We start from the raw sequence: 54,531 nt of genomic DNA on the forward strand, positions 1-54,531 counted from the left end.
GGCTCGGCCTCGACGAGATCGTCGCCGGGGGCCGCGGGCTCGATGTCGGCCTTCTCGACCTTCTTCGGCTTCGCGGCCTTCTTGGCAGGCGCCTCGTCCGCGGCTTCCTCGGCCTTGGGCTCAGCCTTGGCCTTCTTCGCCGGCTTGGCTTCCTCAGCGGCGGGCTTCTTGGCGGCAGCCTTCTTGGCGCGCGGCTTGTGGTTGTCATGGTCGTGGTGGTGCGTGCCGGTGTCGAAGCCCTCGTCGGATTCGATCGCGGCTTCCAACTCCTCGCGCGTCACTTCGCGATCGCTGATCTCCGCCTTCTCGAACAGGAAGTCGACGACCTTGTCCTCGAACAGCGGAGCGCGGAGCTGCGCGGCAGCCATCGGCTCCTGCTGGACATACTGGATGAAGCGCTGGCGATCTTCCGGGCCGTACTGCGACGCGGCCTGGGCGACGAGGCGGTTCATCTCCTGCTGCGTCACTTCAACGCCATTGGCAGTGCCGATCTCCGAGAGGAGCAGGCCCAGGCGCACGCGGCGCTCGGCAATCTTGAAGTAATCGTCGCGCTCGGCTTCGAGCTCGGCCTTGGCGGCGGCCGGGTCTTCCTCGTGCTCGGCCTCGTGCTGGAGCTGATGCCAGATCTGCTGGAACTCGGCCTCGACCATCGACGGCGGCACCGGGAAATCATGGCCGGCGGCGAGCTGATCGAGCAGCTTGCGCTTCATGTAGGTGCGGGTGAGGCCGCCCAGCTGCTGTTCGATCTGGCCCTTCAGAAGCCCCTTGAGCTGCTCGAGGTCCTGCAGGCCGAGCTGCTTGGCGAAATCATCGTCGATCTTGGTCTCGCCGGCGGTCTGCACCGCAGTGATCTTGAGATCGAAGGTCGCGGGCTTGCCAGCGAGATTCTTGGCGCCGTAGTCCTCCGGGAAAGTGACGCTGATCTGCTTTTCGTCGCCGACCTTCACGCCGACCAGCTGATCCTCGAAGCCCGGGATCAGGCGGCCCGAGCCGATCTCGACTGCCATGCCTTCACCGGTGCCGCCCTCGAAGGCGACGCCGTCCGCGGTCTTGCCGACGAAGTCCATCACGACCTGGTCGCCCGCAGCCGCCTTGTGCTTGGCGGGGGCGTCTTCCCACGACTTCTGGCCGCTGGCGAGCTGCTTGAGCTGCTCGTCGAGCGCCTCGTCGCTGACCGGAACGGTCAGGCGCTCGAGCTTGAGGCCGTCGATCGACGGAGCCGGCACTTCGGGAAGCACTTCGAGCTCGACCTTGATCTCGGCGTCCTTGCCGGGCGCGTAATCGCCCTCGAGGCTCACCGACGGCTGCATCGCCGGACGCAGCTTGTGCTCGGCGAGCAGCTTCTGGATGCCTTCCTGGATCGAGTTGTTGAGCGCGTCCTGCGCCAGCGCCTCGCCATGCATCTTGCGCACGAGGTTTGCGGGGACCTTGCCGGGACGGAAGCCGGGCATGCGGACCTGCGGCGCGACCCGCTTCACTTCGGCATCGACCTTCTTGTCGATGTCCTTGGCAGTGATCTTGAGCGTGTAAGCCCGCTTCAGGCCCTCGTTCAACGTCTCGACAGTCTGCATCAGTTCGAACTTCCAAAAAGAATGAGATCGCGGCGCCGGGACGCTGATCAGAGAGCGACGGTGCCTGGTGCGGGCGAAGGGACTCGAACCCCCACACCTTTCGATACCAGAACCTAAATCTGGCGCGTCTACCAGTTCCGCCACGCCCGCAGGGGCACCGCCGGTCGGCGGGCTCTATAGCAGTCGTGGGTCCGGGAGCAAGCCGCGAAGCAACTTGCGCGCAACGCCGCGCGTTGGGAGCGGCAAAAGGAGCAACCGATGCCTGTCGAACCGCCCGTCCCCACCGCGCCTCCCGAACGGCCGGTGCCCACTCCCGCCCAGCCTTCGCAGCCGGGACAACCGACTGCGCCGCCGCCCGAGCTCACCCCGCCGGCGCCGGACGTCGACATCCCCGCGCCCCAGCCCGGGGGCGATCCCGGCACGGCGCCGGGGCAGCCGCTCGCATGAGCACGAACGATCGAGGGAGAAACACCATGGGAGACATCAACCGCGATCCCGAACTCGATCGCGCGGACAAGGATCCGCGGCCGGATATCGAGCAGGCGATCCAGTCGCGCTCGGACGAGGCGGATGCTGTGGAGGGCGGCGATGACACGTCGCCGCTCGAGCCCACCGGCGTGCCCGACGGGGTGAGCGGCACGGCGGGCGAAGTGAAGAACCAGGACCGGACACAACAATAGGGGCGCACACGCGCGTGGCGCATTATCATCTCAACGTCGTGAACAGCCTTGGCTTCGTCCCCGACGAAGAAGGCCATGACCTTCCCGACCTGGCCGCGGCGCGGGCCCAGGCGGTGGCGGGCGTCCGTTCGATGCTGAGCGACGAGCTGCGGACCCAAGGCCTCATCGATCTGCGCGGGCGGATCGAGATTGCCGAAGAGCATGGGACGGTCGTGCTGGTCGTGCCGTTCAGCGCGGCGGTCGATGTGATTCCCGACGAGTCGCCCAGCGCATCAGGGGGGACATGATCGACAAGCTGCTGATCAAGCTCCGGGCGCGTGACGACATCAGTGCGGAAGAGGAGCGCGCGCTGCGCGACGCAGCCTTGCCGGTGCAGACGCTTCCGGCAGGCCACACTTTCATCACGGCGGGACGCGAGGTGAATGCCTCGACGCTGCTGATCGAAGGCTTCCTCTGCCGGTACAAGGATCTGAGCGACGGCCAGCGCCAGATCACCGAGCTGCACGTCGCGGGCGACTTCGCCGACCTGCACAGCTTCACGCTCAAGCGGCTCGACCACAACATCATGACGCTCACGCCGTGCAAGATCGTCCAGGTGCCGCACGAGAAGCTGACCGGAATCACCGAACAGCACCCGCACCTTGCGCGCGTGCTGTGGTTCCTCACCAATCTCGACGCCGCGATCCACCGCGAATGGGAAGTGTCGCTAGGCCGCCGCAACGCGCTGGAGCGGACCGCGCACCTCTTCTGCGAGCTTCAGGTCCGCCTCGCCCTTGCCGGCATGCCGAGCGAAGGCGAATATGCGTTTCCGGTCACGCAGATCATACTCTCCGAATGCCTGGGACTCACGCCCGTCCACGTCAATCGCGTGCTCAAGGAGTTGCGCGAACGCGAGCTCGTCGAGTTCCGCAGCGGCAAGGTGACCATCCTCGATTCGGCGGGCCTGCGCCAGGTGGCGGAGTTCGACCCCGCCTATCTCTATCTCGAGAAACGCGCGCGATGATGCGCTTCAGCCCTTCACGCGACGCGCGGTGAGGATCTTCACCGGAGCCGCCGGAACTTCGCCCTTGAAGCTGCCCTGGAGCGTCTTCGTCGGCGAGAGCGGCGCGTCGAAGACCTTGAGCACCACGTCCATCCCCTCGACCACGCGCGCGAAGGCGGCATAGCCCAGATTGTCGCCGGGCCGGGTGGGATCGGCATCGAACGAAGGCTGATCCCCGACGCTGATCGTGAATTCGCCGCGCGCCGTTCGCGGCGCGAGACGCGGCATCGAAAGCGTGCCTTCCAGATGCTTGATGCCGGTCTCGCTGGTCGGCTCATGCTTGATCGGCGGATATATCTTCGCGGGCGCATTCTGCACGCCGAACTGCACAAAGCCGAACCGGTCCTGCACCTTCACGACGCGGTAGAAGCTGATCCCGTCGAGCCTTTTGGCATCGACATAGCGCAGGAAATTCTTCGCGGTGACCGGCGCCTTGTCGGCATAGACCTCGACAACGATCCGGCCCGCGGTGGTTTCCAGCGCCACGCGCGGGTTGGCCGCGGGAGCAGGCGCGGTCTGCGCCGCGGCGGGCGCGGCGACGAAGCAGAACAGCATCAGGAGCAAGTGGCGCATCGGATATCGTAGCCTCGGATCGGTTGCGGCCGATCTTAGGCAGCGAGGCCGCGAATGGGAATGTCAGAAGGCGTATTTCAGCGTCACGCGCGCATTTCTGGGTTCGCCATAGACGAAGCCGGGAAACCAGCTGTTGCCGCTGAAAAAGGTCTGGTCGAACAGATTGTCGACATTGAGCTGGAGCGACACCTGCTCGTTCAGATCGTAGCGCGCCATGATGTTTGCGATGGCGTAGTCAGGCTGGCCGATCCGCTCCACGATCCTCGTGCCGGGATTGGTCGCCGTGACCGGCGGCTGGCTCTCCCATTTGAGCGAACCGCCGATCCGCAGTCCGTTCAGCGCGCCGGTGAAACCATAGGCGGTCGCGAAATTGAACACCCGGCGCGGCTGGTGGCTGAGCACGTCCACGCCCTCCGCATCCTCCGCGCGATAATGGCTCCACCCCGCGCTGACGTCCCATTGCGAGGTAATCTTGCCGACGACTTCCAGCTCATAGCCCTCGGCGACGGTTCCCTTCGCCCCGCGATAGGCTGGATTGGACGTGCCCGGCACGAACTGGCCGGGATCGGGCACGGCAAGGTTCTCCTGCTCGATACGGTACACCGCAGCGGTCGCGAGGAGCTTGCCACCCAGCAGCAGCGCCTTCACACCCGCTTCGTAGCTCTTCCCCTCGAGCGGGGCGAGAAGCTGCCCTTCCCGATCGCGCAGATTGCCCTGCGGCTTGAAGATATTGGTGTAGCTCGCATAGGCTGACAGATTGTCGGTGATGTCATAGACCAGCCCGGCATAGGGCGTGAACACGCCCTTGTATGTCAGGCTATAGGCGGCTCTGTCCGAGATCGCTTCCTCTTTGCGCTTGAAGCTGCTCAGGCGTCCACCGCCGATCAGCTTGAGGCCATCGAGCAGGCTGATCCGCGTCGTGCCGTAAACCGCAGCCTGAGTGGTGCTACCCAGATCGGACAGCACATAGCGCTCGCCCCATTCGGGATCGGCAAGCGCGCCGTCCCAGCGATTGAAATCACCGACGGGATCGATCGCAACAGGATCGCGATTGGTCCAGCCGCCTTCGAGGTAGCTCGCCATCGCGCCGAAGGAGAGATCATGGGTACCGCCTAGCAACGAGAAGGTGCCGTTGGCCTGGATGCTGCCGTGCCATTGCTCGGGCTCGGATTTGTACCAATAGCCATAGCTGTTCATGCCCAGCCCGGTCACTCGATCGGGCGTTCCGTCGAGCCACAGCAGCTTCGAATCTTCGAGCCCCTTGTGATAGCCGAGATCGCCGCGGATCTTCCATCCGTCGCCCAGATCGTGCGTCAGCGTCGCGAAGGCGGAGATCTCAGTGGTGTCCCAATGCCCCCAGTCGGCGCCGGTGGTCTTGGATCGCGACCAGTCGGTCCGCGTGCCGTCGGTGTACCAATAGGGGAGCTGCACCCACATCACGCCGTCGCGATCGTCGCGCTGGTAGCTGGCGCCGAAGGACAGCTTGGTGCGCTCGCCCAGATCGGCATCGAGCACGCCATAGAGGACCAGCCCCTTGCGCTCCTCGCGATCGACGAACCCGTCCTGCTGATAGGCCTGGGCAACCGCGCGCACGCGCACCGTCCCCGCCGAATTGAGCGGCGACTGGATGTCGACCGTCGCTGCCAGGCGGTCCCAGGAAGCGGCTTCGAGGCTGACGGTGCCGGCGAACTCCTCCTTGTCCGCATGCTTGCGGATCAGGTTGACCACTGCCGACGGATCGCCCGCCCCGTGCATCAGGCCCGCCGCGCCGCGCACCAGGTCCACGCGCTCGTACAGCGCGGTGCTCGTCTCGCCGAAGCCGACATTGCCGTTGACAAAGGGCGCCCCATCGAGCTGGAAATTCTGAACTTCGAAGCCGCGCGAGGAGATCGCGCTGCGGCCGCGATCGATGTCCTTCTTCGAAATGCCCACGGCATAGTCGAGCGCGTCGTTGATCGAGATCAGCGCCTGATCGGTGATCTGCTGCTGCGTGATGACGCTGATCGTCTGCGGGGTCTCGATCGGCGTGAGCGGTAGCCCGGTCGCAGTGGTCGGCTCGTCGCTTCGGCCATAGCCGGTCACGACGATGTCCTCGCCGGCTGCTTCCTCCGAATCCGGCGGCGTGTCCTGCTGCTGCGACGCTTCCTGTGCGAGCGCCAGCGCCGGCACGAACAGCCAGGCAGAGCTCGTCAGCAGCAGAGCAAATGAACGACGCATCGTTTCCCCTTTGTCTTCCCATGCCACGATCATCGCCGCCGCCGCGCCGGACCGGCCCGCAATCGTCCCACCCAGCCAGACCGGAAGCCGAGAGGCCGACCGGCAAAGCAGGGAAGGAGACGCGAGCGTAGTCGACGACGACCGAGCCAAGACGCGTGTCCCCGAGGATAGCGCCGCTAATGCTAGTAACTCGCAATTGCAAGGAACGTTATGAGATTATCGCCGGCTTTCCCGGTGGCCGGGCGCTCTTCGCATACGGAAACGACCTCAGAAGCGACCCGGCGATTTCTGCTTGCGCTCGCGAAAAGCGGCGACCTTGTGGCGATTGCCGCACGCTGCCATCGAGCACCAACGGCGCTCACCCGCCCGCGAGGTATCGAGGAAGAGGATCGCGCATCCATCGCCGCCGCATTGGCGCACCCGATCGGCCATTTCGCTGCCCAGCAGGAGGACGGCTTCACGCGCCACGAAGGTCAGCAGTGCTTCGGCATCGCCGCACAACCGTGCCAAACCGCCGGAGCCGATCTGGGGCGCCGCCGCAGGCTGCTGCGCTATATCGTTCAGAACCGTACGTGCGCCCGCAGGCAGCGCCTGTCCTGCGACGCGCCCCATCGTCAGCGCGTAAATGGCCTCGCGCAACCGCCGCGCGGTATCCAGCAGATGATCTTCCGATCCGGTCGCGGTGCACTCGAAGCCCGCAGCACGGAGCCAGCGCACGACATCGCGAGGAGATCGCGCTGCCTCTCCTTCGGGCGGCCCGTCAGCGTGGCCGTGAGGTCGGCACGAACCTGCCCCGGGCCCGTCCAGCCAATCGCAGTCGTTCGACGCCCTACAGCGGGGCGCGCCAGCGAGATCAGCCTGCGAGTGCTTTCTTGAGCAGTTCGTTGACCACCGCCGGGTTGGCCTTGCCGCCCATCGCCTTCATCGTCTGGCCGACGAAGAAGCCGAACAGGGCTTCCTTGCCGCCGCGATACTGCTCCAGCTGGCCGGGGTTCTTCGCCAGAACCTCGGCGATCACGGCCTCGATCGCGCCGGTGTCGCTGGTCTGCTTGAGCCCGCGCTCCTCGACGATCTTCGCCGGCGCGTCGCCGGTTTCGAGCATGATCTCGAACACCTGCTTGCCGAGCGTGCCCGAGAGCGTGCCGTCGGCGACCAGCGCGAGCAGCTCGGCGCCCTGCTCGGGGCTCACCGGGCTGGTGTCGAGATCCTTGTTCAGGCGATTGAGCGCGCCGTACAGATCCGAGAGCAGCCAGTTGGCGGCGGCGCGGGCGACTTCGGTCTCGCCCTTCTTCTGGACGCGTGCGCTCTCCGCGAGCAGCGCTTCGAACCAGCGCGCGGTGTCCGCGTCCGCGGTCAGCGTCGCGGCGTTGTAGGCGCTGAGGCCCAGTTCCTGCTCGTAGCGGCGGCGCTTTGCGTCAGGCAGCTCGGGCAGACTCTGCCGGCATTCCTCGAGGAAAGTTTCGTCGAGCTCTAGCGGGAGCAGATCGGGATCGGGGAAATAGCGATAGTCGTGCGCGTCTTCTTTCGAGCGCATCGACCGCGTCTCGCCGCGATCGGGATCGAACAGGCGCGTTTCCTGGACGATCCGCCCGCCGCTTTCGAGCACTTCGACCTGGCGGCGCGCCTCGGTCTCGATCGCCTGCATGACGAAGCGGACGGAGTTGACGTTCTTGGTCTCGGTGCGCGTGCCGAAGGGCTCGCCGGGCTTGCGGACGCTGACGTTGACGTCGGCGCGCATCGAGCCCTGATCCATGTTGCCGTCGCAGCTACCCACATAGCGCAGGATCGAGCGCAGCTTGGAGAGATAGGCCCCGGCTTCCTGCGGCGAGCGCATGTCGGGCTTCGACACGATCTCCATCAGCGCGACGCCCGCGCGATTGAGGTCGACATAGGAGCGCGTCGGGTGCTGATCGTGCATCAGCTTGCCTGCGTCCTGCTCGACGTGGATCCGCTCGATGCCGATCGTCTTGACCTCGGCGTCGGGGTTCTTCTCGTCGAGGGCGATCTCGATCGTCCCTTCGCCCACCAGCGGGTGATAGAGCTGGCTGATCTGATAGCCCTGGGGCAGATCGGCGTAGAAATAGTTCTTGCGATCGAAGCGCGACCATTTGTTGATCACCGCGCCCAGCGCCATGCCGGTGCGCACCGCCTGGCGGATGCACTCGCGGTTGGGCGTCGGCAGCATGCCGGGCATGGCAGCGTCGATCAGGCTGACCTGCGAGTTCGGCTCGGCGCCGAACTCGGTCGCGGCGCCCGAGAATAGCTTGGCGTTGGAAGTGACCTGCGCGTGCACCTCGAGGCCGATCACGACCTCCCATTCGCCGGTGTCGCCTTTGATGCGGTAGGTGGATTCAGTCATTCTGTGTCTTTCCAGACGGGACGTTCTTGGCCGTCCCTTTCTCGCGATCTCTGCGCAGACGCCGCCGTTCAAGCACCGGCGCTATGAATTCGATCATCCTGCCGAGCACATCAGCGAGAGGATCGAGTGCGCTCATTACCACCATTGCTCCGGCCGCGCGGTGAAGCCCGCGCGCTGCTCGATCGCGAGGCCCGCATCGAGCACGCCCTGCTCGTCGAGCGGCTTGCCGATGATCTGAAGGCCCAGCGGCAGCCCGCCTGCGTCGAGCCCGCCCGGCACGCTCATCGCGGGGAGCCCCGCGAGCGAGCTCGGCACCGTGAAGACATCGTTGAGGTACATCGCCAGCGGATCGGCCGACTTCTCGCCCAGCGCGAACGCCGCCGAGGGTGCGGTCGGGGTCAGCAGCAGGTCGCACTGTGCCCAGGCATTGTCGAAGTCGCGCGCGATCAGCGCGCGGACCTTCTGCGCCTGGGTGTAATAGGCGTCGTAGAAGCCCGCGGAGAGGACGTAGGTGCCGATCAGGATGCGGCGCTTGACCTCGTCGCCGAAGCCCGCGGCGCGCGTGGCAGCGTACATTTCCTGGAGGTTCTGCCCATCGGCGAGCTCGCGCAGGCCGTAGCGGACACCGTCATAGCGCGCGAGGTTCGACGAGGCCTCCGCGGGCGCGATGATGTAATAGGCCGGAAGCGCATATTTGGTGTGCGGGAGCGAGACCTCGACGATCTCGGCGCCGGCATCCTTCAGCCAGTCGATGCCCTGCTGCCACAGCGCCTCGATCTCGGCGGGCATGCCGTCGACGCGGTATTCCTTGGGGATGCCGATCCGCTTGCCCTTGAGGTCGGCCGAGAGGCTCGCCTCCCACTTGGGCACGGGCAGGTCGAGCGACGTCGAGTCCTTGGGATCGAACCCGGCCATGTTCTCGAGCAGGATCGCGCAGTCGCGCACGTCGCGCGCCATCGGCCCGGCCTGGTCGAGCGACGAGGCGAAGGCGACCACGCCCCAGCGCGAGCAGCGGCCATAGGTGGGCTTGATCCCGGAGATGCCGGTGAAGGCCGCGGGCTGGCGGATCGAGCCGCCGGTGTCGGTGCCCGTCGCGCCCGGCGCGATCCGTGCCGCGACCACTGCCGAGCTGCCGCCCGACGAGCCGCCCGGCGCGAGCGGAGCATTGTCGCCGCCGTCCCGCCGCCAGGGCGAGATCACGTTGCCGAAGTATGAGGTCTCGTTGGACGAGCCCATCGCGAACTGGTCCATGTTGAGCTTGCCGAGCATGCCCGCGCCCGCTTCCCACAGCCGGCCGGAGACAGTCGACTCATAGACCGGCGTGAAGCCCTCCAGGATGTGGCTGGCGGCAGTGGTCTGGACGCCCTTGGTGGCGAACAGATCCTTCATTCCGATCGGCACGCCGGCGAGCGGCTTGGGCGCCTCGCCCGCGGCGCGCGCCTTGTCGGCGGCATCGGCGGCGGCGAGCGCGTGCTCGGGGGTTTCGACGATGAAGGCGTTGAGCGCCCTGGCGCCGCTGACCGCCGCGTTGAACGCTTCGGCGACTTCGCGCGCCGAGAACTCCCCGGCGCGAAAACCGTCGCGCAACCCCGCGACGCCGAGATCGGTGATCTTGGTCACTTCACATTCCCGTTCGTGCTGAGCTTGTCGAAGCACGCATTGCCGCAAGCTTCGTCGCGGGTGGAGAGGCGCCCTTCGACAGGCTCAGGGCGAACGGAGGGATTGGCGGTCATTCGACCACCTTCGGCACGGTGAAGAAGCCGTGCTCGCCCTGCGGCGCATTGGCGAGGACCGCGTCGCGCTGGGCGCCTTCGGTCACCACGTCCTCGCGCAGGCGAAGCTTGTTGGGGATGACGGCGGTCATCGGCTCGACGGCGGAGGTGTCGACCTCGCCGAGCTGCTCGATCCAGCCGAGGATGTTGTTGAGCTCGGGCGCGAGACGCTCGGCATCGGCATCGCTGATCGCGATCCGGGCGAGGCTCGCCACCTTCTTCACGGTTGCAGTGTCTACGGACATGGGGGCGCGGCTAGCATCCCCCCTGCCGCGCGCGCAACGCTATTCGAACGGCTGACCCACCGGAATCCCGCCGACGAACACTTGACGACGCGGAACGGTGCGGATCTCGACCTGTCCGGCCGCGAAGGCGGCCTCGAGGGCCGCTCGCTGGCGCTGGTCGAGCTTGGTCGGCCGCTCAGCTTCCGCAGCCTGCCATCTGCCATCGACCAATTCATAGCGTTGGATCGTACAGGACAAGGACGCCGTCGCACCGACTGGCGCGCCAGTCGGCTGTTCGAAGCAGAAGTCCTGTAGATGGATCGCCTGATCTGCCTGCATCAGCAGGATGGTGCAGCGCGCGTTTCCGATACAATCGCTGTTCTTTGCCAGTGCATCGATCAGGCCCGGTGGCGCCGGCTGACCCGCCGGCAGCAGGCGCAGGTTCCGGATGATCCGCTGGCGGTTTTCTTCCAGCCTCCCCGCCTCGGCGACTTGCCAGCGCGTCTCGGCCTTTGCGGCATCGGCCGCGAGCGTGCGGATCCGCGAGTTGGCCGAAGCCTGGAGCCGCTTGAGCGCGGCCTTGCCGGGCTCGCCGAAGTCGAAGGCCAGCGCTCGCCAGTCGAACCGGTCGGGCGTCACCCTGCCTGATTCGAGCCGCGCAAGCTGGTCGCGAGTCGAGATGGCGTTGAAGCTGATCAGCGGCGTCGCGAGCAGCAGCGCGAGTCCGCAGGTGACGAACGCGAGCGTGAGGTTCATCGGCCGCACCCGCCCCGCCCAGCCGAGCCGCCCGAGGACCAGGGCCGCGAGATAGGCCGCGCCATAGAGACAGGCGAGCGCGACGAACACTACCGCCCACAGCCGCTCGGGCGTGAAGCCGTATTGGCCGATGCGCAGCCCGGTCGCGATCGCTGCGATGATAGCGAGCGGAAGCACTACTGCCGCGAGCAGCATCGCGCCGTAGCGGAGCAGCGGGAAGCGGCGCTCGTGCTGAGGCATGTTGCCGATCACGGCGTTCGCGAGGATCAGCGCGCCGATCACGCAGCCGAGCAGGATCGGCGTAGTCGCGCTGGTGGCGTCCCACAGCGCCTGAAGTCCGGTGAAGGGCAGTGCGAGCAGGAACAGCGCGAGCCCCACGCCGAGCACCGGCGCCAGCACCGACAGCACCGTCGCAACCACGCGTTGGAGCAGCCGAACGACACCGTCGTTCTCGCGCAGCAGCCCCAGCCCCGCGCCGAAAGCGAGGCCCACCAGCGCGCGCCAGAACCATTCCTTCTCGAGCAGGCGCCGCAGCAGATCGATCTTGATAAGGTCGAAAAGCGACGCGAGTAGCCACGAGAGCGCCAGGACGATCGCGACGAAAAGCCAGCAGGCGCACCACAGCACCACATTGGTCCAGGCGTGATCATGGACGCTCGCATAGGGAAAACGCCGGGCGCCCTCGTCCTGCGCGGCCTGGAACAGCGGCGCGGCGATCGCGACCGCGAGCAGCAGGCTGATCGTGCGCCAGCCCTCACCCGATCCCCAGCCGCCGGGCGCGCCGTTCCAGTAGATCACCAGCCCTCCGACCAGCGCGACGGCGAGCGAAAACAGGATCGATGCCCACCACAGCCGCCGTTCGATCGTGAAGCCGATCAGCGCGGCACCGAGCGTCACGCCCGCCAACAGCGCCGCGCGCCATGCCTCGACACTGCTCTCGAACCGGTTGCCGAGGATCCAGTGAAAGATCAGCCCTGTCGCCAGGCCCAGCCCGGCGAGCAGCAGAGGGCGCAGGGGCCAGGCCGACTCCTCCGTGAAATCATCGTCCTTCGATGCCTGATCCGCATCCATCGCCGTCTCCCTCCGCTTGTCGTCCCCGGACATGGACGAAAGCGGGCGACCTGCCATGAGCAAAAGCTGAGGCTTTGCTGAGCACGACCGAACTCTCGCCTTCCCCCTGGACGGACCACACCCTCCCCCGCCCGCCCCTGCGCGTCAATGCAGTTGCATCCTTCACAAGCGTGCGCCACGGGAACGCGGTTGCAACACACCCCGTTTATGCTGCATTGCACAATGGAGATTGGGCTTGGCCCGGAAATTCCTCTATGTCGTGGCTGTCCTGATCGTGCTCGCGCTCGCCACCATGTTCGCCTATCGCTTCTATGGCGTGCAGCTGATGCGCCAGTTCCTGGTGCCTGCCGGCAACGTCGTCGCGCTGCCGCCGCCCGAGCGCAACGCCTATGCGCGCGCCGACATGTGGATCGCGCGGCCGGACAAGCCGGGCAACCCCGCTTTGTGGGTCCCCGAAGGGCAGGTCGCGGCGTCCGCGCCCCAGGCGGCGGTGTTCTTCATCCACCCGACTTCGTTCCTCGATTCAACGCGGTGGAACGCCCCCCTCGACAATGTCGAGGCGAACCACCGCGCTGCGCTGTTCCTGCGCGGGCAGGCGAGCGCGTTCAATTCGGTCGGCGCGGTCTGGGCGCCCCGCTATCGCCAGGCGACCTTCGGCGCCTTCCTGACGAGCAGGTCGCAGGCGCAGCAGGCGCTCGACTTCGCCTATCGCGACGTGCTCGCCGCGTTCGACCAGTTCGTGGCCGAAGCGGGCGAGCGGCCGATCATCCTCGCCGGGCACAGCCAGGGCGCATTGCACCTCTCGCGGCTGCTCGTCGATCGCGTGGCGGGCAAGCCGATCGCGCGCCGGATCGCCGCCGCCTATGTTGTCGGCTGGCCGGTATCGCTGACTGCGGACCTGCCGCGGATGGGGCTCCCCGCCTGCACCGGTCCGGACGAGGCCGGGTGCATCCTCTCGTGGCAGAGCTTCGGCGAGCCCGCCGATCCGGTGCTGGTCACCGATACTTTCGATGCCTCGACCGGATTCACCGGCAAGCCGCGCGCGAAGACACCCCTGCTCTGCATCAATCCGCTCACCGGCAAGCCGGGCGACTCGGCCCCGGCCGAAGCCAATCTGGGCGGCCTGCTGCCGTCGAAGGATCTCAAGACCGCAGCGCTGGTGCCGCATTTCGTCCCCGCACGATGCGACGGCCGCGGCTTTCTGCTGATCGGATCGAACCCGCCCGACATGGGCCCCTATGTGCTCCAGCCGGGCAACAACTACCACGTCTACGACTACAGCATGTTCTGGGCGAACGTCCGCAAGGACGCCGAGCGCCGGCTCGCCGCGTTCAAGCCGTGATCACCACCGCCCCCGCCGACTTCCGCGCAGCGCTGCCCGGCGGCGGGCGGCTGCTGGGGCTCGACGTGGGCACCAAGACGATCGGCACCGCGCTGTGCGACGCAGGCTGGAGCTTCGCCAGCCCCGCGCAGCTGATCCGGCGGACCAAGTTCACCAAGGACAGGGCTGCGCTGACCGAGCTGATCGGCGCGCAAGGCGTGAAGGGGCTGGTGATCGGGCTCCCGCTCAACCTCGATGGCAGCGATTCGCCGCGAACCCAGTCGACCCGCGCCTTCGCCCGCAACCTCGACGACATGGGACTGCCGATCCTGCTGTGGGACGAGCGCTGGTCGACCGTCGCGGTCGAGCGCACGCTGATCGAGCAGGATTTCAGCCGCGCCCGCCGCGCCGAGATGATCGACAACATAGCCGCGGCGCACATTCTGCAGGCCGCGATCGACGCGCTGGTCAACGCCTGAGGGCGCCGAACAACGTCGCATGGAATGTCGCGGGGTCCTCGACCTGCGGCGAATGACCGAGCGCCGGCAGGCGCACGAGCTGCGCCTGCCGGAACCGCTTCACGGCTTCTTCTGCCGCCTGCGGCACCTTGCGGACCTGGGCGCGCACCGCCTCCGGCGCAGTGTTCGCACGGAACGCAGTGAGGTCGCGCTGGCCGATGATCAGCGTCGTCGGCGCAGCCACCTGCCCCAGTTCGGCTGCCACCGGCTGGGTCTGGATCATGTCGGAGAGCCGCGCCTGGGCGTCGCGCACCACGTCGCCGTCGGGAGAGGCATATTGGCCCGCGAGCATCGCCACCCAGCGGTCGTATTCGGGGCGCCATTTGCCGTCATAATAGGTGCGGAGCTGATAGGCCTTGATCGATGCCGCATCGGTCTTCGCCTCCTCCTCGCGCAGCTTGCCGACGTCGGCGTAGGGCACGCCCTCGGCCAGCGTGTCGTTGAGGCCGAGCGGATTGACCAGCACCAGCCGCTGCACCCGTTCCGGGAAGAGCAAGGCGAAGCGTACCGCGAGCACGCCGCCGGTCGAATGGCCGACGAGCGTGACCCTGCCCGCACCCGCCTTGTCGAGCAGCCCCTGCGTGAGCGCGGCGAGCGCGTGGAAGCTGTATTGGTAGCCGGCGGGCTTGGAGGATTTGCAGAAGCCGATCTGGTCGGGCGCGATCACGCGATAGCCGCGTCCCGCGAGCGCGCGGATCGTCGCCTCCCACGTCGCGGCGCAGAAATTCTTGCCGTGGAGCAGCACCACCGTCTCGCCGTTGGCGGCAGCAGTCGGCGCCACGTCGAGATAGGCCATGCGCACGGCTTCACCCTGCGAGCGCGTCTCGAACCAGCGGACCGGATAGGGATATTCGAACCGCTCGAGGTTTGCGCCCAGCGGCACCGTCTGTGCGGCTGCGGAGGCTGCGATTGCCGCCAGAGCGAGCGCGATTGCGTGTTTCAATCCTTCTTCCTCCTGCCTGCATCCGCCGAACGGGCGAAGTCCGCTGCGGCTCCCTTGCGCAGCCGCGCCGCCGGGTCTAGGCCGCAGCTTTAATGCAAGCATCCGATCACAGCCCCGCGGCCCAGCTTCCCGGCCGCGCCGCCTTCCCGCACCGGCATCTCACCGGCATCGCGGGACTCCAGCCGCACGAGATCGTCTTCCTGCTCGACGAGGCCGAGCATTGGGTGGAGGCGAACCGCACCCACGCAAAGAGCGACAAGCGGCTCGAAGGCATCACCCAGATCAACGCCTTCTTCGAGAATTCGACGCGGACCTTGCTGTCGTTCGAGATCGCGGGGAAGCGTCTCGGCGCCGACGTCGTCAACATGCACGCCGCCCAGTCGAGCGTGAAGAAGGGCGAGACGCTGATCGACACCGCGATGACGCTCAACGCAATGCGCGCCGACGTGATCGTGATCCGCCACATGAGCTCGGGCGCGGTCCAGCTCATCGCCGACAAAGTCGACTGCCCGGTGCTCAACGCAGGCGACGGCTGGCACGAGCACCCGACCCAGGCGCTGCTCGATGCGCTCACCATCCGCCGCCGCCGCGGGAGCGTCGCGGGGCAGCGCGTGGTGATCTGCGGCGACATCCTCCACAGCCGCGTCGCGCGCTCGAACATGCTCGCGCTCACCGCGCTCGCCGCCGAGGTGCGCGTCGTGGCGCCTTCGACGCTGATGCCCCCGGCGATCGAGCGGATGTACGTGACGCCCTATACCGATTTCGACGCGGCGCTCGAGGGCGCCGACGTGGTGATGATGCTCCGCGTCCAGAACGAGCGGATGGCGGGCGGCTACATTCCCTCCACCCGCGAGTTCCACATGCGCTACGGCCTCACGCCCGAGCGGCTGGCGCGCGCCAAGCCCGATGCGCTGGTGATGCACCCCGGGCCGATGAACCGCGGCGTTGAGATCGAATCGAGCGTCGCCGATCATCCGACCCGCAGCGCGATCACCGAGCAGGTGGAGATGGGCGTGGCGGTGCGCATGGCGTGCCTGGACGTGCTCACCAGACGGGCGCGCGGCGTGGAGGGCTGGGCATGAAGCATATCCGGTACTCCCGTTCCCTTCCCCGTCACCCCCGCGAAAGCGGGGGCCCATCTCCTGCACGTGCCACAAATACGACGGCGGTGCCCCGCGACTTCTCTCCGAGATGGGCCCCCGCTTTCGCGGGGGTGACGATTTGGGGAGCACGCGCATGAAAACCGCCTTCCTCAACGCGACGCTGGTTTGCCCGCAAGGCGGCGTCACCGCCGGCGGGCTGCTCGCGGACGGCGAGACCATCGCTGCGATCGGCACGTTCGAAATTCCCTCGGACGCGCAGCAGATCGACCTGAAAGGCAAGATGCTGGCGCCCGCGCTGGTCGACCTGGGGGTGTTCTCGGTCGACAAAGCGGCGTGCCGCGCGGGCGGGATCGCGCGCGTCGGGCTGATGCCCGATCAATCGCCGGTGCTCGACGATCCCGGCATCGTCCGCCGCGCCGCGCTTTCGGGCAAGCCGCAGCTCTGGGTGCACCCGATGTCGGCCGCCACGCGCGGGCTGGCGGGAACCGATCTCGGCGAGATGGCGATCAACGCTTCCGCAGGCGCGCGCGCCGTCGCCACCGGTCGCGGCTGGATCGGCTGCTCGGGGACGATGCGCAAGGTGCTCGCCTATGCGCACGACTGCGGGATGACGGTGATCGCGCATGCCGAGGACGGCGGGCTTGCCGCAGGTACCGTCGCCACCGCTGGCGAAACGGCGACCCGGCTGGGGCTTCCCGCCGCGCCCGCGATTGCCGAGGCGCTGGCGATCGCGCGCGATCTGATGCTGGCCGAGGAGACCGGCGCGCGGATTCACTTCCGTCAGGTCACCACGGCGGCGGGCTTCGAGCTGATCCGCGCGGCCAAGCGGCGCGGCGTGGCGGTCACTTGCGGCATCACCCCGGCGCACCTGCTGCTATCCGACATCGCAGTCAGCGATTTCCGCACCTATGCGCATCTCTCGCCGCCGCTGCGTGCCGAGAGCGATCGTCAGGCGGCGCTGGCCGCCGTCAAGGATGGGACGATCGACGTGATCGCCTCCGGCCACGATCCGCGCGGGCCCGAGGCCAAGCGCCTGCCCTTCGCCGATTCCGAGCCGGGCATGTCGGGCGCCGAGACGCTGCTCGCGCTTTCGCTCGGGCTGGTCCGCGACGAAATCGTATCGGTCGAGCGGCTGTTCGCGCTGCTGGCGCGCAACCCCGCCCGGGTGCTCGGGCTCGCGACGGGAACACTCGAACCCGGCAGCCCCGCCGATCTGATCGTGCTCGATCCCGACACACCCTGGGTGATCCGCGAGAACGACATGGCCGGACGCGCCGGCAACACGCCGTTCGACGGCCTGCCGGTTCAAGGCAAGGTGCTGCGCCTGTTCAAGGGCGGAACGCCGGTAGATTGAGATCGGACCAAATCGGGAGTTCAGCGATGAGCGGGAGAAAGAATCAGGGCATCTTGCTGCTTCTTTTCTCGCTCGCGCTTTCAATTTTTCTGACGACACACTCCCTTGTCGTCAGCGTCGACTTCGATGCGTGCTTCGAAAATCTTGCCGCTTCCGTGAACGGCAGCCGCCCCTACCTCCAGGTTGGGGAAATGCCTTTCGGTGAGTTGGCCCGTAAAACAGTTCAGCAATTTTCAGCGGACGCACTGTTCATCGCCCTCTTGGGTTTGATCCCCTTGTCTCCGTTCATGATCGCGTGGTTGGTCTCGAAGAATGAGCGGGACCGCACGTTTTGGATTGCATCAGCATTTGTCGCGCTCGTCGCCATCGTCGCCTGGGTGTCTACGACGAGCCTGGCCGCATTTTACGACTGTGAGCTCAGCGGAGTGGGGCTCGGGTTGTTGATTGCGCCAATCCTTTACGCCGCGATCAGCTTGGTAGCGGTAATAGGCCTCGCGGTTTTGCGCTTCCTGGCTCTCCTGTTTGGAGGGCGAGCCTGATTCAGTCCGGACAATCCCAATGAAAAAGGGCCGAGGCGTCGCAACCTCGGCCCTCCGTTCCGATAGCAGGAAATCTATTAGCGCGCCGCGACCTGCGCGCGGGCCGGCTTGACCCAGCTTGCGACGGTGTCGCCCGCCGCGACGCGGACGAAGCAGCTGCCGCCGCCGGCCTTGACCTGGCGGCACAGCGCATCCGCATCGGCGCGCGCGAAGCCGCCGACCGAGAGCCGGTAGAAAGTGCCGGCCTGCGTCGAGACCTGCGCACCCTGCGGTGTCTCCCCGCCGAGGGCAGGCAGGCGGCGCGTGTAGCGGACCCAGGCATCGCGGGCGACCGCGGCATTGGCATAGGCGCCGAGCTGGACATAGTGATTGCCGGCGACGCGCTTCGCAGGCGCCGCGGCTTTGGCCGGAGCCGCGCGGGCGGGCTGCGGCGGCGCCGATGCGACGCGGACCGGAGCCGGCTGTGGGCGGACTGCCGCCGGAACCGCCTGGACGACTTCGGCGCGCGGGCCGAACACGACCTGCGGGCCGGTGCCGGCGACCTGCTGCGGCTCGGGAGCCGTCTGGGCTGGCGCTTCGACGGCTGCCTGCTGCGCGGGTGCGGCGGGCATATAGGCGTCGACGGGATCGGTGGCCGGGGCCACGGCGGCAACGGCGATGTTGGGCTGCTGCGCGAGTGCGAGCGCCACCGGCTGGCCGGCATCGGCGATCGGGCGGACGCCGAGCAGCGACGCCACCTGGTCATAGGCGTTGGCGGGACGCGCGAAGGCGGCCCATTCCATGATCCGCGCCGGGAGCTGGTCCGGCGGCACGTCCATCGCGGCGATCTGGGTGGCTTCGCGCCAGCGGCCCGAGAGCGCCAGGCTGAGCGCAAGGTTCTGCCGCGTCTTGGCCGTCGCCGAGGGGTCGCGCACCGCAGGCGCGAGAATCTCGACAGCCGCGACCGGATCGCCTGCGAGCGCGAAAGCCAGCCCGCGATCGCTCGCGGGGATGCGATCGGCATTGGCTTGAAGCGTTGCACGCGCGCCGGCCCAGTCGCCCTGCGCGATCTTGGCGAGCGTGAGGTTGAGCGCGACGCCGCCGTTTTCGGAATCGAGCGTCAGCGCGTCGGTGAGTGCCTGGGCGGCCGAGGTGAAGCGGCCGGCGAGCAGATAGGCTTGCCCCAGCATTGCGCGATATTCGGCGTTGCTCGGATCGTTGGCGACCGCGAGCTCGGCGTGCTGCACGGCCTTGTCGCCCTTGCGCTGCGCCAGCGCCTTGCGCGCCTGCTTGGCCTCCGACGCTGCCTTTTTGGCGTTCGCCCCGGAAGCGGCGAAGGCCGAAAGCGCGATACTCTGGGTGGCGGCCCCGGTGACGGTGACGCCGCCCAGGACCAGGGCCGAAAGCCCCAGCTTGAGCATGGTGCGGCTGTTCATCTTCACTTCCTTAAGCATTGTCCTGAACCTGCCCGAGCTGCACCGCGAGCGCCTCGACTTCGTCGAGTGTTGCTAGAAACTGGTCGAGCGCCTGAGTCACGAGCTGCTGCGCAGAACGGCCGCTGACGGCCGATGCGAGCCGCAGCCGCAGATGACGCTCCTGGTCGAGCCGAAGCGTGAAGGCCGCCTTACCCTTCTTGGCCGCGACTTCGCGCGCGACGCGGGCGAGCGCGCCGTCCGGAACCGGCTTGATCTCGATCGGTGCGGGCCGCGGAGCAGGCTCGGGGCGCGCTTCCGCGCTCGCTAGCTGCTCGTCGAGTGCCTCGAGCTGGCGGAGAACCACCGGCTTGCCGACCTGGACGCTGGGGGTCGGCCCTACCGCGACCGGGCGCGGAGTGTGCGATGCCATTCCGTCTCCCATGTCGTCCCAGCCGAGATCGTCGACCGAGGGCGCAGGGTTCATGCCCACGAAGCCCTGCGGGCGCATGGCAGGACGCGCCTGCCCCTTGCGCGCGAGCAGGCCCGAGGAGAGCGAAGCGATAGGCTTGCTGATCATGCCGCCCTCCCTCAGCTCATGACACGGCGGCCGAAGCCGCCGGCCGGACGTCCAGCGCCGAAGTGGCTGACCGGTGCCGCGGGTGCCGCGAACACGGTGCGGCGGAAGTTCTTCTCCAGCCGATCGTTCACATAAGACCAGAGCGCGGCGACTTCGGCAGAGGATTTGCCGTTGGGATCGATCTCCATCACCGTGCGGCCGTCGATCATCGAGGCCGCAAAATCGGTGCGATGGTGGAGCGTGATCGGCGCCACCGTGCCGTGCTGTGAAAGCGCGACCGCGGCTTCGGAAGTGATCCGCGCCTTGGGCGTGGCGGCGTTGACGACGAAGATCAGCGGCTTGCCGGCGCGATCGCACAGATCGACCGTGGCGCCGACTGCGCGAAGATCGTGCGGACTCGGCCGTGTCGGGATCACCACCAGCTCGGCGACTTGGATCACGCTCTGGATCGCCATGGTGATGGCAGGCGGCGTATCGATCACCGCAAGGCGGAAGCCCTGCTGCCGCAATACTTCGAGATCCGCCGCGAGCCGCGCGACCGTGGTCTGCGCGAACGCCGGAAACTCGGTGTCCCGCTCGTTCCACCAGTCGGACAGCGAGCCTTGCGGATCGATGTCGATCAGGACCACGGGTCCCTGGCCAGCCAGCTGAGCCTGCACCGCAAGGTGCCCGCTCAACGTGGTCTTGCCGGACCCGCCCTTCTGCGATGCCATCGCCAGAACGCGCATGAATCCCCTCGAACGTTGCCGAATGCAGTGTCCGGTTTTGCATGGTGGCGGATAAGAATAGGTTAATGCGTGTCACGCCGGGACAGGCCTGCCGCACCTGCGAAATCGGGATATCGTTGCGATTCCGCGGAAAATTGCAAATTCCTGGAATATCGAATAACTTGGTGCGCACTCGCAACAAAATCCGGGGGGCGTCGTTCTTCGCGCGATGATCAAAGCAACTCTGGCCTGTGCGGCCCTCGCCTCTTCGCTCCTCGCCCTCAATCCCGCATTCGCGCAGTCGTCCGACGACGAAGCGGAAAGCAGGACCGAAACCAAGGAGCCGCGACGCTTCCGGGTCGGGGCGGGCCCGCAGTTCGTGCCGAACTACCCCGGCTCGGACAAGCTCATCCTCCAGCCCTTCATCGATTTCTCGATGACGCGCGGCGACAAGCCGTTCGACTTCGAGGCGCCGGACGAGGCCGCCGGGTTCCCGCTGGTGCGCGCCAACGGTTTCGAGGTCGGCCCGGCGTTCCACATCGAGGGCGGCCGCAAGCGTGAAGAAGTCGGTGCGGACCTGGACGAAGTAGATGTTACCGTCGAGCTGGGCGGCTTCGCCCAATATTGGCTCACCCCTGGGTTCCGCTTCCGGATCGACGCGCGTAGGGGCGTCAACGGGCACGAAGGCTGGGTCGGCGATGCCGGCTTCGATCTCGTTGCACGCGACGGAGACGATTGGCTGGTGTCGGTCGGTCCGCGCGTGACTTTCGCCGATCAAAATTATCAGCAGGCCTATTTCGGGGTGAACCCGCGCGAGTCCGCCGCGACAGGACTTCCCCTCTACGATCCCGGCGGCGGCCTCTATTCGGTCGCGGCGACGGTCGGCGCCCAATATCAGTTCACGACGCGCTGGGGTGTCACGAGCTATGCCAAATATGAAAGGCTGCTCGACGATGCCGCGGACTCGCCCGTCGTCGATGCGTTCGGCTCGGCCGATCAGTTCTCGGCCGGGCTCGCGCTGACGTACACCTTTGGCAAGGGAGTGCGTTAGACGTCGGGGGGGCAACCGACGGAGTGGCTGCCATGGCAACTCAGCAAATGCATCTCGGCCGGCTGATCGATCATATCCAGCTGGTGGTACGCGATCTTCCGGCGAGCCGGCGCTTCTACGAGGCGGTATTCGACGCGCTGGACATCCCGCTTTCCGGAAGCGGCGACGACTTCTTCTGGGTGGACGAACTCTTCGTCTCGACGCCCGACAGCGAGGCAGCGGCAGGCGAGCTTACCGGCCGGCACCACATCGCTTTCCAGGCCCGCGACCGCGCCACGGTCGACGCCTTCTACGAGGCCGGACTGGCGGCGGGCGGGCGCGACAATGGCGCGCCCGGCGAGCGCGCCTATCATCCCGGCTATTACGGGGCTTTCCTGCTCGATCCGGACGGCAACAACATCGAAGCGGTCCACCACGGCTCGCCCAAGGAGCGCAGTGCCGATTCGATCGTGGTGACTTTCGAAGCGGGCTGAGGCCTCAGCCCCTCGCCCAGTCTGCGCGCGGGATACCCTGCGCATAGAGCATCGCGGTGAGATCGTTGTGGTCGATCCGCGCACCCGCCGCGGCGGCTACGATCGGCTTGGCGTGGTAGGCGACGCCCAGACCCGCTTGGCGAATCATCGCAAGATCGTTGGCGCCGTCGCCGACTGCCAGCGTCGCGGACGCGGGAATGCCGAACTCCGTCATCGCGCCGAGCAAAGTGCGTTCCTTGGTGGAGGAATCGACGATCGGCTTGGTGACCGCGCCGGTCAGCGCATCGGCGTCGATCAGCAGCTCGTTGGCGATCACTCGATCGAAGCCGATCTGCTCGCCGACCGGTTCGGCGAAGCGCGTGAAGCCGCCGGATACCAGGACCGTCCGCGCGCCGTTCGCCTTCATCGTCTGCACCAGCGTGCGCGCGCCCGGCATCAACTTTACTCGCTCGGCGAGGCAGCGATCGATCGCGTCTGCGCCGAGCCCCTTGAGCAGCGCCACACGCGCGTCGAGCGCTTCCGCGAAATCAAGCTCGCCGCGCATTGCCCGCTCGGTGACCTCGGCAATCTGTGGCTTGATCCCCGCATAGTCGGCGAGCTCGTCGATGCATTCGACGGTGATCATCGTCGAATCCATGTCCGCCACGAGCAGCTTCTTCGCGCGGTCTTCCGCAGGCTGGACGATCACGTCGGCGGCGGGGAAAACCCCTTCCAGCGCGCCGCGCGCGGCTTGCGGGTTCGATGCGAAACGCAGGTCGGCTGCCCTACCCTCATCGAGCCAGACCGGCGTGCCGGGCGCACAACCCACGGCGGCGAGCCGGTCCGCTGCTTCCGAAAGCTGCCCTGCGGCGAGCCCCTCTGCTACAAGCGTCGCGATGAACACATTCAACCCCTTGCTGAAGGACCGCCCTCTCCCCGTTCGCGCTGAGCTTGTCGAAGCGCCCTTCTTTGCTTCGCCCGCGGCACGATCGGAGATCCGCCCTTCGACAAGCTCAGGGCGAACGGAGGTTGGGCGATGACCGACCTCCCAACGGTGGCGCTCATCGCAGGGCCGACCGCGAGCGGCAAGTCCGCTCTCGCGCTCGCGCTCGCCGAGAGGCACCGCGGCACGGTGATCAACGCCGATTCGATGCAGGTCTACGCCGATCTGCGGGTGCTGACGGCGCGGCCGACGCGCGAGGAGGAGCTGCGCGCGCCGCACCGGCTGTTCGGCCATGTCGACGGCGCGGACGCCTATTCGGCGGCGCGCTGGGCAGCCGAGGCGCGCGCGGCGATCACCGAGGCGCACGAGCAAGGCCGCCTGCCGATCCTGGTAGGCGGCACCGGCATGTACCTGCGCACGCTGATCGACGGCATCGCGCCGGTGCCCGAGATCGACCCCGATGTGCGCAAAGCCGTGCGCGCGCTGCCGGTGGCCGAGGCGCACGCCGCGCTCGCACTGGCCGATCCCGAATCCGCGGCGCGCCTGCGGCCCACCGACACGAGCCGAGTGGCGCGGGCGCTGGAAGTGGTGCGCTCGACGGGGCAGACGATCGGCGACTGGCAGACGCACCGCGAAGGCGGGATCGGCAGCGATATCCGTCTTGCTGCGCTCGTCCTGCTGCCCGACCGCGAATGGCTCGGCGAGCGCATCGACCGGCGGTTCGTGACGATGGTCGCGCAGGCGGAAGACGAAGTGCGAGCGCTGCTGGCGCGCACCGACATACCCGCCGATGCTCCCGTGCTCCGTGCGATCGGGGTGCCCGAAGTAGGGGCGATGCTGCGGGGCGAGATCGAGCGCGAGGCTGCCGTTGCCGAGGGTGCGGCCGCGACGCGCCAATATGCCAAGCGGCAATACACCTGGTTCCGCCGCCAGCCGCCTGAGCACTGGAAGCGCACGGGCGAGACAGAAACCAACAAACTACTCGAACAATTCGAAACAAAATTACCGCAATAAGGCTTGACGCGCAGTTTTCGTACCGGTAGCAGCGCCGCTCCGGCAATGTTATGTGCGTTGCAGCAATGGAGGTTCCAGTGGTCGAGAAGAGCGGAGCAGACATCCTGATCGAGGCGTTGAGCGACCTCGGTGTGGAAGTCGTGTTCGGCTATCCCGGCGGCGCGGTGCTTCCGATCTACGACGCGCTGTTCAAGCAGGACCGGATCAAGCACATCCTGGTGCGCCACGAGCAGGCCGCGACTCACGCCGCCGAGGGCTATGCCCGCTCGACCGGCAAGCCCGGCGTGGTGCTGGTCACCTCGGGCCCCGGCGCGACCAACGCCGTCACCGGCATCACCGACGCGCTGATGGACTCGATCCCGATGGTGGTGATCACCGGCCAGGTGCCGACCGCCCTCATCGGCACCGACGCCTTCCAGGAAGCCGACACAGTGGGCATCACGCGCCACTGCACCAAGCACAATTATCTGGTGAAATCGCCCGAGCGGCTGGGCAGCATCGTCCATGAGGCGTTCCACATCGCTACTTCGGGCCGCCCCGGCCCGGTGGTGATCGACATCCCCAAGGACGTGCAGGTCGCCACCGCGCGCTACGAGGCGCCGGGGCCGATCCAGCACAAGACCTATCGCCCGCAGACTGAGCCCGACGCGGCGAAGATCCAGGAAGCGGTCGACATGCTCGCCGCGGCCGAGCGCCCGATATTCTACACCGGCGGCGGGATCATCAACTCGGGACCCGAGGCCACGCGGCTGCTGCGCGAGCTCGCCGCGCTCACCGGCGCGCCGGTCACCTCGACGCTGATGGGCCTGGGCGCCTTCCCCGCCTCTTCGGACCAGTGGCTGGGCATGCTCGGCATGCACGGCACCTACGAAGCCAATTGGGCGATGAACAAGGCGGACCTGATCATCGCGTTCGGCTCGCGCTTCGACGATCGTGTCACCGGCCGGCTCGACGCCTTTGCGCCGAACTCGCGGAAAGTGCACATCGACATCGATCGGTCGAGTGTGAACAAGAATGTCCGCGTCGATCTGCCGATCATCGCCGACGTGGGCAAGGCGCTCGCCGCGATGATCGAAAGCTGGAAGGCGCGGAGCCATCCCAAGCCCGACCTCACCGAATGGTGGAGCCGGATCAACGGCTGGCGTGCCAAGCGCTGTCTCGATTTCGAGGACCGCAAGGACGCGATCATGCCGCAGCGGGCGATCCGCGCGCTCTATGAGGCGACCAAGGACCGCGCACCGATCATCTCCACCGAAGTGGGCCAGCACCAGATGTGGGCCGCGCAGCATTTCGGGTTCGAGGTGCCCAACAAATGGCTCACGAGCGGAGGCCTTGGGACCATGGGCTATGGCCTGCCCGCCGCGATCGGCGCGCAGCTCGGCAACCCCGATGCGCTGGTGATCGACATCGCCGGCGAGGCTTCGATCCAGATGAACATCCAGGAGCTGGCGACCGCGACCCAATATCGCCTGCCGGTCAAGATCTTCATCCTGAACAACGAATATATGGGCATGGTCCGCCAGTGGCAGGAGCTGACCTATCAGTCGCGCTATTCGGAGAGCTACAGCGATGCGCTCCCCGATTTCGTGAAGCTCGCCGAGGCCTATGGCTGGAAGGGTATCAAGATCGAGGGCCGGCAGGAGCTGGAACCCGGTATTGCCGAAATGCTGGCCTATGACGGGCCGGTGCTGGTCGATTGCCGGGTGGCCAAGCTCGCCAACTGCTTCCCGATGATCCCGTCGGGCGCGGCGCACACCGAAATGCTCCTCCAGGCCGCCGAAGTCTCCGGCGAGATGGACGACGAAGCCAAGGCGCTGGTCTAAGCACATGCACATCAAGGAAGAAAACCAGGAGCGGCACACGCTCGCCGTGATCGTGGACAACGAGCCGGGCATCCTCGCCCGAATCGCGGGCCTGTTCACCGCGCGTGGCTACAACATCGAGAGTCTGACGGTGAGCGAGATCACCGACGACAATCTCATCAGCCGCATCACCATCGTCACTTCGGCCTCGGCGCCGGTGATGGAGCAGATCATCGCCCAGCTCGAACGGCTGGTGCCGGTGCACAAGGTGACCGACCTCACTGCCTTCGGCCCGCACGTCGAGCGCGAGCTGGCGCTGGTGAAGGTCGCGGGTACGGGGGATCACCGGATCGAGGCGCTGCGCCTCGCCGAAGTCTATCGCGCCCGCGTGGTGGACGCGACGATCTCGAGCTTCGTGTTCGAAGTCACCGGCGGCACCGAGAAGATCGACAAGTTCGTCGAGCTGATGCGCGAGGTCGGCCTGGTCGAGGTCGCGCGCACCGGCGTGGTGGCGATTTCCCGCGGAAAAGACGCGGCCTAGAGTTCACACCAACCAACCCGTCACCCCCGCGAAAGCGGGGGACCATCTCCTGCGGGTTCGGCAAGATCAAACGGCAGGAGATGGATCCCCGCTTCCGCGGGGATGACGACAGAAAGGAAAGCGGAAAAAATGCGTGTCTACTACGATCGCGATGCCGATCTGAACCTGATCACCGGAAAGAAGATCGCCATCCTCGGCTATGGTTCGCAGGGCCATGCCCATGCGCAGAACCTGCGCGACAGCGGCGTCAAGGAAGTCGCGATCGCGCTTCGCCCCGGATCGGCCTCGGCGAAGAAGGCCGAGGATACCGGCTTCAAGGTGATGAGCAACAAGGAAGCGGCCGGCTGGGCCGACATCCTGATGATCCTCGCCCCCGACGAGCATCAGGCCGGCATCTGGGACGCGGACCTCAAGGGCAACATGAAGCCCGGCGCCGCGCTCGCCTTCGCACATGGTCTCAACGTCCATTTCGGCCTGATCGAGCCGCCCGCGGACATCGACGTGATCATGATCGCGCCCAAGGGTCCCGGCCACACCGTGCGCAGCGAATATGTGCGCGGCGGCGGCGTGCCGTGCCTGATCGCGATCCATCAGGATTCGACCGGCAACGCGCACGACGTGGCGCTCGCCTATGCATCGGGCGTCGGCGGCGGCCGCTCGGGCATCATCGAGACCAACTTCAAGGAAGAGTGCGAGACCGATCTGTTCGGTGAGCAGGCCGTGCTGTGCGGCGGAATCACGCACCTGATCCAGGCGGGTTTCGAGACGCTGGTCGAGGCGGGCTATGCCCCCGAGATGGCCTATTTCGAGTGCCTCCACGAGACCAAGCTGATCGTCGACCTGCTCTATGAGGGCGGCATCGCCAACATGCGCTACTCGATCTCGAACACCGCCGAGTACGGTGACATCAAGACCGGGCCGCGCATCATCACCGACGAGACCAAGGCCGAGATGAAGCGCGTGCTGGCGGACATCCAGTCGGGCCGCTTCGTCAAGGATTTCGTCCTCGACAACCGCGCCGGCCAGCCCGAGCTCAAGGCATCGCGCAAGGCGGCCGCAGCGCACCCGATCGAGCAGGTCGGCACCGAGCTGCGTGCGATGATGCCGTGGATCAGCGCCAACAAGCTGGTCGACAAGGACAAGAATTGATCCTGCCGGGCGCTGCGCCCGGCGACAGGCAAACGAAGAGCCCCTCCCTCACCGGAGGGGCTTTTTGTTGGCGCGAACACCCGGCCTCGCCCACGCCACCGCCTGGCAGTTGTTGCGCGCGCTGCTTCGCCCTATCCTGAAGCGAAACTCTGGTGGGATTCGTACCGATGCCAGGATGCTCCGCACGCGAGACCCACTTCCGGCAGGGGCCGGCCATGCCGCCTTCAGCCGCATGAACGACATGCAGAACCTTCTTCGGGTCGATCTTGCCCGCGAGCCGGATTTCGCGCTCGGCGGCGCCACGGTGCAGCCGTCGTCTCGAGAGATCGTCTTCGATGGCGCGCGCGAGACGGTGGAGCCCCGAGTGATGCAGGTGCTCGTGGCGCTTGCCCGTCGACCCGGCGAGGTGATGAGCCGCGACGCGCTGATCCAGCAATGCTGGGAGGGGCGGATCGTCGGCGAGGACGCGATCAATCGCTGCCTCGCCAAGGTGCGGCGGCTCACCGAGCGCATGCAGGGCGTGACGCTCGAGACGATCCCCCGGGTGGGGTACCGCCTCACCGAGATGGCCGGCGCTGAGCGCAAGATGCCGCGGCAATCGCGGAAGCGGGTAGCGCTCGTCGCGATCGGCCTGGGGCTGGTTCTCGCCCTGCTCGCTGTCCTCGGCTTCAGCATGACGCAACGGGCCTCTCCCCCCACCTTTGCCGTCCTTCCCTTTACCAGCCTCAACCCGGGCGAGGAGATGCACCTGTTCGGGAAGAGCATCGGCGCCGCGACTGCCGCAGCGCTGAACCGCGCAGGCATGCCGCTTGCCTCGATCGCGCCGCTGCCGGCCAGGGCCGAGAACAATCCTGCCGACATCGGGCGCGCGCTTGGGGCCGACTATGTCGTCTCGGGCAGCGTTCGGCGGGAGGGCGACGTGGTGCGCGCAATCGCCCGGGTGGATCGGGTGGACAGCCGCATCACGGTCTATTCGCGCGTCTTCGAAACGCCTGCCAGCGAGATGCGCCGGCTTCCGGACATGGTGGCCGCCGGGATGGCGCAGGCGATCGCATCAAGGATCGTCACCACCGCTGGCACGTCCGATCCGACGAGGCTCCGCGCGCCTCGTCGGATGCTTGAAGATGGCGGCCCCGGTCGGTCTGAGGTCAGCGAGCACCCACGCCGAGGGATTGTGCCGGCTTAGCGACCTCGGGCGATTGCTTTTCGAGCCACGCGGCCCGAACGCGCGGGGAGCCGAGCTCGAGCGTGCTGCCCTCCATCGCCGCGGCCTTGCATCGGCGATACTCGCGTTCCTTTGCCACTCCCACATGATCCCTGCTCATGACGCCGAACGGTTTGCCGCCGCAGGCCTTTGTCGCGGCAACGTCGAGCCGGGCCAGCATCGCACGCGCACCGGCATCGCTATCGAGATCGAGATCGTCGTAGCGAACGCCGATTTCGGCCACGATCCGCGGATCCGTTACCTGTGCGCTTGCGGCGCCGATGATGATCGCGGCGCCCAGCCCGGCGCCGAGCACAATCGATATGGACTTCATGACATGCCTCCTGATCGCATCTGCAGTCCACCGAGGGACGCAGGAACAGCAAAGGCGTCGGCAGGCGCGTTCGAAAGGACATGCCACCGACCACTTACCGACTGGCGACCGACCTTTTGCCGACCAGACGAGGATTGGTGGGAAGCGTTAGCTCCTTCTCTAGCCGTCCCTTCTGAACTGAAACCTTGCGTTTCCCCTTGGCTGATTTGACGCGGTCGAGGCCGACGGCCAGATTGCGCGCCTCAAGCAACAGGAGCCCCCCGATGCGCATCCGCACCATCGCCCTTGCGGCCTTCTTCGCCGTCGCCACGCCCGCCATCGCCTATCAGGCCGCCCAGGTGCCCGGCGCCAAGGACCCGGCCCGCGTCGCCGCGGGCACCTATGCCGTCGATCCCAGCCACACGCTCGTCGGCTGGCGCGTCAGCCACTTCGGTTTCAACGACTATTTCGGCATCTTCGGCGACGCGACCGGCACGCTGACGCTCGATCCGAAGAACCCCGCGGCTTCGAAGGTGGACATCACTCTCCCCGTCTCGAAGGTAACCACGGCCAACCCCGACCTCACCAAACACCTGCTCAAGCCCGCCGAGGCCGGCAAAAAACCCGATTTCTTCGGCCCCAGCCCCGCCGATGCGCGCTTCGTCTCCAAGCGGGTGACGGTGGACGGCCAGGAAGCCAAGATCCTCGGCGACCTGACGCTCAACGGCGTGACGCGCGAAGTAACGCTCGACGCCGAATTCAGCGGCGCGGGCACCAATCCCTACAACAAGAAGGAAACCGTCGGCTTCGAGGCCGAGACCACGATCAAGCGCTCGGATTTCGGCATCGTCTTCGGCATCCCCGCGGTCTCGGACGAAGTCGAGCTCGACATCAGCGTCGCCTTCGAGAAGCAGTAAGGCGCGGTTTTCCAAGCCTGATCGTCACCCCCGCGAAAGCGTGATGACGGTGGAGAGCGTAAGGCAAAGGGCCGGAGCATCGCTGCCCCGGCCCTTTCGTCTTGCGCGTCCCGCCGGGTCAGAAGCCGAAGCGCAGCCGCGCGCCGTAGAAGCGCGGATAGCCGGGATAGCCGTTGAAGTTGCCCGTCTGCTCGGGGACGGCGAAGCCGCTGATATAGTAGAAGGTGTTGGTGAGGTTCTCGACGAACACCTCGCCGCGGATCTTTCCGTCGTTCGATTGCAGGCCGATGCTGCCGTTGACCAGCGCATAGCCTTCGTTGCGGATCGCAGTGCGGCCCGTCACCGGATCGGGATTGCTCGACGGGATGTCGACTTCGCTGTTGTAGCGGAAATCGATGTGGAGGAGCCCCTTGATCGCGCTCGAAACCTGCGGCTCCCAGGTCATCGCACCCGTTATCGTGTGCAGCGGCTGGTTGTTGAACTGCTGGCCTTCCTGCCCCTGTAGCGGCGTGCCGGTAAAGTCGTTCGATTCGTCATATTCGGCGCTGATGTAGCTGTAGCCGAGCTGGAAGGTCAGATCGCGCGCCGGCCGGATCGTCGATTCGATCTCCACGCCCTTGCTGGTGCTCTTGTCGACATTCTGCACGACGAAGCTGTTGCCCGCGAACACCAGCGACTGCAGCCCATAGAAATTCATGTAGAAGGCCGCGACATTGAACGAGAAGGCGCGGCTCGGGCTGGCCTTCAGCCCGATTTCGAACGAGTCGTTGGTCTCGGCGTCGAAGCGCAGGTCCGATCCCTGCGCGCCATTGCCGCCGAAAATTACCGAGTCGAACGTCGCCTGGTCGAGGTTGTAGCCACCCGATTTGTACCCTCGATCATAGCCCGCATAGGCGAGCAGGTCCTCGGAGAACTTGTACGCGATCTTTGCCGTGCCAGTGATCGCGTCATCGGTGAAATCGTCGGTGTAATTGCCGTTGAACTCGCTGCTTACCGCCGGATTGCAGCTCAGCAGGAACAGGTTCTGGTACAGCGCGGAGCTCGCGCCCTGGATCAGCGCGCGATAGGTCGCCGCGCGCGGGTCGGCGCTGAAGAAGAAATTGCACGCAGGGGTGGTGTTGTTGATCGAAGCGTCGAGCTTCTTCGATTCATGGTTCCAGCGCGCGCCGAGCGTCAGCGACAGCTTGTCGGTGACGTTGATGATGTTGTGGGTGAACAGCGCGAAGGCATTGGTCTTCACGCTGAAATCGTCGTTGTTGTTCCCCGATCCTGCCGGGTTCCCGGTCAGCGGCGTGTTGAGATAGGCGAACAGGGGCGATCCCACCGGCGCGATGTCGCGCAGCCGGACGGGCGGCAGGCCGGCGGCGGGCGGCGGCGCTACGATCGGGTTCTGGGCGAGCAGCACCTGGCCGAACAGCGGCGCGCTGGTTCCCAGCGATCCGAAGAACTGCGCGCCCGTCGGCAGCGCGGGCGAGCGAGTCGCGCCGTTGAGCGCCGCGTCGACATAAAGGTTGGCGTCGTTGCCGAAGCGCACCGTGTCGCGCAGCTTGTTCGACTCGTTGAGGTAGAAGCCGCCGACCAGCCAGTCGAGCACGCCCCCGAACGCCGAGCCCTGGAAGCGGAGTTCCTGGGTGAAGTCCTTGAGCTCGGTGCGATAGCCGTCGCGATAGGCGCGATCGATTCCCGAGAAGTCGATGTCCTGGTTCCGGAGCGCACGCCAGTTGCGATAGGCTGTGATCGACGTCAGCTTGGCACCGCCCAGATCCCAGTTGAGCTCGCCCGAGACGCCCCAGTCGCGAACCCGCTCGGCATAGTCGCGGTTGGGCGACATCGCCTGGATGCGGTCGCTCGGCGGACCGGTGTAGATGCCCGTGCGGCCCTGTGCCGCCGCGATGCCGTTGATCACCTGGGCCAGCGGACCGCGCACGACGGACACCGTCCCGCAGCACTGCTCGTCGGTCTCGTAATAGTCGCCGATCAGACGAAAGGTGACGTCGCCGCTGTCGAACAGCGCCTGGCCGCGAACGTTCCAGCGATCGATGTCGTTGAGCCGGCGGTCGCTGTTGGCGTCCTTGATATAGCCGTCGCGCTTGCGATAGCCGCCGTCGACGCGCAGCGCGAGCCGCTCGCTCACCGGCCCGGTGACTGCGCCGCGAACGCCATAGGCGTTGTAGTTGCCGTACATGCCCTCGACATAGCCGCCGAGCTCGAACTTGGGCTGCGCGGTGTAGATGCTGAGCGCGCCGGCCGACGTGTTGCGCCCGAACAGCGTGCCCTGCGGCCCGCGCAGCACTTCGATCCGCTCGAGCTCGGGCAATTCGGAGATCGCCACGCCCGCGCGGGCGCGGAACACGCCATCGATGAACACGCCCACCGCAGGCTCGAAGCCGGGATTGTCGCCCCCGGTGGTAATGCCGCGGATATAGATCGTCGTGCCCGTCGCCGAGGACTGGCCGGTCGAGGTCTGGATCGATGGAGCGAGCTGTTCCAGGTCGCGGACGTTCTCGACTCCGGCGTTCTGCAGTAGCTCGGGGCCGATCGCGGTGATCGCGATCGGCACGTCCTGCACGGTCTCGTTGCGGCGGGTGGCGGTGACGACGATCTCGTTCGCGCCTTGATAGTCCTCGGCCCCGGACTGTGGATCGGCCGGCGTTTCCTGCGCATAGACGGGCGCGATGGCGAACAACGACAGCGCAGTCGCGGCCAGCAAGTCGAACTTCTTCATGGGAATCCCCTCTCCTGCCCCTGTGCCGGCCGTACTCGGTCTCGGCGTTGCTTTTATTTCTCTTGCAACTATCGCTGCATTTCCCGAGCCCCGTCAACGGGCATGAACCGCGGAACTCTGCGGTTTCCCGCCGCTCTCGGTTGGCAGGCGCAAGGGGCCGCGGCGCTCGCAACCGGCAAATGGCGGTTGCCGTAACGTCAGATCGCATCGGAAAAGGCAGGAATGATGGCGGAAATTTTTGACGGTTCGGAAGATGGCGATCTCGTCGCCCCGCCGGCCAAGCTGCCCGTCCCTCCCGAAGTGGCCGAAGCGGTCCGTACGATCCTCCGCTGGGCGGGCGACGATCCCATGCGCGAGGGTCTGCTCGACACGCCCGAGCGCGTCGCCCGCGCTTGGAAGGAATATTGCCAGGGCTATGACGAGGACCCCGCGCACCACCTCTCGCGCGTGTTCGAGGAAGTCGGCGGCTATGACGAGATCGTGCTGCTGAAGGACATTCCCTTTCAGTCGCACTGCGAGCACCATATGGCGCCGATCATCGGCAAGGCTTCGATCGCCTACCTTCCCAAGGACCATGTCGTCGGCATCTCCAAGCTCGCGCGCGTGCTCCACGCCTTCGCGCGCCGCCTGCAGGTGCAGGAGCGGCTGACTGCCGAAGTCGCCGACTGCATCTGGAACGGGCTCAAGCCCGTGGGCGTAGCGGTGGTGATCGAGGCGACGCACGCCTGCATGACCGCGCGCGGGGTGCGCACGCCCGGCGTGGGCATGGTCACCAGCCGGATGATGGGCGTTTTCCGCGATGATGAGCGCAGCCGGCAGGAAGTGCTCAAGCTGATGGGCTACTGATGCGTGTTCTGGTGACGGGTGGCTCGCGGCGGATCGGCGCGGCGATCGCCCGCCGCCTCGCGCTGCGCGGCCACGGCGTGGCGATCCACCACCATCATTCGCCCGACGAAGCCGAAGCACTGCGCACGCAGATCGAAGCCGAGGGCGGCCGCGCCTGCGTGGTCGGCGGCGAGCTCGCTGAGGCGGAGACTGCGCCCGCGCTGATCGCCGCGGCGCGCGAGGGGCTGGACGGGCCCATCGAGGGGCTGGTCAACAATGCCTCGCTGTTCGCATTCGACGCGCTTCCGCTCACCGGCTTCGCGCTGCTCGACCGTCACATGCGCGTGAACTGCGGCGCCCCGGTCGCGCTCGCCTCGGCGCTCGCGGCGCAGGAGGACCTCGCGGAGGGCGCGGTGGTCAATTTGCTCGACCAGAAGCTGGCCAACCTCAACCCCGATTTCTTCACCTACACGCTCAGCAAGGCCGCGCTCGCCACTGCGACCGAGCTGATGGCACGCGCGCTGGCGCCGCGTATCCGCGTCAACGCCGTCTCGCCCGGCCTCACCCTCCCCAGCCTCGACCAGAGCGCCGAAGCGTTCGCCGAGCATGCGCGGCAGAACCTCCTCCAGCGCCCCGTAGCGCTTGCCGACGTCGCCTCGACGGTCGAGCAGCTGCTCACGACGCCGAGCATCACCGGGCAGAACATCTTCGTCGACTGCGGCCAGCGCTTCCTGCCGCGCGACGGCGACGTGATGTTCGAGGGGCGGGAGCGGCCGAATGGCTGAATACACGATCCTGCTCGAGGGTCTGGACGTGCCGATGGGGCTCGGCATCCACCCCCAGGAGCGCGCGGCGCCCCAGCGCGTGGTGCTGAGCGTCGCGATGACCTGCCGCTACGACGCAGCGCCCGAAGACAGGATCGAAGCGGTGATCGATTATGATTTCCTGCGCGAGGGCATCCGCACCCTCGCCGCATCGCGCCATTTCGAGCTCCAGGAGACGCTGTGCGACGCCGTCGCCGCGCTCGCGCTCGCCGACCCCCGCGTGGTCCAGGTCCGCGTGCGTTCGATGAAGCCGGACATCTATCCCGACGCCCAGATCGGCTGCGAAGTGGTGCGTCCCTAGCCTCGGCGCGAACGCCGCACGCCCTGGCTCTTCGCTCGCCCGCGCCGTCATCACGCGGTCATCCGCTGCGTTGAAGCTGTTCCTGCGGGCGGGGCGAGTCTCGGGAGACGAGCCAGATGAACGACACCAACATCGCAACCGACGAAACCGACGCGCTGATCGCGTCGAACAAGGTCGAAGGCACCGCGGTCTACGACCGTGACGGCGAGAAGCTCGGCAGCATCTACAACTTCATGGTCGACAAGCGCTCGGGCAATGTGGAGTATGCCGTGCTCCAGTTCGGCGGACTCTTCGGGCTCGGCAGCGACTATTATCCGCTGCCCTGGGACAAGCTGACCTATGACACCGATCAGGGCGGCTATGTCGTCGATCTGGACCGCGAAGTTCTCGAAGCCGCGCCCAAATATGCAGCGGGCGAGGAACCCCGCTACGACCGCGAATATAACGAGCGGGTCTACGGCTATTACGGCCTGACCTATCCGGTCTGACGCGAGACGCGCCGCTCCGGCTCAGCCGGGGCGGCTCACCCCGCGGTCAGCGCCACATATTCGACGGCGAAATAGCCGATCTGATACACCAGCGCGCAGACGGCCAGCACCAGATGCGCGCGGCTGCGTCGCAGCGTCATGCCGAGCACTGCGATGGCCAGCGTCGCAAGCGTGTGGATAGGATAGGCCGCGCCCAGCGCATGCCAGCGCGCGCCGCCCTTGAGCGCGGTGTCGCCGAGATCGACCAGCGCGATCAACCCGATCAGCCCGAAGAACCAGTAGCGGCGGTCCAGCAGATAGGCCTCGTAGCTGCCATAGTCGCGCAGATCCTTGGGGAACAGCAGCGACGACAGCATGAAATAGAGCGAGCAATAGCTGATAATGAACAGATAGCCGCCGAAGCTCCAGCGCGGCACCGCGGAGAGCGCGAATTCCCACCACCAGAAAGTGACGATCGAAACCAGCGCCCAGACGACCCACAACATATGGACCCAGGACCAGCGACGACGCTTCGGATGCTCGATGATCGACGCGATACCGGTCAGCAGCGTCGTGATGCCGAGCCCGAGGATGATGCTCAGGACGACCCGGATGTGCGGATAGAGCTGGTCCATATGCGATCATGCCCTGCCGAATGAACGGCAATTGTCGCGCGCGCAGACGCATAGGACAAGCGGGTTCATCCGTCGCCACGCTCGCGGGGCAACGACGGCATCCGCCACCAGTTTCCCCTCCCTGCAAGGGAGGGGATCAAGGGGTGGGTAGCGGCGGGCGAGGCTCGATGCCTCGTCCGGTGCTTTCATCGTGCGAATTTGAGTCTTTAGGCGCGCAGACGCGCGCACCCACCCCCAGCCCCTCCCTGCAAGCAGGGAGGGGAGATCAGGCCGAGCCTCAACACGCCTCAGGCCCGGTTGGCTGCGCTCAGCACCGCTCGCACGCTGGCAGTCGCGATATCGGCGTCGATTCCGACGCCGAACACCGTCCGCCGGTCGTCGGTGCGGCATTCGACATAAGCGGCCGCCTGCGCGTCGGCGCCATGGCCGATCGCGTGCTCGCTATAGTCGACTACGTCGAGCTTGGGGCCCGTGCTGCCGGCCAGCGCATCGATCACGCCCGAGATCAGCCCGTTGCCGCGCCCCGAGATCGAGCGCGTCTCGCCGTCGATAGCGATCCGCCCGACGAACAGGCGGTTCCCCGCCGTGCCGCTCTCCTCGTAATCGACCAGCGCGATGCGGGCATCGTCGCCTGGTAGATAGGTCCGGTCGAACAATGCGCCGATATCGCCGGCGTTGAGCTCGCGGCTCGTCTCATCGGCGAGCGCCTGGACGTGGCGCGAGAAATCCGCCTGCATCCGTTTGGGCAGCTTGAGCCCGCGGTCCTGCTCGAGCACCCAGGCGACACCGCCCTTGCCCGACTGCGAATTGACGCGGATCACTGCCTCATAGTCGCGGCCCAGGTCCTTGGGGTCGATCGGGAGATAGGGCACGTCCCAGATCTGGTCGTTGCGCGCAGCCTGCGCCGCGAAACCCTTCTTGATCGCGTCCTGGTGGCTGCCCGAAAAGGCCGTGAACACCAGCTCGCCCGCATAGGGATGGCGCGGATGGACGGGGAGCTGGTTGCAATATTCCACGGTCTGGATGACCTCGTCGATGTCCGAGAAATCCAGCCCCGGATCAACGCCTTGCGTGTACATATTGAGCGCGAGTGTCACCAGATCGACATTGCCGGTGCGCTCGCCATTGCCGAACAGACAGCCCTCGACACGGTCGGCGCCGGCCAGCAGCCCCAGCTCGGACGCGGCGACGCCGGTGCCGCGATCATTGTGCGTGTGCAGGCTGATCACCACCGAATCCCGGTTCCGGATGTTGCGGCAGAACCATTCGATCTGGTCGGCATAGACGTTGGGCGTTGCCGCCTCGACTGTCGCCGGCAGGTTGAGGATCAGCGGCTTCTCCGGCGTGGGGCGCAGGATCTCCATCACCGCCTCGCAGACCTCGACCGAGAAATCGAGCTCGGCAGTCGAGAAGGTCTCGGGGCTGTATTCGAAATGCCAGTCGGTGTTCGGCTGCGCGGCGGCGCAGTCGCGCAGCACCTTTGCGCCCTCCACGGCGATCTGGCGTATCTCGTCGCGGCCCATGTTGAACACGATCCGTCGCCACGCGGGCGAGACTGCGTTGTAGAGGTGGACGATCGCCCTCTTCGCGCCGCGCAGGCTCTCGAAGCTCGTCTCGATCAGGTCGCGGCGCGACTGGGTCAGCACCTGGACGACCACGTCTTCGGGGATGCGATCCTCGCGCACCAGCCCGGAGATGAAGTCGAACTCGGTCGCGCCCGCGCTGGGGAAGCCGACTTCGATCTCCTTGATGCCCACCTTGCACAGCAGCTCGAAGAAGCGCGTCTTCTTCTCGCCGTCCATCGGATCGATCAGCGCCTGGTTGCCGTCGCGCATGTCGGTCGAAAGCCAGCGCGGCGGCCTGGTGATCGTGCGGCTGGGCCATTGCCGGTCGGGCAGGTCGACCTGCGGGAACGGACGGTACTTGACGCTGGGATCGCGCAACATGGGACGTGTCTCTCGGGGTAAGCGGCCGCGCGCATAGCGCAGGCGCAGTGCAGACGGGAAGGCTCGAATTTACCCTTAGGGACGTGCGCGCGCGGCGGTTCGGCCCCTAAGGGCGAATAAGTCGCAGGCCAAGGCGCAGAGCGTTCGTCACGCGACTCTTATGGGTCGCGCGGGCGGTTTTGTCCACCGTCTGGATTATTCAGCGGGTGCGGGAGCATCCTCCGCTTCCGCCGGCTCCGGCGCGGTGGTGTCGTTGGAAGCCGTAACGGCCGCCTCCCCCACATTCTCCTCGGGAGTCGGCGTTGCGATCGGGCTCGGCGTAGGCGTCGCGACGATCTCGGCCATCGGAGGCGGATCCGAATAGTTGGTGCCGGTCGTGCCGTCCCCACAGCCACCAAGAGCAACTAGTCCGCACAGCGCAAGCAATCGCATGGTGACGCCCTCCATTCATTTGGAGCCTAGCAGGCCCTTTGGCAGGAGCAACAGCGACCCCGAACGCCCTCCATATGTGCTCGCCGGCGACATCCGCGCGGCCCCTCCTGCGCGCCGATTCGCCGCCCGAAAGGGCCCGGAGAGGCCTTGAAGGGCGTTTTTCCACCGCAAATTGCCCCAAAAACCGGCTTTACTGCCCAAGTGTGGCTAGACAGACGCCCAAGAGCACGATCAAAAGGGTGCAGGTCCGCGCCCACAGGGGCGGATCGCGGTACATCGTCGAATGCGGCACGGCGGGAGGGTTCAAAGCCGGGGCGTCGACGAAGCAAATAGCCCGGAATTTCGGGCACAACAGGAGAAGAGACAAATGGCCGAGAACAAAGCATCTGGCGGAGCGCGCGGCGGCATTGCCAAGCCGGTCACCCCCTCGCCGGAGCTGGCCGCGATCGTCGGCGCCGGGCCGCTGCCGCGCAGCGAGATCGTCAGCAAGATGTGGGACCACATCAAGAAGAACAACCTCCAGAACCCCGCGAACAAGCGCGAGATCCTGGCGGACGACAAGCTGGAGAAGATCTTCGGCGGCAAGAAGGCGACGATGTTCGAGATGAACAAGCACATCTCTAAGCACGTCAAGTAAGCCGTCGCCGGCTCGCGCCGGCAACGCTACACGCAGGCGGGGCGGGTCTCACTGAGGCCCGCCCCGTTTCGTTTTGGCGATCGTATCGATTACGAGCGCGAAGCGGCAGGCAGCAATGCAATCCTCCACCGCCAGGGGGAGGTGGCACGCGCAGCTTGACGGAGGGGGGACGGCGATCAACCATCGTCACGCTTCCTCCCCCTCCGTCGCCTCCGGCGACACCTCCCCCCCGGCGGGAGAGGATTGGGAAGCTGACAACAGCTGCGCATTTGCAATCGATACAATCGCGTTCGCTTCGGGCACCATCGGCTGGTCAGGGCGGCGCGCGACTGGCATGGCGCGGGAGCAACAGGAGACCAGCATGTCCAAGCGTTTCGAGCGCCACCGCCAGCCCTGGCGGCCCGACGAGATCCAGAAGCTCCACACGCTCGCCAAGAAGGGGATGCCGCTGAAAGCTATCGCCAAGGCGCTCACCCGCAGCGAGGAATCGGTGAAGGAGCGCGCCAAGCTCGACGGGCTGAGCATCGCCAAGCTGCACTGATGGGCGAAACTCTTCCTTCTCCCCTCCCTTTTAGGACGGGAGTATGAGCCAGTACGACGCAATCATCCTGGGCGGCGGCGGCGCGGGCCTGATGTGTGCGGCGGTGGCCGGGCAGCGCGGCCGGCGCGTGCTGCTGCTCGATCATGCCGATCAGGTGGGCAAGAAGATCCTGATTTCGGGCGGCGGACGCTGCAACTTCACCAACCTGCACGTCGCACCCGATCGTTACCTCTCCGCCAACCCGCACTTCGCCAAGTCCGCGCTCGGCCGCTACACCGCGCAGGATTTCCTGGCGCTGGTCGAGCGGCATCGCATTGCCTGGCACGAGAAGACGCTGGGTCAGCTCTTCTGCGACGGATCGGCACGCCAGATCGTCGACATGCTGCTCGACGAATGCGCGCAGGCGGGTGTGGAAATTCGCACCGGCCGCGCCGTCGGCGAAATCGGCCATTCGGATGGGCGCTTCCATGTGGGGGATGTATCGGCGCCGGCGCTGGTGATCGCCACCGGCGGGCCTTCGATCCCCAAGCTCGGCGCGACCGGCTATGCCTATGCGCTGGCGCGCCGCTTCGGGCTGAAGATCGTCGAGCCCCGCCCTGCCCTCGTGCCGCTGACCCTGCCGCCCGACCAGGCGCTGTTCCGCGAGCTTTCGGGCGTCTCCACCGAGGTGGTCGCTCGCGCCGGCAAGACCAGCTTCCGCGAGGCCGCGCTGTTCACCCATCGCGGACTCTCGGGTCCGGCGATCCTCCAGATATCCTCCTATTGGCACTCCGGCGAGCCGATCGCGATCGATTTCCTGCCTGATCAGGTTCCGGGCTGGCTCGTTGCGGCCAAACGCGCGCGTCCGCGCACCACGATCCGCAAACTGCTCTCCGAACTACTGCCCGATCGATTGGCGGAGACTCTCGCCGAGCAGCTCGCGCTCGCGGGCGAGCTCGCCAACCTCCCCGATCGCAAGCTTGCCGACGCCGAGCATCGCCTCGCCGACTGGCAGTTCCGCCCCAGCGGCACCGAAGGCTTCGCCAAGGCCGAGGTCACCGTGGGCGGCATCTCCACCGCCGAACTCTCGTCCCAGACGATGGAGGCGCGCAGGGTGCCCGGCCTCTACGCGATCGGCGAAGCGGTGGACGTCACCGGATGGCTCGGCGGCTACAATTTCCAATGGGCCTGGGCGAGCGGCTGGGCGGCAGGCCAAGCACTCTGATCAGCGATCGCGGCTGAGGTCGTCCACTTCGCCCATGATCGTGTCGAGTGCGCTCTTGCCGTCCGGATTGGCGACCATTTCGCGCCGCGACGGCAACTGCCCCTCGCTCAGCAGTGCCTCGAGCGCGACGCGGCCGCGTGCGACGCGGCTCTTGATCGTGCCCACCGCCACCTGACAGATCTCGGCCGCCTCCTCATAGGCGAAGCCGCCGGCGCCGACGAGGATTAGCGCCTCGCGCTGCGGCTGCGGCAGGTGCAGCAGCGCGCGTTGCATGTCGGAAAGCTCGACGTGCCGGTCCTGGCTCGCGGGCGCCGCGAGCAGCCGGTCTGCGACCAGATCGTCCCACTCGCCCTTGAAGCGCGCGCGGCGCATCTGGGAGAGGTAGAGGTTGCGCAGGATGATGAAGGTCCAGGCACGCATGTTGGTGCCGGCCTGGAAGCGCTTGCGCGCCGCCCACGCCTTGAGCAGCGTCTCCTGCACCAGATCGTCGGCAAGATCCCGACTGCCCGAGAGCGAGCGCCCGAAGGCACGCAGATGGGGTATCACCTGCGCCAGCTGCGTCTTGAACTCGGGGTCCGAGAGCGCAACGTGCTCGCGCGGCGCCTCCGCTTCCTCTTTGGCGGAATCGACGCGATCACCGGACTGTTCGGACTGAGTCATTCGATCCCGTTCAATAGCACGCGCCGATGGCCCGTTGGGATTGGAGATAGGTGCGGCGTCCCCGATTGCCAGCATTTCGACCGGCCCGGGCTCAGAGCCAGAGGATAGCCGCGAAAGCGACGACCACCAGCGCCAGGCCGAAGCCCAGCACATAGCGGGTCATGTGGGGAGTGGTCCCGGCGCGGGCCCGATCGGTGGAGACATGGATGTGTTCGTCGTTCTCAGCCATGTCTCTCCAACCCCCGAAAACCGTTTTGGCTCCGTATCGTGTGGAACTCGCGCGCGAGATTTTTCAGGCCGCGGCGGGAACCGTCGCGGTATCGAAGAACAGCGCCTGGCTGATCGTCGTCTTCACGGTTTCGCGCTGGAACGGCTTGGTGATGAGGAAGGTCGGCTCCGGCCGCTCTCCGGTCAGCAATCGCTCTGGGAAGGCAGTGATGAAGATCACCGGCACCTGGAATTCGGCGAGGATGTCCTTGACCGCGTCGATGCCCGAGCTGTCGTCGGCGAGCTGAATGTCGGCCAATACCAGGCCAGGCCGATCCTCCATCGCGAGCGCGACCGCTTCGTCGCGCGTCACCGCGACTCCGGTAACTTCATGGCCCAGATCGCGCACGATCTGCTCGAGGTCCATCGCGATCAGCGGCTCGTCCTCGATGATCATCACCCGCGTGCGCGTCTGGCGCTCGATCTCCGCCACTGCCTCGGCAACCAGCCTGGAGACGCCCTCGGGCTCCTCTTCGATCAGATAGCCCGCATCTTCGATGCTGAAGCCCTCCACGGTGGTGAGCAGCAGCGCCTGGCGCGAAAGCGGCGTCAGCTGCGCGAGGCGGCGGCGGGCGATCGATTCATTGTCGTTGATCGCATCTCCGGGGATGTCCTCTTCCTCCAGGTGCGTGGACTGCCAGATGGCCTGGAAGGTACGATAGAGGCCCAGGCGAGGATCGACCTCGCGCGGGAACTGATCGGGCGCCGCGACGATCGCCTCCAGCGCGGCACGCACGTAGCGATCACCTTCCACCTGGCTGCCGGTGAGCGCACGTGCGTAGCGGCGCAGAAAGGGAAGATGGGGCGCGAGTTGCTGTCCAAGCGACATAACCGAACTATTCTCCTTCGAGTGCGCGGGCCGCATTCATCGCGCCCGGGCATATTCTTTGCAAACGATTCTGCTTTCCCGAAGGAGCCCCTCCCCGGAATTCGCATCGGGTGTGGAACAATCGACGCGCTGTTTGGTTTCATCGCCCAGGCCATATGGTGCCCCCGCACCATACAGGCGCTTGCGCTCTGCCATCACGGCGTTATCGAGGCGTGGGCGTCTGAAGGCAATTCGTTCATTGTCCGGGCTCCCGGTCGTCCGGGTCCTCAGGGGGGAATTGGTGCATTCCGCGAGAAACGAGACCAAAAAGCCGCCGAAGCCGAAGGGCGGGACGGAGAGTGGCCGGCCCAATCGCGATCTCGGCGATGCGCTGCGCCGCGCGTACGACGACACCGTCAAGGAAAACGTACCCGACGATCTTCTCGACCTGCTGAAGAAGCTCGACTAGCCCCCCTCGCATGGATAACGCCGAGCAGGAACCGTACACCGCAGCACCGGTGTCGGCAGTCGCGCGGATACCCACGGGCGCCAAGGTATTCCTGATCCTGGTGGGAGCTTTGCTCCCCCTCGCGCTCATCGCGCTCTTCACCACGCTCCAGACCACCAAAACCGCCGACTCCGAAGCTCGTCAACGCCTCCGCGCTGTGGCGGAGGAAAGCTCCGGCCTGCTCGATAACGCGCTGACGAACCAGGTAAGTCAGCTCAGCGAGGCGCTGGCCGCGCTCGAACGTGATCCCGCCGATGCGCCAAGCTGCACGCGCCTGATCGGAACCTTCGCCGCGCAGAGTGGAGTCCGTTTCGCGATCGCCGCCCGCGACGGCCGCGTGCTCTGCGGCCAGCGTTTCAGCATCGAAGGAGCGCCGGCGCTGAGCCCTTCGCAGGTCGAAGCCTCGGTGCGAAGCGACGGCCTCGCCATCTGGGTCGCCGGATCACGCGGGTTCACAGCGGTCGCTTATTATCCGGTCTCCGCGCTCAACACGATGTCGCGCCCCAGCGGCTTCGTGCCCGAATATGGCGCCGCGATCGTCGAGCACGACAACCGGCTCGTGCTTCGCGAGCTTTCGGGGGTGGGTCCGCTAGATCGGCGCGAGAAGATCCAGGGCGAGCTTTCGATCGACGGGCTCGCGCTCGAGATGTTGATGCCGGGGGCACCGATCACCTCGCCGCTGATCCTCACTACGCTGCTGCTGGTGCTGATGTGGGTCGCCGCCGCGGCGATCGGCTGGTTCGTGGTCGACATATTGCTCATCCGTCCGCTTCGTCGATTACGAAAGAGCGTGGGCGAGTATCGGCCGGGCGAAGTCATCGACATGCGCCGCTTCGGCTCGATTCCGGCACAGGAGATCCGCGAGCTGAGCGACACCTTCCGCCAGATCAGCCGGACCGTGCAGCTCCACGAGGCCGATCTGGCCGAGGGGCTGGTGCGACAGACCAGGCTGACCCGCGAAGTCCATCACCGGGTAAAGAACAACCTCCAGGTCATATCGAGCCTGATCAACTTCCACGCCCGCAGCGCCAAGACGCCCGAGGCGAGCGAAGCCTATGCCTCGATCCAGCGCCGCGTCGATGCGCTCGCGGTCGTCCACCGCCACCATTATGCCGAGCTGGAGGAGAACCGCGGGCTCGAGCTCCGGTCGGTAGTCGGCGAGCTTGCCGCGAACATCCGGGCGACGGCACCCGATTCGGCAGCGCGGCTGGGCATCACGCTCGATATCGAGCCGCTGCTGGTGAACCAAGACGTTGCGATCGCGATCGCCTTTCTCCTTACCGAGCTGATCGAGCTTGCGATGACCTGCAGCCCAGCGGCGCAGATCCGCATCTCGATCAAGGGGACGGAGGAGCCGGACCGGGCGCTGTTGCGCGTGAGCTCGCCGGCGCTGGTGCAGACGCCCGAAATGGATGCGGCGATCGAGAACCGCTACGGCCGCGTCATCCTGGGCCTCGCGCGGCAGTTGCGGACGAAGCTCGATTACGACCCGCTCGTGGGCGCCTATGAAGCCGCAATCGCGATCACCGGCCGCCCCTGAAAATTTTTTCGCATTTTTTCGAGAACCGCTGGAACCCCGGAAGCGAAAGCTCGTTCTGCACCTCGGATAGTGACCTTTTGCCCCCCCGCTCTCGCTATCCAAGACATGGGCCCGGAAGCGTCAACCCTCCCCCCCCCCCGGTGACGCTTCCGGGCCTAACACTTTCCCGAACAGGGATTTCCCCACAGAGATCAAAGGAACATCGCACCGGCTGCGGAACGATTCGCCCCGGCTGCGCATTTCTTCAGGGTAATTGACGGAGAATGACGATGCGCAAGTTTCTGGCCTGCACCGCGCTTGCGGGCGCGATCCTGCTCTCGGCGTGCAACACGATCGAGGGTGTCGGCAGGGACGTTTCTTCGGCCGGCGATACGGTCGCCGACACCGCCGACGACGCCAAGTAATCCAACCAATTCAGCCAAGCCCCTCCCCTCCGCGGGAGGGGCTTTTTTGTATCAGGCGGACTCGGCCTCGCTGTCGGCTTCCGCCGCACGCTCGCGCCGCCGCCGGGTGAACCAGATCGCCACCAGCGCGAGGAAATAAAGCCCGCATAGCGGCACTGCGAGCAGCAGCTGCGAGCCGATATCCGGCGGAGTCAGCACCGCGGCGAGCGCGAAGGCACCCACGATCGCGTAGCGCCAGGCACCCTTGAGCTGCTCATAGGTGACGATGCCCGCATGCTCGAGCAGCATCAGCAGCACCGGCAGCAGGAACGAGAGCCCGAAGCCGAAGATGAACTGCATCACGAACTTGAGGTAGAGGTTTATCTCCAGCATGGCCTCTTGCGACACGCCCGTGTCGCCAAGATCGCCCTGGAAGGTCAGCAGGAATTTCACCGCTACCGGAATAGCCACATAATAGGCCATGCAGGCGCCGGCGATGAACAGCACCGGCGTCGCAAGCAGGAAGGGCAGCAGCGCCCTCTTTTCCTTGCGGTAGAGCCCGGGCGCAACGAACTGCCAGAGCTGATTCGCGATCACCGGAAAGGCGATCATCAGCGCAGCGAAGAAGGCTACCTTCAGCTCGACGAGGAAGCCGCCATAGACATCGGTGTTGACGACCCTCGTTTCCCCGGCCGCTCCCAGCGGAGCCACCAGGAACCCGAGGATCGGCCGCGCGAAATAGAGGCAACTGCCGAACGCCACGACCAGCGCAGCGAGCGACCAGAGGAGGCGGCGGCGAAGCTCGATCAGATGGTCGAGCAGCGGGGCCTGGGTGTCGTCGATGTCCCTCACGGAAGCGGCTCGTCCTGCGTAGGCGCGACCGCCTTGGGCTTGCGCGTGCGTTTGGGCTTGGGCGCGGGCTCGATCGCCCTCGCGGCCGCCGGTTCCGCAGTCTCTTCCTTGAACGCTGGCTGCGCGACCATCACCGGCTCGGCGCCGGCGTCGATCTCGGCTCCAGGCTCACCGGGTGCGGGAAGCGCAGGCGTCGGCGGATGCTCGCGCATGATCCGCTCGTTCTCCGCCGCCCATTGCTTCTCCATCTCGGCGAGTTCGGCTTCGCGCACCATCGAGTCGAACCCCGAACGGAACTGGCGCGCCACGCCGCGCGCCTTGCCCACCCAGCGTCCCACGAAGCGCATCGCCGTGGGCAGATCCTTGGGACCGATCACCAGCAGCGCCACTATGGCGACGAGCAGCAATTCGGTCGGCGCAACGTCTAACATTCAGGATTGCCTCAGGCGCGCCGCCGCCGACGGCGCGCGGATAATTCAACTGGGGTCGAGTGCTCAGCGCTGCTCTTCGCGCGTGCGCTCGGCCTCGGTCTGCTGGAAGCCGGTCTCCGGCGCAGCCTTGCCCTCGATCCGGGTCGGGGGCGCGGGCTTCGCCTCGTCGTCTTCGGCCATGCCCTTCTTGAACTGCTTGATGCCCTTGGCGACGTCACCCATCATGTTCGAGAAACGGCTACCGCCAAACAACAAAATGACCAGGATGCCGACGATCAGCCAGTGCATCAGGCTCATGCTACCCATGGGAAATCTCCTCGTGTCGGGGTCTATCTAGGCTTCGCGCACGCATCCGGCAACGGCTTGGGCGCAGGCCCACAAGATTCGGTGGCCAGCGCCTATTCGTCTTCCGTGACAGTTTCGCTTTCCTCGGTCTCGGCCTGTTCGAACGCGAGGTCGACCGGGTCGAGCAGACCGGCGGCCTTCAGGTCGTCTATCCCTGGCAGGTCCCGGCGGCTGGAGAGGCCGAAATGGGTGAGGAATCCGGCGGTGGTGCCATACATCAGCGGCCGCCCCGGCACTTCGCGCCGCCCGGCCGGCCGCACCCAGCCTGCCTCCATCAGCACGTCGATCGTGCCCTTGCTGATCTGGACGCCGCGAATCGCCTCGATCTCGGCGCGGGTTACGGGCTCGTGATAGGCGATGATCGCCAGCGTCTCGATGCCCGCGCGGCTGAGCTTGCGCGCTTCCTCCCGATCGCGCCGCAGCAGGTGCGCGAGATCGGCCGCGGTTTGGAAATGCCAGCGATCGCCCCTGCGGACCAGCTCGATCCCGCGCCCGGCGTAGAACTCGCCGAGCCGCGTCAGCGCATCGCGCACATCGGCCTCCTGCCCCACATGCGCGCGGATCTCGTCGACGTTCAGGGGGTGCTCGGAAGCGAACAGCACGGCTTCCACCGCGCGGGCGAGATCGTCCTGAGGGATCATGCACTTGCCTTGAGATAGAGCGGCGCGAAGGCGGATTTCTGCTTCAGTTCCAGCCGCCCTTGCCGCGCGAGCTCCAGCGCCGCGACGAACGACGAGGCGAGCGCCGATTTGCGATAGGTGCCGGTGGCGTGTTCGGGCAGGAAGCTCTCGATCGTGCTCCAGTCGATCCGGGCGCCGATCAGTGTCGAGACGCGCTCGATCGCTTCCTCCAGCGTCATCACGTCGCGCTGGGCAACCACATGCATCACCGGCCGGGTGCGCGCGCTGATCCGGCCATAGGCGGCGATCAGATCGTAGATCTCGACTTCGTAGCGCGCCTTGCGCAGCACGCGCAGCCCCTCGGGCGCGGCGCGCAGGAAAGTGTCGCGGCCCAGCCGGTCGCGTGCGACCAGCCGCGCCCCCGCCTCGCGCATCGCGTTGAGCCGTTCGAGGCGGAGCTGGAGCCTAAGCGCCAGTTCCTCGGGGCTCGGCGTCTCCTCAGGGTTGCGCGGGAGCAGCAGCGCCGATTTGAGATAGGCGAGCCATGCCGCCATCACGAGATAATCGGCCGCCAGCTCGAGCCTCAGAGCGCGCGCTTCGTTCACGAAGGCGAGATATTGCTCGACCAGCTGAAGGATCGAGATCTGACGAAGGTCGACCTTCTGGGTGCGCGCGAGCGCCAGCAGCAGGTCGAGCGGGCCCTCCCAGCCGTCGAGCTCGATCTTGAGGGTGTCCGATGCCTCCGCGTCCATCGCCGGAGTTAAGCAGCCATATATCCTCCCCCGCAAGGGGGAGGTGTCAGCCGCAGGCTGACGGAGGGGAGGATGCCAGAACGGTGCGGCGTGCTTCCTCCCCCTCCGTCGCGCTATGCGCGCCACCTCCCCCTGGCGGGGGAGGATAGAGTCAGGCGGACGCAACCTCCGCCAGCAGCGCGTCGCGCTTGGCGAGGAGCCGGCCGAAATCCGCAGCCTCGGCCCCTCCGGCCACCGTCGCCATCGCCCGGTCCAGCCGCGCCCGGCATTCCGGCGTAGCCTCGCCGATCCGCCCGGCGATCTCGATCATTTCATCCATCCGCGCCCAGCAATCGAGCACGACGTCGCAGCCCGCCGCGAGGGCCAGCGCCGCCTTCTCGCCCGCGGTGCCCGACAGTGCCTTCATGTCGATGTCGTCGGTCATCAGCAGCCCCTCGAAGCCGATCCGGCCGCGGATGATCTCGGCGATGACCTTGGGCGAGAGCGTGGCGGGGCGCTCGGCGTCCCATGCCTCGAAGACGACATGGCAAGTCATCCCCATCGGCGCCTCGTGGAGGCTGGCGAAGGGCTCGATGTCCGCTTCCAGCGCCGCCGCATCCGCCGCCACCCGCGGCAGCTCATAATGGCTGTCGACCAGCGCACGGCCGTGCCCCGGCATGTGCTTGACCACGCCGACCACGCCGCCGCGCCGCATGCCCTCCAGCATCGCCTGCCCCAGCGCCGCGACTCGCATCGGGTCGCCGCCGAACGCGCGGTCGCCGATCGCGGGCGTCACTTCGGGCTGGCGCACGTCGAGCAGCGGTGCGCAGTTCACGTTCACGCCCACTTCGGCGAGCATCAGCGCGAGCGCATGGGCATTGGCGCGCACCGCCTCGATCGCGGAGACCGGCGCCAGCTCATAGAGCGCGTCGAAGGCGGCGCCTGCGGGAAATTCCGGCCATTCGGGCGGCTGCATCCGCGAAACGCGCCCGCCCTCCTGGTCGATCAGGATCGGCACGTCGTCGCGCCCGGAAAGCTCGCGCAGGCTGTCGGTGAGCGCCTTCATCTGCGCGCGGTCGCCGCAGTTGCGCTTGAACAGGATGTAGCCGAGCGGGTCGGCTTCCTTGAAGAATGCGCGCTCGTCCGCGCTGAGCTGGTGGCCGGAAATGCCGAAGATCACGGGCTTCATGCAGCTGCCCTACCCCAAGGATGCGCTGCGCGGGAGATGCTTGTCACTTATTCGGCCGAGGCGTGGTGCTTGCGCGGCACGAGGTGGAGGACGCCGACAATCGCGCTGCCGACGATCAGCCCCGCTATCCCCGCGCCGATCGCATTGATCAGCCAGGCCACGGCGCCCTGCGCGAACGGCAGCGCGTGCGCGACTTCCTCGGCGAAATGCTCGAGCGCATGCGGAATCGCGCCGAGGCCGAAGCTCTCGAGCCCGTGGAGCAGAATGCCGCCGCCGACCCACACCATCGCCGCTACGCCCAGGTGCGAGAGCCCCTGGAGCAGCACCGGCATCGCGCGGACCAGGAACAGCCCGAGCGCGCGGGCAGACCGCGAGCGGCGGAGGCTGAGGTGCAGCCCGATGTCGTCCATCTTCACGATGAGCCCCACCGCCCCATAGACGCCCCCGGTGATCGCGAGCGCCACCGCCGCGAGCACCGCCGCGCGCAGTCCGAACGAAAGGTCGGGCAGCTCGGCGAGCGCGATCGCCATGATCTCCGCCGAAAGGATGAAGTCGGTGCGGATCGCGCCGCTCACCTGCCGCGCTTCGAGCACCGCCGGATCGTGGATCGCCACGACTTCCTCGGCATGGTGGTGCCCGCTCAGCGCCTCGATGATCTTCTCGGCCGCCTCGAAGCAGAGGTAGGCGCCGCCCACCATCAGGATCGGCGTGATCGCCCAGGGCGCCAGCGCGCTCAGCGCCAGCGCGACCGGCAGGATGAACAGCAGCTTGTTGCGCAGCGAGCCGACCGCGATCTTCCAGATGATCGGCAGCTCGCGCTCGGGCGACAGGCCGACGACATAGCGCGGCGTGACCGCGGTATCGTCGATCACCACCCCCGCCGCCTTGACGCCCGCGCGACTGGCAGCCGCGGCGACATCGTCCACCGACGCAGCCGCCAGCTTGGCGAGCGCCGCCACGTCGTCCAGCAGCGCAACTAGTCCGCCTGGCATCTATTCCCCCTTCAAACTCGATTGCTGGCTAATTGGCCACGAAGCAGTTCTCGCCCGCCACCTTGAGCTTGCCGCAGAGCTCGCGCGCCTGCGCGTTGCTCCCGGCGTTGACGCGCAAGCGGTAGATCGTCTTGTCATCCTTCTCGGCACGCTGCACCGCTTTGCCCAGCGGCGCGAGATAGGCGAAGCGTTTCGAAAGCCGCGCCCAGGCAGTGTTCGCCCCGGCTTCGGTGGGAAAGGCGCCGAGCTGGATCAGCGATCCCGATCCGGCCGCGGGCGCCGCAGCCACCGCCGCGGGAGTCGGCTTGGGCGCAATGATGCGCGGGTTCGGCACCGAGATCTTGGCCGTGCTCGTGCCCGGACCCGACTTCGCCGCCTCGGCCGCGCGCTGGCCTTCGACCGGCGCCTCGGGAAGCGCGCCGACGTTGATGCTCGTATTGCTCGCCGCGCCCTGGCTGGTCGAGAAGATCGTGTCGCCCTCCCCCTCCACACGCATGCCGCCGGGCTCGTTGGGCCTGACCTTATAGTCGCCCGGCTCGGCCTCGATCAGCTCGCCGTTGCCCTGCACGCCCTGCTGGCGCTGGTACAGATGATAGCCGAACGCGCCGGCACTCACGACCGCGAGCAGCACCACGATGCCCAGAAGGATGCGCCCGAGCGGGGGACCTTCGCGATAGTCTTCCTCGACTGTCTCGAGCCACGGCAGGCGATCGTCGTCGCCATAGCCATCCCCCGCGCGTGCGCCCATCAATGCATCTCCTGCACGGCCTCCACCCCCATCAGGGCCAAGCCGTTGCGGACAATCTGCCCGATCCCGCGCGCCAGGAACAGCCTCGCGCAGGTGAGGTCGGGCCGGTCTGTGAGGAGGAAGCGGCGCTCGGGCCGGTCGTTGCCGACATTCCACAGCGCATGGAACTCGGCCGCGAGGTCATAGAGGTAAAATGCGATTCGGTGCGGCTCGCGCGCCAGCGCCGCGCCTTCCACCACGCGCGGGAACTGCGCCGCGCGCTTGACCAGCGCCAGCTCCTCGGCGTCGAGCAGCCCCAGGTCGGCGGTCGGGCACTCGATCCCCGCCTCGGCCGCCTTGCGGTGGAGCGATGCCACGCGGGCATGCGCATACTGGACGTAGAAGACCGGATTGTCCTTCGAAGCCTCCACCACCTTGGCGAAGTCGAAGTCCATCTGCGCATCGGCCTTGCGCGTGAGCATCGTGAAGCGGACCACGTCCTTGCCCACTTCGTTCACCACATCGGCGAGCGTCACGAAATTGCCGGAGCGCTTGGACATCTTCACCGGCTCGCCGGCGCGCAGCAGCCGCACCATCTGGACCAGCTTGACGTCGAACCTGGTCTCGCCGCCGGTCAGCGCCTGCACCGCCGCGACGATCCGCTTGACCGTCCCGGCATGGTCCGCGCCCCAGATGTCGATCAGCTGATCGGCTTCCTGCGCCTTCTGGAAGTGATAGGCGAGATCGGCGCCGAAATAGGTCCATTGCCCGTTCGACTTCTTGATCGGCCGGTCCTGGTCGTCCCCGAACTGCGTCGCGCGGAACAGCGGCAACTCCACCGGCTCCCAATCCTCGGGCGTCTCGCCCTTGGGCGCCTCGAGCACGCCGTCATAGACCAGCCCGCGCTCGCGCAGCCATGCCTCCGCCGCCTCGGGCTTGCCCGCCGCCTGCAGCTCGGCCTCGGACGCGAAGACTTCGTGGGTGATGCCCAGCAGCGCCAGGTCGGCGCGGATCATCTCCATCATCGCCGCGACCGCGGTCTTGCGGAACAGGACGAGCCATTCGCTCTCGGGCGCGCCGACATATTTGTCGCCATGCTCTGCGGCGATCGCCGCGCCCACCGGCTTCAGATAGTCGCCCGGATAGAGCCCCTCGGGGATCTCGATCGTCTCGCCCAGCGCCTCGCGGTAGCGCAGGTGCGCCGAGCGCGCGAGCACGTCGACCTGCCCGCCCGCGTCGTTGACATAATATTCGCGGATCACCTTGTGCCCGACGAACTCGAGCAGCGTCGCCAGCGCATCGCCCACCACCGCGCCGCGGCAATGCCCCATGTGCATCGGACCCGTGGGGTTGGCCGAGACATATTCGACGTTGACCGTGATCCCCTCCCCCATCGTCGATCGGCCATAGTCGTTCGCGGTGCGCAGGATCTCGTCCAGCTCACCGCGCCAGGTGTCTTCGGTGAGCGTCAGGTTGATGAACCCCGGCCCTGCGATCGCGACCGCGGCGACCTCGTCCAGCTTCTCCAGCTCGGCGCCGATCTTCTCGGCCAGCGCGCGCGGATTGGTCCCCGCGGGCTTGGCGAGCACCATCGCGGCGTTGGTCGCCAGATCGCCATGGCTCGCATCGCGCGGCGGCTCGACCGTCACCGCGCGTCGCTCCAATCCGCCAGGCAGGTCACCCGAGGCGACGAGCGCGTCGAGGGCGGTATCCAGATGCGCAGCGAAACGGGCGTAGAGCGTCATTCACGGTTCCAGTGGCTAGGGAAGCGCGCGCCTTAGCGGATGGGGGCCGGGGGGACAATCGCGGCGTAGATTGGGCGTTGGCGCGTGTGTCAACGGAAGGCTGCTATTGGGTGGGAAGCGGTAAGTCTGCTTTCTGCCTGCAATGAGGGAAAGCGGAAGTTGCGTTACGGCTGCGCGAGCGGTTCAACTAAACGTGCTGCTGGGCACGCGCGGGACGCAAGCTCAAGCTTGATAATCTCGCGCCTCCCATATTCGGGGCTCACAACAAAGCCGACCCTCACTCTGGAATCTGCTCGAACTGCGCCTCCGGCAGTCGAGACAAGGTGAAAGGCAGGCCGGGGCTCCCCCGCTCCATAGCTGAATACGAGCCCATTTACGCTCCATTCCTCATGGCCCGCCGTTGTCTTCGTCCCGGAGGGAGTCCCGGGACGAAAATAGTCTAAACAGCCCTCCACCGTCTGAATCTCACCACGTTCAACGGCGCTTCGTATGGCTGCCGTGTCACGGACATCCGTCACGATTATGTACGTGCAGATGATAATCCATAAGGCCGCAAAGGACGGAAGTGAACGACGCCAACGCCAACGTTTCCGGACGGCCAACCAAGCCAGAACGAAGAGAAGGATGCCAGCACCTACGAAGATGCCGATGAACCAATAGGCCGGATGAATTAAGTCGGTTTGCAGCGTTAGATCGAAAACTGTCTGAAAATTCGCACGCATCTCGCATGCCTAAGCGGGAGCACGAACGTCCGCAATTGCGATTCATGTGAGGCGGCCTAGACGGCCGAGATTGGGGGCGTTAGCGGACCTCCCCTTCCAGTCTCTCTCCCGCTTGCGGGAGAGGGAGGGAGCCGGCGCAGCCGGCGGAAGGGTGAGGGTGTGTGACATCCGCATGGGCTAACCTCTATGTCGCACCCTCACCTAACCCTCTCCCGCAAGCGGGAAAGGGCTTTCTTTGCGCTCAAGACTCCGTCGCCAGCAGTATTCACAAATCCGCTGGTAAAGTAGGATTTGTTCTGCTTTCGTTCACGCGATGAACGAACGGCTCAACCCTTCTTCGTTGGACGATCCAGCTTCGGCGCCGCGTTACTGCTGCGTAGGTGCCGCGAACCTGCCACGTCGCCGCCGCGTCGGTGCTGCTTCCCTGCCGCTTAGGTGCCGCGTGACTGGCGCGTCGGTGCTGCGTAGCTGCCGCGTCGTTGTAGCGTCGGCGCCGCGTCACTGTAGCGTCAGTGCCGCGTCGGTGTCGCTTTGCAGTAGCTTCGCTGCCGCTTCGTTGGCGCTTCCCTGTCGCGTCCGCGGAAAACGCCTTTTGGTGTCAAGCTAGTGTCAAGTTCCGCCAAACCAGGCCGGGCGCGTGGCGTCCCACCCCCGCCTAAGCCCGCACCAGATCCGTCATCGCCTTCTCCGCGCGCATGTCGGGGAACAGCTTGGCCGCGGTCTGGCGCGGCAGCAGGTCGAAGTGCGACGCCACCGCGCTGTTGAGCAACGTGTCGAGCCCGGTCGTCGGCTTGAGGTCGCGTGCCTCGTAAAGCTGCGCGTCGGCGAGCCCGGGCCAGTCCCCCGCCACGCGCCCGCCGTTGACCGCGCCGCCGAGCAGCATCGCCAGCGATCCGGTGCCGTGGTCGGTCCCCTGCGTGCCGTTGACCTTCACCGTGCGCCCGAATTCGGTCGCCACCACCACCAAAGTATTCGCCCACAGCGGTCCCAGCCCCTGCTGGAGCGCCGCCACCATCGCGTCGAGCCCCTTGAGCTGGCCGGCGAGCCGTGCGCGCTGGCCCGCGTGGGTGTCCCAGCCGCCGGTCTCGATCATCGCTATCCGCGCCCCGCCCTCGGCGCCGAGCAGCCGGGCCGCCAGCGCACCGGTAGCGGCGGCGTTGCGGCCGTTGTCCGCGGCGAGATCGCCAGCCAGCATCCGCGTCGCGGTCGCCTGCTCCCACAGAGCATGGAGCTGGGCGTCGGCGCCGTACATCGCGGAAACGCGGGCGAGCAGATCGTCCGAAGCATCCGGCAGCGAAGAAGGCGCATAGCTCGCGACCTCCTTCGGCCCGCGCAGCGCCATCGGAATCGTCGCGGCGAGCGCGATG

At 66.7% G+C, this 54,531-nt stretch carries 58 protein-coding genes and 1 tRNA gene (2 of these 59 only partly in view); 27 read left to right on the forward strand and 32 right to left on the reverse strand.

Annotated features, from left to right (window positions below):
• Positions 1-1,571, reverse strand: partial view of a trigger factor gene (tig, locus tag ACMGDH_RS11460; RefSeq protein ID WP_436828054.1) — the 5' portion only. Its footprint begins 100 nt before the window's first position; 1,571 of the gene's 1,671 nt are visible here — the first part of the coding sequence; the start codon lies at positions 1,569-1,571; its stop codon lies beyond the left edge, outside the window.
• 65 nt (positions 1,572-1,636) lie between these two features.
• Positions 1,637-1,721: transfer RNA gene (locus tag ACMGDH_RS11465), tRNA-Leu, on the reverse strand.
• Positions 1,722-1,829: 108 nt separating this feature from the next.
• Between ACMGDH_RS11465 and ACMGDH_RS11470 the strand changes: the two genes are divergently transcribed.
• The 4 genes from ACMGDH_RS11470 to ACMGDH_RS11485 are packed head-to-tail and all read left to right on the forward strand — an operon-like array spanning position 1,830 to position 3,254.
• Positions 1,830-2,018, forward strand: coding sequence for a hypothetical protein (locus tag ACMGDH_RS11470; RefSeq protein ID WP_436828055.1), 189 nt, complete (start codon positions 1,830-1,832; stop codon positions 2,016-2,018).
• Between the two features lie 26 nt (positions 2,019-2,044).
• Positions 2,045-2,251 (forward strand): hypothetical protein, encoded by a 207-nt coding sequence (locus tag ACMGDH_RS11475; protein WP_436828056.1) that lies wholly within the window; start codon positions 2,045-2,047, stop codon positions 2,249-2,251.
• 14 nt (positions 2,252-2,265) lie between these two features.
• Positions 2,266-2,538: a DUF6894 family protein gene (locus tag ACMGDH_RS11480; protein ID WP_436828057.1), complete on the forward strand. Its 273-nt coding sequence runs from the start codon at positions 2,266-2,268 to the stop codon at positions 2,536-2,538.
• Entirely contained in the window at positions 2,535-3,254 is a 720-nt protein-coding gene (locus ACMGDH_RS11485) for a Crp/Fnr family transcriptional regulator (protein ID WP_436828058.1), read from the forward strand. The genes ACMGDH_RS11480 and ACMGDH_RS11485 overlap by 4 nt, the downstream gene beginning before the upstream one ends.
• Positions 3,255-3,260: 6 nt before the next feature.
• Here ACMGDH_RS11485 and ACMGDH_RS11490 read toward each other — a convergent pair whose 3' ends face one another.
• The 7 genes from ACMGDH_RS11490 to ACMGDH_RS11520 form a co-directional block, all read right to left on the reverse strand.
• Positions 3,261-3,866, reverse strand: coding sequence for a peptidylprolyl isomerase (locus ACMGDH_RS11490; protein ID WP_436828059.1), 606 nt, complete (start codon positions 3,864-3,866; stop codon positions 3,261-3,263).
• Positions 3,867-3,929: 63 nt separating this feature from the next.
• Positions 3,930-6,083: a TonB-dependent siderophore receptor gene (locus tag ACMGDH_RS11495; RefSeq protein WP_436828060.1), complete on the reverse strand. Its 2,154-nt coding sequence runs from the start codon at positions 6,081-6,083 to the stop codon at positions 3,930-3,932.
• A gap of 267 nt (positions 6,084-6,350) precedes the next feature.
• Positions 6,351-6,890 carry a CGNR zinc finger domain-containing protein gene (locus ACMGDH_RS11500; protein WP_436828250.1) on the reverse strand — a complete coding sequence of 180 codons (540 nt, stop codon included), beginning with the start codon at positions 6,888-6,890 and terminating at the stop codon, positions 6,351-6,353.
• A 46-nt stretch (positions 6,891-6,936) separates the two neighbouring features.
• Positions 6,937-8,442: an Asp-tRNA(Asn)/Glu-tRNA(Gln) amidotransferase subunit GatB gene (gatB, locus tag ACMGDH_RS11505; RefSeq protein ID WP_436828061.1), complete on the reverse strand. Its 1,506-nt coding sequence runs from the start codon at positions 8,440-8,442 to the stop codon at positions 6,937-6,939.
• Between the two features lie 135 nt (positions 8,443-8,577).
• Positions 8,578-10,062: an Asp-tRNA(Asn)/Glu-tRNA(Gln) amidotransferase subunit GatA gene (gene gatA / locus ACMGDH_RS11510; RefSeq protein ID WP_436828062.1), complete on the reverse strand. Its 1,485-nt coding sequence runs from the start codon at positions 10,060-10,062 to the stop codon at positions 8,578-8,580.
• 109 nt (positions 10,063-10,171) lie between these two features.
• Positions 10,172-10,459, reverse strand: coding sequence for an Asp-tRNA(Asn)/Glu-tRNA(Gln) amidotransferase subunit GatC (gatC, locus tag ACMGDH_RS11515; RefSeq protein WP_436828063.1), 288 nt, complete (start codon positions 10,457-10,459; stop codon positions 10,172-10,174).
• A gap of 39 nt (positions 10,460-10,498) precedes the next feature.
• Positions 10,499-12,265, reverse strand: a complete 1,767-nt coding sequence (locus ACMGDH_RS11520) for a DUF4153 domain-containing protein (RefSeq protein WP_436828064.1) — start codon at positions 12,263-12,265, stop codon at positions 10,499-10,501.
• Between the two features lie 235 nt (positions 12,266-12,500).
• Here ACMGDH_RS11520 and ACMGDH_RS11525 point away from each other — a divergent pair, with 235 nt between their 5' ends.
• Both ACMGDH_RS11525 and ruvX read left to right on the forward strand, forming a co-directional pair.
• Positions 12,501-13,607, forward strand: coding sequence for a DUF3089 domain-containing protein (locus ACMGDH_RS11525; protein WP_436828065.1), 1,107 nt, complete (start codon positions 12,501-12,503; stop codon positions 13,605-13,607).
• Complete coding sequence (gene ruvX / locus ACMGDH_RS11530; protein WP_436828066.1) at positions 13,604-14,065, forward strand: Holliday junction resolvase RuvX; 462 nt, start codon at positions 13,604-13,606, stop codon at positions 14,063-14,065. The genes ACMGDH_RS11525 and ruvX overlap by 4 nt, the downstream gene beginning before the upstream one ends.
• On the opposite strand, the gene ACMGDH_RS11535 is transcribed toward ruvX, so the two are convergent.
• Positions 14,055-15,047, reverse strand: coding sequence for an alpha/beta fold hydrolase (locus ACMGDH_RS11535; RefSeq protein WP_436828067.1), 993 nt, complete (start codon positions 15,045-15,047; stop codon positions 14,055-14,057). The genes ruvX and ACMGDH_RS11535 overlap by 11 nt on opposite strands.
• A 92-nt stretch (positions 15,048-15,139) precedes the next feature.
• On the opposite strand from ACMGDH_RS11535, the gene ACMGDH_RS11540 reads away from it, so the two are divergent.
• The 3 genes from ACMGDH_RS11540 to ACMGDH_RS11550 all read left to right on the forward strand — a co-directional run bounded on the left by ACMGDH_RS11540 (position 15,140) and on the right by ACMGDH_RS11550 (position 18,043).
• Positions 15,140-16,129, forward strand: a complete 990-nt coding sequence (locus ACMGDH_RS11540; protein WP_436828068.1) for an aspartate carbamoyltransferase catalytic subunit — start codon at positions 15,140-15,142, stop codon at positions 16,127-16,129.
• 154 nt (positions 16,130-16,283) lie between these two features.
• Positions 16,284-17,504 (forward strand): dihydroorotase, encoded by a 1,221-nt coding sequence (locus ACMGDH_RS11545; RefSeq protein ID WP_436828069.1) that lies wholly within the window; start codon positions 16,284-16,286, stop codon positions 17,502-17,504.
• A 26-nt stretch (positions 17,505-17,530) separates the two neighbouring features.
• A complete protein-coding gene (locus tag ACMGDH_RS11550; protein WP_436828070.1) occupies positions 17,531-18,043 on the forward strand; it encodes a hypothetical protein in 513 nt (170 codons plus the stop codon).
• 77 nt (positions 18,044-18,120) lie between these two features.
• Here the strand turns inward: ACMGDH_RS11550 and ACMGDH_RS11555 are convergent, their stop codons facing one another.
• From ACMGDH_RS11555 to ACMGDH_RS11565, 3 genes are read right to left on the reverse strand one after another with little or no spacing between them, the layout of a single operon-like run.
• On the reverse strand, positions 18,121-19,458 hold the full coding sequence (locus ACMGDH_RS11555; protein WP_436828071.1) for an SPOR domain-containing protein: 1,338 nt from the start codon (positions 19,456-19,458) through the stop codon (positions 18,121-18,123).
• A 10-nt stretch (positions 19,459-19,468) separates the two neighbouring features.
• Positions 19,469-20,014: a hypothetical protein gene (locus tag ACMGDH_RS11560; protein ID WP_436828072.1), complete on the reverse strand. Its 546-nt coding sequence runs from the start codon at positions 20,012-20,014 to the stop codon at positions 19,469-19,471.
• Between the two features lie 11 nt (positions 20,015-20,025).
• Complete coding sequence (locus ACMGDH_RS11565) at positions 20,026-20,742, reverse strand: AAA family ATPase (RefSeq protein ID WP_436828073.1); 717 nt, start codon at positions 20,740-20,742, stop codon at positions 20,026-20,028.
• A 208-nt stretch (positions 20,743-20,950) separates the two neighbouring features.
• Here ACMGDH_RS11565 and ACMGDH_RS11570 point away from each other — a divergent pair, with 208 nt between their 5' ends.
• Together ACMGDH_RS11570 and ACMGDH_RS11575 are read left to right on the forward strand one after the other, a co-directional pair.
• Positions 20,951-21,772: a MipA/OmpV family protein gene (locus tag ACMGDH_RS11570; RefSeq protein WP_436828074.1), complete on the forward strand. Its 822-nt coding sequence runs from the start codon at positions 20,951-20,953 to the stop codon at positions 21,770-21,772.
• Positions 21,773-21,804: 32 nt separating this feature from the next.
• Complete coding sequence (locus tag ACMGDH_RS11575) at positions 21,805-22,245, forward strand: VOC family protein (protein WP_436828075.1); 441 nt, start codon at positions 21,805-21,807, stop codon at positions 22,243-22,245.
• Between the two features lie 4 nt (positions 22,246-22,249).
• On the opposite strand, the gene serB is transcribed toward ACMGDH_RS11575, so the two are convergent.
• Entirely contained in the window at positions 22,250-23,128 is an 879-nt protein-coding gene (gene serB, locus ACMGDH_RS11580) for a phosphoserine phosphatase SerB (protein ID WP_436828076.1), read from the reverse strand.
• 132 nt (positions 23,129-23,260) lie between these two features.
• Between serB and miaA the strand changes: the two genes are divergently transcribed.
• The 5 genes from miaA (at position 23,261) to ACMGDH_RS11605 (ending at position 28,859) form a co-directional block, all read left to right on the forward strand.
• Positions 23,261-24,181 carry a tRNA (adenosine(37)-N6)-dimethylallyltransferase MiaA gene (miaA, locus tag ACMGDH_RS11585; protein WP_436828077.1) on the forward strand — a complete coding sequence of 307 codons (921 nt, stop codon included), beginning with the start codon at positions 23,261-23,263 and terminating at the stop codon, positions 24,179-24,181.
• A 77-nt stretch (positions 24,182-24,258) separates the two neighbouring features.
• The gene (locus ACMGDH_RS11590; protein WP_436828078.1) at positions 24,259-26,004 is read left to right on the forward strand and encodes an acetolactate synthase 3 large subunit; all 1,746 of its coding nucleotides are present in this window, start codon (positions 24,259-24,261) and stop codon (positions 26,002-26,004) included.
• A 4-nt stretch (positions 26,005-26,008) separates the two neighbouring features.
• A complete protein-coding gene (gene ilvN, locus ACMGDH_RS11595) occupies positions 26,009-26,524 on the forward strand; it encodes an acetolactate synthase small subunit (protein ID WP_436828079.1) in 516 nt (171 codons plus the stop codon).
• A gap of 129 nt (positions 26,525-26,653) precedes the next feature.
• A complete protein-coding gene (ilvC, locus tag ACMGDH_RS11600; RefSeq protein WP_436828080.1) occupies positions 26,654-27,673 on the forward strand; it encodes a ketol-acid reductoisomerase in 1,020 nt (339 codons plus the stop codon).
• Between the two features lie 175 nt (positions 27,674-27,848).
• Positions 27,849-28,859, forward strand: coding sequence for a winged helix-turn-helix domain-containing protein (locus ACMGDH_RS11605; protein ID WP_436828081.1), 1,011 nt, complete (start codon positions 27,849-27,851; stop codon positions 28,857-28,859).
• Here ACMGDH_RS11605 and ACMGDH_RS11610 read toward each other — a convergent pair.
• Positions 28,822-29,211: a UrcA family protein gene (locus ACMGDH_RS11610; RefSeq protein ID WP_436828082.1), complete on the reverse strand. Its 390-nt coding sequence runs from the start codon at positions 29,209-29,211 to the stop codon at positions 28,822-28,824. The genes ACMGDH_RS11605 and ACMGDH_RS11610 overlap by 38 nt on opposite strands.
• Positions 29,212-29,474: 263 nt before the next feature.
• On the opposite strand from ACMGDH_RS11610, the gene ACMGDH_RS11615 reads away from it, so the two are divergent.
• Positions 29,475-30,107, forward strand: a complete 633-nt coding sequence (locus ACMGDH_RS11615; protein ID WP_436828083.1) for a YceI family protein — start codon at positions 29,475-29,477, stop codon at positions 30,105-30,107.
• A 118-nt stretch (positions 30,108-30,225) separates the two neighbouring features.
• Here the strand turns inward: ACMGDH_RS11615 and ACMGDH_RS11620 are convergent, their stop codons facing one another.
• On the reverse strand, positions 30,226-32,832 hold the full coding sequence (locus ACMGDH_RS11620; RefSeq protein ID WP_436828084.1) for a TonB-dependent receptor: 2,607 nt from the start codon (positions 32,830-32,832) through the stop codon (positions 30,226-30,228).
• A 225-nt stretch (positions 32,833-33,057) separates the two neighbouring features.
• On the opposite strand from ACMGDH_RS11620, the gene folE reads away from it, so the two are divergent.
• From folE to ACMGDH_RS11640, 4 genes are all read left to right on the forward strand, one after another.
• Positions 33,058-33,678 carry a GTP cyclohydrolase I FolE gene (gene folE, locus ACMGDH_RS11625; protein WP_436828085.1) on the forward strand — a complete coding sequence of 207 codons (621 nt, stop codon included), beginning with the start codon at positions 33,058-33,060 and terminating at the stop codon, positions 33,676-33,678.
• Entirely contained in the window at positions 33,678-34,442 is a 765-nt protein-coding gene (locus ACMGDH_RS11630) for an SDR family oxidoreductase (RefSeq protein WP_436828086.1), read from the forward strand. Before folE ends, ACMGDH_RS11630 begins: the two co-directional genes overlap by 1 nt.
• A complete protein-coding gene (locus tag ACMGDH_RS11635) occupies positions 34,435-34,782 on the forward strand; it encodes a dihydroneopterin aldolase (protein ID WP_436828087.1) in 348 nt (115 codons plus the stop codon). The genes ACMGDH_RS11630 and ACMGDH_RS11635 overlap by 8 nt, the downstream gene beginning before the upstream one ends.
• Before the next feature lie 116 nt (positions 34,783-34,898).
• Complete coding sequence (locus ACMGDH_RS11640) at positions 34,899-35,270, forward strand: PRC-barrel domain-containing protein (RefSeq protein WP_436828088.1); 372 nt, start codon at positions 34,899-34,901, stop codon at positions 35,268-35,270.
• A 35-nt stretch (positions 35,271-35,305) separates the two neighbouring features.
• Here the strand turns inward: ACMGDH_RS11640 and ACMGDH_RS11645 are convergent, their stop codons facing one another.
• From ACMGDH_RS11645 to ACMGDH_RS11655, 3 genes are all read right to left on the reverse strand, one after another.
• The gene (locus ACMGDH_RS11645; protein WP_436828089.1) at positions 35,306-35,884 is read right to left on the reverse strand and encodes a hypothetical protein; all 579 of its coding nucleotides are present in this window, start codon (positions 35,882-35,884) and stop codon (positions 35,306-35,308) included.
• Positions 35,885-36,171: 287 nt separating this feature from the next.
• Positions 36,172-37,830, reverse strand: a complete 1,659-nt coding sequence (leuA, locus tag ACMGDH_RS11650; RefSeq protein ID WP_436828090.1) for a 2-isopropylmalate synthase — start codon at positions 37,828-37,830, stop codon at positions 36,172-36,174.
• 195 nt (positions 37,831-38,025) lie between these two features.
• The gene (locus ACMGDH_RS11655; protein WP_436828091.1) at positions 38,026-38,262 is read right to left on the reverse strand and encodes a hypothetical protein; all 237 of its coding nucleotides are present in this window, start codon (positions 38,260-38,262) and stop codon (positions 38,026-38,028) included.
• Between the two features lie 367 nt (positions 38,263-38,629).
• Between ACMGDH_RS11655 and ACMGDH_RS11660 the strand changes: the two genes are divergently transcribed.
• The 3 genes from ACMGDH_RS11660 to ACMGDH_RS11670 all read left to right on the forward strand — a co-directional run bounded on the left by ACMGDH_RS11660 (position 38,630) and on the right by ACMGDH_RS11670 (position 40,644).
• Entirely contained in the window at positions 38,630-38,899 is a 270-nt protein-coding gene (locus ACMGDH_RS11660) for an SWIB/MDM2 domain-containing protein (RefSeq protein WP_436828092.1), read from the forward strand.
• 361 nt (positions 38,900-39,260) lie between these two features.
• A complete protein-coding gene (locus tag ACMGDH_RS11665) occupies positions 39,261-39,440 on the forward strand; it encodes a hypothetical protein (protein WP_436828093.1) in 180 nt (59 codons plus the stop codon).
• A gap of 43 nt (positions 39,441-39,483) precedes the next feature.
• Positions 39,484-40,644, forward strand: coding sequence for a BaiN/RdsA family NAD(P)/FAD-dependent oxidoreductase (locus ACMGDH_RS11670; RefSeq protein ID WP_436828094.1), 1,161 nt, complete (start codon positions 39,484-39,486; stop codon positions 40,642-40,644).
• Here the strand turns inward: ACMGDH_RS11670 and ACMGDH_RS11675 are convergent, their stop codons facing one another.
• From ACMGDH_RS11675 to ACMGDH_RS11685, 3 genes are all read right to left on the reverse strand, one after another.
• Positions 40,645-41,304, reverse strand: coding sequence for a sigma-70 family RNA polymerase sigma factor (locus ACMGDH_RS11675; RefSeq protein ID WP_436828095.1), 660 nt, complete (start codon positions 41,302-41,304; stop codon positions 40,645-40,647).
• A 91-nt stretch (positions 41,305-41,395) separates the two neighbouring features.
• Positions 41,396-41,533, reverse strand: a complete 138-nt coding sequence (locus tag ACMGDH_RS11680) for a hypothetical protein (protein ID WP_436828096.1) — start codon at positions 41,531-41,533, stop codon at positions 41,396-41,398.
• A 63-nt stretch (positions 41,534-41,596) separates the two neighbouring features.
• The gene (locus ACMGDH_RS11685) at positions 41,597-42,400 is read right to left on the reverse strand and encodes a response regulator (RefSeq protein WP_436828097.1); all 804 of its coding nucleotides are present in this window, start codon (positions 42,398-42,400) and stop codon (positions 41,597-41,599) included.
• 280 nt (positions 42,401-42,680) lie between these two features.
• Between ACMGDH_RS11685 and ACMGDH_RS11690 the strand changes: the two genes are divergently transcribed.
• From ACMGDH_RS11690 to ACMGDH_RS11700, 3 genes are all read left to right on the forward strand, one after another.
• Positions 42,681-42,848, forward strand: a complete 168-nt coding sequence (locus ACMGDH_RS11690; RefSeq protein ID WP_436828098.1) for a NepR family anti-sigma factor — start codon at positions 42,681-42,683, stop codon at positions 42,846-42,848.
• Between the two features lie 10 nt (positions 42,849-42,858).
• Positions 42,859-44,427 carry a sensor histidine kinase gene (locus ACMGDH_RS11695; protein WP_436828099.1) on the forward strand — a complete coding sequence of 523 codons (1,569 nt, stop codon included), beginning with the start codon at positions 42,859-42,861 and terminating at the stop codon, positions 44,425-44,427.
• A 269-nt stretch (positions 44,428-44,696) separates the two neighbouring features.
• The gene (locus ACMGDH_RS11700; RefSeq protein WP_436828100.1) at positions 44,697-44,831 is read left to right on the forward strand and encodes an entericidin A/B family lipoprotein; all 135 of its coding nucleotides are present in this window, start codon (positions 44,697-44,699) and stop codon (positions 44,829-44,831) included.
• Positions 44,832-44,882: 51 nt separating this feature from the next.
• On the opposite strand, the gene tatC is transcribed toward ACMGDH_RS11700, so the two are convergent.
• The 10 genes from tatC to ACMGDH_RS11750 form a co-directional block, all read right to left on the reverse strand.
• Positions 44,883-45,662, reverse strand: a complete 780-nt coding sequence (gene tatC, locus ACMGDH_RS11705; protein WP_436828101.1) for a twin-arginine translocase subunit TatC — start codon at positions 45,660-45,662, stop codon at positions 44,883-44,885.
• Positions 45,659-46,093 (reverse strand): Sec-independent protein translocase protein TatB, encoded by a 435-nt coding sequence (gene tatB / locus ACMGDH_RS11710; protein ID WP_436828102.1) that lies wholly within the window; start codon positions 46,091-46,093, stop codon positions 45,659-45,661. Before tatB ends, tatC begins: the two co-directional genes overlap by 4 nt.
• A gap of 63 nt (positions 46,094-46,156) precedes the next feature.
• Positions 46,157-46,399, reverse strand: coding sequence for a twin-arginine translocase TatA/TatE family subunit (locus ACMGDH_RS11715; RefSeq protein ID WP_436828103.1), 243 nt, complete (start codon positions 46,397-46,399; stop codon positions 46,157-46,159).
• A 92-nt stretch (positions 46,400-46,491) separates the two neighbouring features.
• Positions 46,492-47,079, reverse strand: a complete 588-nt coding sequence (scpB, locus tag ACMGDH_RS11720; protein WP_436828104.1) for an SMC-Scp complex subunit ScpB — start codon at positions 47,077-47,079, stop codon at positions 46,492-46,494.
• A complete protein-coding gene (locus tag ACMGDH_RS11725) occupies positions 47,076-47,810 on the reverse strand; it encodes a segregation and condensation protein A (RefSeq protein ID WP_436828105.1) in 735 nt (244 codons plus the stop codon). Before ACMGDH_RS11725 ends, scpB begins: the two co-directional genes overlap by 4 nt.
• Positions 47,811-47,961: 151 nt before the next feature.
• Positions 47,962-48,978, reverse strand: a complete 1,017-nt coding sequence (nagZ, locus tag ACMGDH_RS11730) for a beta-N-acetylhexosaminidase (RefSeq protein WP_436828106.1) — start codon at positions 48,976-48,978, stop codon at positions 47,962-47,964.
• A gap of 47 nt (positions 48,979-49,025) precedes the next feature.
• Positions 49,026-49,970: a DUF808 domain-containing protein gene (locus ACMGDH_RS11735; protein ID WP_436828107.1), complete on the reverse strand. Its 945-nt coding sequence runs from the start codon at positions 49,968-49,970 to the stop codon at positions 49,026-49,028.
• A 28-nt stretch (positions 49,971-49,998) separates the two neighbouring features.
• Positions 49,999-50,718, reverse strand: coding sequence for an SPOR domain-containing protein (locus tag ACMGDH_RS11740; protein ID WP_436828108.1), 720 nt, complete (start codon positions 50,716-50,718; stop codon positions 49,999-50,001).
• Positions 50,718-52,442 carry an arginine--tRNA ligase gene (gene argS / locus ACMGDH_RS11745; RefSeq protein ID WP_436828109.1) on the reverse strand — a complete coding sequence of 575 codons (1,725 nt, stop codon included), beginning with the start codon at positions 52,440-52,442 and terminating at the stop codon, positions 50,718-50,720. Before argS ends, ACMGDH_RS11740 begins: the two co-directional genes overlap by 1 nt.
• Before the next feature lie 1,377 nt (positions 52,443-53,819).
• Positions 53,820-54,531, reverse strand: partial view of a DUF1501 domain-containing protein gene (locus tag ACMGDH_RS11750; RefSeq protein ID WP_436828110.1) — the 3' portion only. The gene runs 440 nt beyond the window's last position; only the last 712 of its 1,152 coding nucleotides appear in the window; its start codon lies beyond the right edge, outside the window — the gene reads right to left on this strand; its stop codon occupies positions 53,820-53,822.

This window comes from Sphingomonas radicis, from assembly GCF_051400635.1.
Taxonomy (GTDB): domain Bacteria; phylum Pseudomonadota; class Alphaproteobacteria; order Sphingomonadales; family Sphingomonadaceae; genus Sphingomonas.

Coding starts and splice junctions, on each gene's coding strand:
- scpB (WP_436828104.1), bottom strand. CDS start 47,079: ATGATCCCTCAGGACGATCTCGCCCGCGCGGTGGAAGCCGTGCTGTTC.
- ACMGDH_RS11470 (WP_436828055.1), top strand. CDS start 1,830: ATGCCTGTCGAACCGCCCGTCCCCACCGCGCCTCCCGAACGGCCGGTG.
- ACMGDH_RS11570 (WP_436828074.1), top strand. CDS start 20,951: ATGATCAAAGCAACTCTGGCCTGTGCGGCCCTCGCCTCTTCGCTCCTC.
- ACMGDH_RS11620 (WP_436828084.1), bottom strand. CDS start 32,832: ATGAAGAAGTTCGACTTGCTGGCCGCGACTGCGCTGTCGTTGTTCGCC.
- ACMGDH_RS11565 (WP_436828073.1), bottom strand. CDS start 20,742: ATGCGCGTTCTGGCGATGGCATCGCAGAAGGGCGGGTCCGGCAAGACC.
- ACMGDH_RS11675 (WP_436828095.1), bottom strand. CDS start 41,304: ATGACTCAGTCCGAACAGTCCGGTGATCGCGTCGATTCCGCCAAAGAG.
- ilvC (WP_436828080.1), top strand. CDS start 26,654: ATGCGTGTCTACTACGATCGCGATGCCGATCTGAACCTGATCACCGGA.
- folE (WP_436828085.1), top strand. CDS start 33,058: ATGGCGGAAATTTTTGACGGTTCGGAAGATGGCGATCTCGTCGCCCCG.
- ACMGDH_RS11490 (WP_436828059.1), bottom strand. CDS start 3,866: ATGCGCCACTTGCTCCTGATGCTGTTCTGCTTCGTCGCCGCGCCCGCC.
- ACMGDH_RS11630 (WP_436828086.1), top strand. CDS start 33,678: ATGCGTGTTCTGGTGACGGGTGGCTCGCGGCGGATCGGCGCGGCGATC.
- ACMGDH_RS11495 (WP_436828060.1), bottom strand. CDS start 6,083: ATGCGTCGTTCATTTGCTCTGCTGCTGACGAGCTCTGCCTGGCTGTTC.
- ACMGDH_RS11660 (WP_436828092.1), top strand. CDS start 38,630: ATGGCCGAGAACAAAGCATCTGGCGGAGCGCGCGGCGGCATTGCCAAG.
- ACMGDH_RS11655 (WP_436828091.1), bottom strand. CDS start 38,262: ATGCGATTGCTTGCGCTGTGCGGACTAGTTGCTCTTGGTGGCTGTGGG.
- nagZ (WP_436828106.1), bottom strand. CDS start 48,978: ATGAAGCCCGTGATCTTCGGCATTTCCGGCCACCAGCTCAGCGCGGAC.
- ACMGDH_RS11645 (WP_436828089.1), bottom strand. CDS start 35,884: ATGGACCAGCTCTATCCGCACATCCGGGTCGTCCTGAGCATCATCCTC.
- gatC (WP_436828063.1), bottom strand. CDS start 10,459: ATGTCCGTAGACACTGCAACCGTGAAGAAGGTGGCGAGCCTCGCCCGG.
- ACMGDH_RS11560 (WP_436828072.1), bottom strand. CDS start 20,014: ATGATCAGCAAGCCTATCGCTTCGCTCTCCTCGGGCCTGCTCGCGCGC.
- ACMGDH_RS11740 (WP_436828108.1), bottom strand. CDS start 50,718: ATGGGCGCACGCGCGGGGGATGGCTATGGCGACGACGATCGCCTGCCG.
- argS (WP_436828109.1), bottom strand. CDS start 52,442: ATGACGCTCTACGCCCGTTTCGCTGCGCATCTGGATACCGCCCTCGAC.
- ACMGDH_RS11550 (WP_436828070.1), top strand. CDS start 17,531: ATGAGCGGGAGAAAGAATCAGGGCATCTTGCTGCTTCTTTTCTCGCTC.
- ACMGDH_RS11605 (WP_436828081.1), top strand. CDS start 27,849: ATGCTCCGCACGCGAGACCCACTTCCGGCAGGGGCCGGCCATGCCGCC.
- ACMGDH_RS11725 (WP_436828105.1), bottom strand. CDS start 47,810: ATGGACGCGGAGGCATCGGACACCCTCAAGATCGAGCTCGACGGCTGG.
- ACMGDH_RS11520 (WP_436828064.1), bottom strand. CDS start 12,265: ATGGATGCGGATCAGGCATCGAAGGACGATGATTTCACGGAGGAGTCG.
- ACMGDH_RS11715 (WP_436828103.1), bottom strand. CDS start 46,399: ATGGGTAGCATGAGCCTGATGCACTGGCTGATCGTCGGCATCCTGGTC.
- ACMGDH_RS11575 (WP_436828075.1), top strand. CDS start 21,805: ATGGCAACTCAGCAAATGCATCTCGGCCGGCTGATCGATCATATCCAG.
- ACMGDH_RS11545 (WP_436828069.1), top strand. CDS start 16,284: ATGAAAACCGCCTTCCTCAACGCGACGCTGGTTTGCCCGCAAGGCGGC.
- miaA (WP_436828077.1), top strand. CDS start 23,261: ATGACCGACCTCCCAACGGTGGCGCTCATCGCAGGGCCGACCGCGAGC.
- ACMGDH_RS11540 (WP_436828068.1), top strand. CDS start 15,140: ATGCAAGCATCCGATCACAGCCCCGCGGCCCAGCTTCCCGGCCGCGCC.
- ACMGDH_RS11670 (WP_436828094.1), top strand. CDS start 39,484: ATGAGCCAGTACGACGCAATCATCCTGGGCGGCGGCGGCGCGGGCCTG.
- gatB (WP_436828061.1), bottom strand. CDS start 8,442: ATGACTGAATCCACCTACCGCATCAAAGGCGACACCGGCGAATGGGAG.
- tatB (WP_436828102.1), bottom strand. CDS start 46,093: ATGTTAGACGTTGCGCCGACCGAATTGCTGCTCGTCGCCATAGTGGCG.
- leuA (WP_436828090.1), bottom strand. CDS start 37,830: ATGTTGCGCGATCCCAGCGTCAAGTACCGTCCGTTCCCGCAGGTCGAC.
- ACMGDH_RS11735 (WP_436828107.1), bottom strand. CDS start 49,970: ATGCCAGGCGGACTAGTTGCGCTGCTGGACGACGTGGCGGCGCTCGCC.
- ACMGDH_RS11665 (WP_436828093.1), top strand. CDS start 39,261: ATGTCCAAGCGTTTCGAGCGCCACCGCCAGCCCTGGCGGCCCGACGAG.
- ACMGDH_RS11695 (WP_436828099.1), top strand. CDS start 42,859: ATGGATAACGCCGAGCAGGAACCGTACACCGCAGCACCGGTGTCGGCA.
- ACMGDH_RS11685 (WP_436828097.1), bottom strand. CDS start 42,400: ATGTCGCTTGGACAGCAACTCGCGCCCCATCTTCCCTTTCTGCGCCGC.
- ACMGDH_RS11640 (WP_436828088.1), top strand. CDS start 34,899: ATGAACGACACCAACATCGCAACCGACGAAACCGACGCGCTGATCGCG.
- ACMGDH_RS11610 (WP_436828082.1), bottom strand. CDS start 29,211: ATGAAGTCCATATCGATTGTGCTCGGCGCCGGGCTGGGCGCCGCGATC.
- ACMGDH_RS11485 (WP_436828058.1), top strand. CDS start 2,535: ATGATCGACAAGCTGCTGATCAAGCTCCGGGCGCGTGACGACATCAGT.
- ACMGDH_RS11635 (WP_436828087.1), top strand. CDS start 34,435: ATGGCTGAATACACGATCCTGCTCGAGGGTCTGGACGTGCCGATGGGG.
- ACMGDH_RS11700 (WP_436828100.1), top strand. CDS start 44,697: ATGCGCAAGTTTCTGGCCTGCACCGCGCTTGCGGGCGCGATCCTGCTC.
- ACMGDH_RS11555 (WP_436828071.1), bottom strand. CDS start 19,458: ATGAACAGCCGCACCATGCTCAAGCTGGGGCTTTCGGCCCTGGTCCTG.
- ACMGDH_RS11680 (WP_436828096.1), bottom strand. CDS start 41,533: ATGGCTGAGAACGACGAACACATCCATGTCTCCACCGATCGGGCCCGC.
- ACMGDH_RS11615 (WP_436828083.1), top strand. CDS start 29,475: ATGCGCATCCGCACCATCGCCCTTGCGGCCTTCTTCGCCGTCGCCACG.
- ACMGDH_RS11475 (WP_436828056.1), top strand. CDS start 2,045: ATGGGAGACATCAACCGCGATCCCGAACTCGATCGCGCGGACAAGGAT.
- ilvN (WP_436828079.1), top strand. CDS start 26,009: ATGCACATCAAGGAAGAAAACCAGGAGCGGCACACGCTCGCCGTGATC.